Source organism: Paenibacillus pabuli NBRC 13638, assembly GCF_001514495.1.
GTDB lineage: Bacteria > Bacillota > Bacilli > Paenibacillales > Paenibacillaceae > Paenibacillus > Paenibacillus pabuli.
The window spans coordinates 288,357-332,621 of record NZ_BCNM01000004.1 but is presented as its reverse complement, the minus strand read 5'-3'; the positions used below and the strand labels follow the sequence as shown (position 1 = coordinate 332,621).

The 44,265-nt window shown below is 46.1% G+C and carries 30 protein-coding genes and 1 pseudogene (1 of these 31 cut by a window edge); all 31 read right to left on the bottom strand.

The genetic code is table 11. The features are described from left to right. A pseudogene (locus tag PPA03S_RS08505) lies at positions 1-594 on the bottom strand (hypothetical protein); the annotation flags it as partial. A gap of 87 nt (positions 595-681) precedes the next feature. After that, entirely contained in the window at positions 682-999 is a 318-nt protein-coding gene (locus PPA03S_RS08500) for a hypothetical protein (protein ID WP_062321768.1), read from the bottom strand. A 456-nt stretch (positions 1,000-1,455) separates the two neighbouring features. Then, entirely contained in the window at positions 1,456-1,836 is a 381-nt protein-coding gene (locus tag PPA03S_RS08495; RefSeq protein WP_062321766.1) for a hypothetical protein, read from the bottom strand. Positions 1,837-2,162: 326 nt separating this feature from the next. Beyond that, entirely contained in the window at positions 2,163-2,885 is a 723-nt protein-coding gene (locus PPA03S_RS08490) for a response regulator transcription factor (RefSeq protein WP_062321765.1), read from the bottom strand. A gap of 4 nt (positions 2,886-2,889) precedes the next feature. Next, a complete protein-coding gene (locus tag PPA03S_RS08485) occupies positions 2,890-4,050 on the bottom strand; it encodes a sensor histidine kinase (protein ID WP_062321763.1) in 1,161 nt (386 codons plus the stop codon). Positions 4,051-4,097: 47 nt separating this feature from the next. After that, on the bottom strand, positions 4,098-6,821 hold the full coding sequence (locus tag PPA03S_RS08480) for a stalk domain-containing protein (protein WP_062321761.1): 2,724 nt from the start codon (positions 6,819-6,821) through the stop codon (positions 4,098-4,100). Between the two features lie 230 nt (positions 6,822-7,051). Continuing rightward, complete coding sequence (locus tag PPA03S_RS08475; RefSeq protein WP_062321759.1) at positions 7,052-8,278, bottom strand: stalk domain-containing protein; 1,227 nt, start codon at positions 8,276-8,278, stop codon at positions 7,052-7,054. A gap of 117 nt (positions 8,279-8,395) precedes the next feature. Further along, entirely contained in the window at positions 8,396-12,133 is a 3,738-nt protein-coding gene (locus PPA03S_RS08470; RefSeq protein WP_062321757.1) for a SwmB domain-containing protein, read from the bottom strand. Between the two features lie 214 nt (positions 12,134-12,347). After that, complete coding sequence (gene metK / locus PPA03S_RS08465) at positions 12,348-13,550, bottom strand: methionine adenosyltransferase (protein WP_062321756.1); 1,203 nt, start codon at positions 13,548-13,550, stop codon at positions 12,348-12,350. 253 nt (positions 13,551-13,803) lie between these two features. Beyond that, positions 13,804-14,076: an alpha/beta-type small acid-soluble spore protein gene (locus PPA03S_RS08460; protein WP_062321754.1), complete on the bottom strand. Its 273-nt coding sequence runs from the start codon at positions 14,074-14,076 to the stop codon at positions 13,804-13,806. A 148-nt stretch (positions 14,077-14,224) separates the two neighbouring features. Next, positions 14,225-14,818 carry a hypothetical protein gene (locus tag PPA03S_RS08455; protein WP_062321753.1) on the bottom strand — a complete coding sequence of 198 codons (594 nt, stop codon included), beginning with the start codon at positions 14,816-14,818 and terminating at the stop codon, positions 14,225-14,227. A gap of 170 nt (positions 14,819-14,988) precedes the next feature. Beyond that, on the bottom strand, positions 14,989-17,634 hold the full coding sequence (locus PPA03S_RS08450; protein WP_062321751.1) for a hypothetical protein: 2,646 nt from the start codon (positions 17,632-17,634) through the stop codon (positions 14,989-14,991). A 133-nt stretch (positions 17,635-17,767) separates the two neighbouring features. Next, positions 17,768-20,866, bottom strand: coding sequence for an S-layer homology domain-containing protein (locus PPA03S_RS08445; RefSeq protein ID WP_062321749.1), 3,099 nt, complete (start codon positions 20,864-20,866; stop codon positions 17,768-17,770). A 518-nt stretch (positions 20,867-21,384) separates the two neighbouring features. Then, positions 21,385-21,726, bottom strand: coding sequence for a hypothetical protein (locus tag PPA03S_RS08440; RefSeq protein ID WP_062321747.1), 342 nt, complete (start codon positions 21,724-21,726; stop codon positions 21,385-21,387). 206 nt (positions 21,727-21,932) lie between these two features. Further along, positions 21,933-25,817: an S-layer homology domain-containing protein gene (locus PPA03S_RS08435; protein WP_062321745.1), complete on the bottom strand. Its 3,885-nt coding sequence runs from the start codon at positions 25,815-25,817 to the stop codon at positions 21,933-21,935. Positions 25,818-25,979: 162 nt separating this feature from the next. Next, entirely contained in the window at positions 25,980-27,107 is a 1,128-nt protein-coding gene (locus tag PPA03S_RS08430) for a glycosyltransferase family 4 protein (protein WP_062321743.1), read from the bottom strand. Positions 27,108-27,484: 377 nt separating this feature from the next. Next, positions 27,485-28,243: a WecB/TagA/CpsF family glycosyltransferase gene (locus PPA03S_RS08425; RefSeq protein ID WP_062321741.1), complete on the bottom strand. Its 759-nt coding sequence runs from the start codon at positions 28,241-28,243 to the stop codon at positions 27,485-27,487. Between the two features lie 6 nt (positions 28,244-28,249). Beyond that, a complete protein-coding gene (gene csaB, locus PPA03S_RS08420) occupies positions 28,250-29,452 on the bottom strand; it encodes a polysaccharide pyruvyl transferase CsaB (RefSeq protein WP_062321739.1) in 1,203 nt (400 codons plus the stop codon). Next, positions 29,428-31,449: a DUF5693 family protein gene (locus PPA03S_RS08415; RefSeq protein WP_062321736.1), complete on the bottom strand. Its 2,022-nt coding sequence runs from the start codon at positions 31,447-31,449 to the stop codon at positions 29,428-29,430. The genes csaB and PPA03S_RS08415 overlap by 25 nt, the downstream gene beginning before the upstream one ends. A gap of 239 nt (positions 31,450-31,688) precedes the next feature. Beyond that, positions 31,689-33,410 (bottom strand): phospho-sugar mutase, encoded by a 1,722-nt coding sequence (locus PPA03S_RS08410; protein ID WP_062321734.1) that lies wholly within the window; start codon positions 33,408-33,410, stop codon positions 31,689-31,691. Between the two features lie 57 nt (positions 33,411-33,467). After that, the gene (gene fabZ, locus PPA03S_RS08405; RefSeq protein WP_062321732.1) at positions 33,468-33,899 is read right to left on the bottom strand and encodes a 3-hydroxyacyl-ACP dehydratase FabZ; all 432 of its coding nucleotides are present in this window, start codon (positions 33,897-33,899) and stop codon (positions 33,468-33,470) included. Between the two features lie 484 nt (positions 33,900-34,383). Continuing rightward, entirely contained in the window at positions 34,384-34,608 is a 225-nt protein-coding gene (locus PPA03S_RS08400; RefSeq protein WP_062321730.1) for a DNA-directed RNA polymerase subunit beta, read from the bottom strand. A 12-nt stretch (positions 34,609-34,620) separates the two neighbouring features. After that, entirely contained in the window at positions 34,621-35,460 is an 840-nt protein-coding gene (locus PPA03S_RS08395; RefSeq protein WP_062321728.1) for a flagellar hook-basal body protein, read from the bottom strand. A 417-nt stretch (positions 35,461-35,877) separates the two neighbouring features. Then, positions 35,878-36,762 (bottom strand): flagellar hook-basal body protein, encoded by an 885-nt coding sequence (locus PPA03S_RS08390; protein ID WP_062321725.1) that lies wholly within the window; start codon positions 36,760-36,762, stop codon positions 35,878-35,880. A 102-nt stretch (positions 36,763-36,864) separates the two neighbouring features. Beyond that, positions 36,865-37,863, bottom strand: a complete 999-nt coding sequence (locus PPA03S_RS08385) for a rod shape-determining protein (protein WP_062321723.1) — start codon at positions 37,861-37,863, stop codon at positions 36,865-36,867. 219 nt (positions 37,864-38,082) lie between these two features. Then, the gene (spoIIID, locus tag PPA03S_RS08380; RefSeq protein ID WP_024632710.1) at positions 38,083-38,370 is read right to left on the bottom strand and encodes a sporulation transcriptional regulator SpoIIID; all 288 of its coding nucleotides are present in this window, start codon (positions 38,368-38,370) and stop codon (positions 38,083-38,085) included. Between the two features lie 172 nt (positions 38,371-38,542). Next, on the bottom strand, positions 38,543-39,283 hold the full coding sequence (locus PPA03S_RS08375; protein ID WP_062321722.1) for a M23 family metallopeptidase: 741 nt from the start codon (positions 39,281-39,283) through the stop codon (positions 38,543-38,545). A gap of 371 nt (positions 39,284-39,654) precedes the next feature. Beyond that, positions 39,655-41,013: a stage II sporulation protein D gene (spoIID, locus tag PPA03S_RS08370; RefSeq protein ID WP_062321720.1), complete on the bottom strand. Its 1,359-nt coding sequence runs from the start codon at positions 41,011-41,013 to the stop codon at positions 39,655-39,657. 458 nt (positions 41,014-41,471) lie between these two features. Next, entirely contained in the window at positions 41,472-42,818 is a 1,347-nt protein-coding gene (gene murA / locus PPA03S_RS08365) for a UDP-N-acetylglucosamine 1-carboxyvinyltransferase (RefSeq protein ID WP_082704050.1), read from the bottom strand. 517 nt (positions 42,819-43,335) lie between these two features. Further along, positions 43,336-43,593: a DUF1146 family protein gene (locus PPA03S_RS08360; RefSeq protein ID WP_062321714.1), complete on the bottom strand. Its 258-nt coding sequence runs from the start codon at positions 43,591-43,593 to the stop codon at positions 43,336-43,338. A gap of 602 nt (positions 43,594-44,195) precedes the next feature. Continuing rightward, positions 44,196-44,265: the final stretch of a F0F1 ATP synthase subunit epsilon gene (locus PPA03S_RS08355; protein WP_062321712.1), read on the bottom strand. The gene runs 335 nt beyond the window's last position; 70 of the gene's 405 nt are visible here — the last part of the coding sequence; its start codon lies beyond the right edge, outside the window — the gene reads right to left on this strand; its stop codon occupies positions 44,196-44,198.

Below are 44,265 nucleotides of genomic sequence, written 5' to 3'. Positions count from 1 at the left end.
CTGCGCGCGGCCAAGCCACGCGAGGCGTTCCCGCCGCGTGGCAGGCCCTTCCAGGGCGGCTGTGATGCTCAGCCGCCCTCGCAGGTGCGCGAGCTGCGCAGCCGCGCGCCAAACCGAGGCATGCTGCGGCGCCATGTCCGCCAGCAGCGCCTCGGCCTCGGCCGCCAGCAGTTGGCGGCCGCGAAGCCGCTCAGCCAGCAGGGCTGCGCCCCGCTCCAGCTGAGCCCACTCCCCGGCGGGATACGGCTCCGGCATCCCGCCCACCTCATACCTCCCCGCAGCACGCTCTGCGTTACCTCCCATCATTCTCCTCGCTTCTTGTTCTCCTGATGCCTTTTCAACCCCATCCAGTTTGCGCCGTATATACGCCTGCCAATGCTCCCCTCCCCATTGATCCATACCTCGCTCCATCTCAAAATTCTCCACGACCCACGTGGCCTGACTTAACGGCAGCTCCCTGCCTAGCAGCAGCCACTGCAACACCTGCTGTCCGCTCACCCCCTCAAGCCACCACGCTGCATCCACCCGGAGATCCAGGGACAATATCATCTTCCACCCTTCTCTCACCCGGCACACATATAATCCAACCTTCATCTGCTCTCCTCCCTCATCTTTCCTGTTCCCAAACGCAAAAAAAGCACACGCCAACCGACTGTTCGTCGGAGCATGTGCTTCATGTCCCTATTTACCAACTCTTATTCTTGGTTGTTGACCAGGGGCTGACTCAATATAGATAGATTCACCCGGCTGCAGGACCTGTCCATTCACTTCAAAAGTAAACGTCGTCTCGGGTGAAGTGCCATATATATCAGGAACTTCGTCATCTTCCCTATACTCATTTATCGTATCTCTATCAATGATAAGATCAAGATCCTTTGAACTTGAAATCTCTGTCTGGTTGTCCATATTTTCTTCGGCTGTTACGGTGCTTGAGCAAACAGTGGATATAAAGATCAATAATATCAAAAACATCAATTTCCTGAAGCGAATCTGCTCCATAAAATCTTTCCCTTCATTAACTTCTTTACCTTGTTCTGCGATGTACGTTTCATTAAAATTATGATGCTCTGCTTATTTATTGCTAAACTACCGAGTACAAAATTTTCCGGATTTTCAATATCCATTTTAAGCAATTATATGGTTTAATATTCCACCGGTCAATATATGAATAACTCCCACTTTAACAACTTGCTTGAAATCAATAATCTTTCTTTTATCATGCGAAACTTTTTCCAGTTCGTGCAGTCTATACTTTTAACTTAAGAGTTCTGATTTCGAAAAAGTTCTTTCTGTCATGTCAACATGCCTTCATTGGCTCAATAACCATAGATTGCATAAAAACCCATATTTAATTTAACAGCAAGCTTGGCTACAATGACAAAAAAAGACTACAGCATACGCTGTAATCTTTAACGTCGAACTTATGGATTCCCAGCTTAACTCGGGGAACAGCATCTACTGCTTTGGATCACGCAAATCGATAAGTCGAACCGCACGGTTCCCGGTCGAAGTCCCTTGTACCAGATCAGAAGGGACAGCAGACAGGTAGGATAGCTCTATCCCTTGCCTATGCATAAGCTTTTCAATAATACGAATCGTTTCCGCTTCCGTACGATCAGCGACAACTGTCAATGTGAAGCTCTTTCCACGGTAAAATAATTCCCGGCAAAGCGCTCTTACAATGCCTTCAATCCGCTGCTCCTGGTTGGAAGGGATGAGCATAATCTGCTCGTAGCCTTCAGGGGCCGGACGGGAAAGATGGCGCTGGTGCATGGCATGAACGGCCATTGCCGCCAGGAAGTATATGAGCAGAATCATAGTCAGATGAGCAACCATGGCAACTGCACCTCCTCGGAAGGTCATGCTCACCCATGGCGAACATCCCTGTATACAGCAGTATATGCCGCTCTTTCCGAAGGGTTACACTTGCAATTCCAAATGCTCATATTCATTCTGATCGACACCGGACGAAGAAGACAGGCCAGGTCGTTCACTCATTCATGCCGAAGCTTGAACTTAAGTTTCGTATAACTTCGCGCTTTGCTCATTTGCAGTAATAAAGTCCATTAACCCGCTAACCAGTCCAGCATTCTGGAATGGGCGCGAGTAAACAGAGAATCCTATGATCTCGTAAGGTTAGACTGTGTCGTACTACAATGATATTAGAGCGTTACCCAGCCATATTTAATTGAATTGATAACGGCTTGGGTACGGTCGTCCACTTCCATTTTCTGCAGAATACTGCTGACATGGTTTTTTACTGTTTTCTCACTAATGAAGAGGAACTCACCAATCATTTTATTGCTCTTGCCTTCTGCCATCAGACGCAGAACTTCAGCTTCACGACGAGTCAGCGGATTGTTGTCGCCAGCGACAAATTTAACGCCTGCTTCTTTTGAAGCTCCTTCGCTCATAGCCCCTGTTTCGTTCAGGTACGTCATCCGACGCAATTGCATAATCAGTTTGCCCGTTACTTTAGGGTGAATGAATGCATGCCCTTCATGAACGGAACGAATCGCATTAATCAGTGACTCTGCCTCCATATCTTTCAGCAGATATCCATTCGCGCCTTTACGCAGCGTCTCGAACACATAACTCTCATCATCATGAATAGACAAGATAATGACTTTGACATCCGGGAACAGCTCACGCAGTTTCTCCGTCGCTTCAACCCCATTTTCCACGGGCATGTTGATGTCCATCAAAACGATATCCGGTTTTTCCTGGTTACAGAATTCGAGCACCTGAATCCCATCGCCGCATTCGCCGATGACCTCAATGTCGTCCTCCATATTTAAAATGCGCTTCAGACCTTCACGGAACAGCTGATGATCATCAGCCAAAAGAACTTTAATTGATGTCTTGCCAGTATCACGGTTTTCCATCCTGCTACTCCTTTCCCTTATCCACGTTTGTCGGGATATGAATCACTATTTTGGTTCCTTGATTTTCCGCGGATTCGATCTCTATTCTTCCTTCTAACAGTTCAACCCGCTCTCTCATCCCAATCAGACCGAAGTGGGAATGATCCTTGCTCTTCTTCGCAAGAAGCTCCGGTTTGAACCCAAGCCCATTGTCCTGCACGACAATTTTGACGAGCTGAGCCTGGTATGTAATTTCCACCACAACATAAGTGGGATAAGCATGCTTTGCAGCATTGGACAGACCTTCCTGCACGAGGCGGTAGATCGCAGCCTCCATTGCGGAAGACAACCGGTGTTCCTTGCCTCTCGTTTCAAAAAGCGAGCGGATTTTTGTTTTTTCTTCAAAATCCTGCACGTACTTCCGAAGCGTTGGAATCAATCCCAGGTCATCCAGTGCCATAGGACGCAAATTGAAAATAACTTTTCTCATTTCTCCAAGACTCGAACGAACCTGGCCTTTCAAATCTACTATTTCGGCCTGGACCATCTTAAAATCCTGCTTTATGAGCATTCTTTCTACAATTTCCGTCCTAAGTACTAGATTGGCGAGCATCTGCGCAGGCCCGTCATGGATCTCACGTGCAATGCGCTTCCGCTCTTCTTCCTGGGCCAAAATTATTTTCAAACCTATCATTTGTCGATTTTTGGCGGATTCAATGATGCGGGTCACTTGACCCAGCTCACCCGACAGATACTCCAGCACAACCCCCATCTGGGAGCCGATCGTCTCGGCGCGCTCTACCGAAGCTTCCACATTTTTGGCACGCTTCTGCAGATCATCCCGACGGGCCTTCAGATACATTTCCTTCTCACGATAAATCATCAGATCCAGCTGTAACTGCGTCGCTTTCTCATACGCCTGTTTGATATCATGCTCGGAATAACGAACAAAGTCACGGCTAACCTCGGTCAGCCGGATCCGGGAGCGGCGGTAGTTCAGCTCCAATTGATCTACTTTCTCGATCGTTTCCGCCGTCTCCTTCAGAACCGACTTCAACTCCTCGTTCAGCGTCTTCAGCTCATTCCGAGTCGAGTCCATAATCTCAAACATTTGATATTTACTGTTTTCCATGACTTGTATGGCGTTTTTTATGACGCGGTCTATGGCATCGGCTTGTAAATCCACGTTTGTTCGACTCCATTTCTATCGTTTCCGGTATATATCATACCATATCACGATGAGATGGTAACGGTCTTCGTGTTCTGTTCCCATTTTACAGTCAGTCCAAGCTGCTCCGAAACGAGTCTGAGAGGGACTAAAGTCCTACCACCAGATACATATGGTGCTACTGCTGCGCTTTGTCTTTTGCCATTAAGAATGAATTCTTTCTGGCCTACAACCAGATCAATCAGCTTGCCGCCACGTACAACGGTAATCCGTTGATTTTTGCTATCCCAGTTCGCCTGTCCGCCAAAAGCATCCAGTACATGCTTGATGGGAACGTACGTTGTTCCATTTTTCAGTACAGGTGCTGCATCGATTGCCTTTTTCGTTCCGTTCACGGTCATGGATTTCTGTCCAAGCACCAGTGAAGCTGTTCCTGTAGGCAATCCCACTTCACTGGACTTTGATGGCATGGTGAAAGCAATGTTGTCAAAAGCAACCGTTCCTGTCATCGCACGCTCATCCTGGCCTTCTTCCACGTTCACCACATACACCCGTTTCAGCTTCGCCGGATAGGCCATGTTCAGCCCATTCAGGTCCACATTCAGCTTCTTCCAGCCTTCCCAATCCATCGCCTTGGCGAGATCGGCATAGACGGTTTTGCCATTGGCATCGGTAAATTCGGCACGCAGCCAGTTTAGGCTCTTATCTCCCATTACATCCAAAGACATGGATGTCGCTGTGGCAGATACCTCTTTGCCAGTGGAGCCGTTCAATTGGGCATATGCATACATTTTACCTGTTCCTGCAGTCATGTCATAGCTCAGCTGCAGCACGTTGGAGCCCGCTTTTTCACCTGTTCCTGCTGTCACAGATGCCGATCCGGTTACACCTGCTGCATTGGTGGTGAAGTTGATCGGATAGCTCACATTTTCGAAGTTCTCCCATATCGTTTCACTTGCCGCAGCCGAGAGCACAACCACTGTGCTGTAACCGTCATAACGACCGATTGCATAACCGACTTGAGCACCCGAGTCCACAGAAGATACGGTTAATTGGTCGGTAACCACTTTACCCTTGAAACCGATAAACTCCCATGTCAGCGAATCCGCCGGAACGGTTACACTTTGACCGTCTTTGGTCTTCGCCGTCACCGGAATGGATATCGTTGTGCCTGCCTGGAGCGATCCCAAGCCGGACCCTGCTGTCAGCGAAGCCAGTTCACTGCCGCCCAACACGGTAACTTTAATGGAAGATGAAGCGCCGTTACTTGTTGCAGTCAGCGTTGCTGTACCTGGTTTCACACCTTTGATCGTTCCATTGCTTACACTCACGATGCCGTTATTGCTCGATTTCCACGTCATCTTGATATCGCCTGTCGCAATCGGGTTGTAGTAGGTGTCATATCCTTTGGCTGTATACTTGCCCTCTTGTCCTGCCAGGAGCGTTTGACTGCCACTTACGGCAAAGCCCTTCAGCTTACCTTCCGGAGCCGTAGAGAACACGCCCAGCGTGTTTACGACCTGACGCTGCTCCGTCCCGTACTCCGTGTTGAACGTAAGCCCTGCTGTCTCTTCGCCAAGCGGACGAGTTACCATGGTCGTGGAGCCGCCTCCGTCCAGATTCATGCCTTTCCATACACCAATGCTGGTCATGAAAGATTGCAGTTCGTTCAGCGACAAGCCGCTGCTGTTACTGTTTTTCTCCGCTGCAATGATGTAGACATACCGACCATCCTGAGAGTAACCGACTGCTGTTCTCGCACGAATGCCACCGATGCCGGAAGCAGCAATATCGCGGGAAAAAGTTGCCGCCTTGCCACCATTCACCAGAATGGTATGGCCACCGATCATCATCTGCAGGTTGCTTGGATCAACGGTTTCCCCCGTCGTTTTGGCTTTCAGCTTGTAATCTGCATTCAGTGTCTGTCCCACTGCGAGGTGCGTCATGATCCAGGTCGCTGCCGTTCCATGCGCACGCAAAATATACCCATCCTTCGGAACCGTCATGTTTAACGCCTTTTTATCCGAAATCTGCATGATCACCCCGTTCTGCACAAGGACCTCCGTTGGTGTTGTGGAAGGATCATTCGGCCGCTTCGTGGACGTCCATTCCGGTGTATAAATATACATTGAATTGGCGTGACTGTACTTGACCGAGCTCGATTCGACCGTATAGTCCTCTTTATTTATCCCACGCAAAGCAAACGTTGAACCATCATCTGCCTTCACGGTACCATCAAATGAATACTCGTCAATCATCGGCTTGCCGTCCTTGGTTACGGTGAGGGCATACATGCCCGACAGTTCCGATGGAGTGGATACGAGAACCCCGTCCGAGACCTGCCCACCAATGGGAGCGAGTTCCCCGGATACATTAAAATAATCACCGTTCACGGCGGCTACTGCGCCATTTTCCTTAGCCATGGCACCCGTGCTTTGTTTGCTGTTCAGATTGCCGCCCTTGCCTGTCATGACGTCCAACTTCACATAGGGATTCTGCAAATCCACTTGAACGACGTCTGCCAGTACGTTCACCTTCGAACCGGAACGTGTCGTTGTGTACTTATATTTCATCAACTTCGCACCCGAAGTCAAAATTTCTTCACTCAGTTTGCTTGTTGTTGTAGATGCCGCAGCGGCCACCGACTGCCATGAAGTACCTGACCACACCTGTTGTCCCGCTCCCAGAACCGGTGCAATCCAGATTACGCCTGCCAGTGTCACCATCGCCCATTTCTTCGCCTTGCTGCCCTTAACGTCTTCCTGCCGTTTCCCGTGTTTCCCCAGCATGTTTGAAACGTCTCTCCCATCTTGTATATCAATCTTAGAGATCACGATCTCTGCCACGTGGCAGCAGATAGCGAGATTTCTAGTATACTCTTCTATTAATAGACTACTTTTTGTAGAAAAAGTTACGCCAATAGCTAACTTTGAGGGTATTCTTGGCAAAAAAAGAACCCACATATGGAGTTAACTATCCGTACATGGGAATATACCGGTATATTCGTATTAATCAGATTCTAATCTAACTCTGGGAAATGAATCTCGGTTAACGTTCGATTGGTATCCTCATCGTTCGCACTAATGTCATTATCATAACTATAATTCCAGTGCCCATTGGCGTAATCGAGGTAGATCAGCGCCTCATATATAGAACGGTTCTGCTCTATCTTCTCTGAAAAGTAGCTCCATTCCAAAGTGGCATGAACAACAGCTTGCTTCTCCCCTAGAAACACAACTCGTTCATTGGATATACGATACGTAGTGTCTCCATACTCAAAAGAAGCTCTTGTAATGTGCTCCCAGGTTCTCCATTCATCAACTGTATCTGCGTTCATTCGTTCAATATCAAATGGCGAAGTATATTTATACGTTAAATCAAAATCTTCCTGATTATATGCTCTATAATATGTCTTTAAGTCAGATAGGACACTTTGTTGCTCATCATTAAAATTCTCTTTTATTATATTTACAGATTTATCGATATCTTCTGGAAGCGTAGTATTACTGGAAAGATATCGATCCTGAAGTATTTTCCACTGATTGTTCTCCTTTATAATTCGAAACACGACCTCATGTTGGTCATTTATTACCTGATTATTATGAATATAAGTAACGTACAATAATGCCTGGTTCGCAGATTCGTATGTAATGCTTGTTATATCAACATTATAGATTCGATCCGGAATTTCACTCTCTGGGAGTGTAATCTTACTATCCGTCAAATAGGATCTCTGTATATGATCTGAAGCAAGTAGTTTTACAGTAAAAGCTCTGTCATATGTTGTTATCAAATCAAGTATCTCTTTCTCTTGACCATACCCATACTGCAGCATCCACGCCGTATTCGACTTTTGATCATACTTAACCGAATGCTTGGTTAACCAGGCGGCATAACGGATAGGTAAATAGAATTTTCCATCAATCTGAATACCTGGCCTTTGTAATTCGTAGTAATCTCCCGATCCACTAATGTAACCATCATCCGGTAGGAAGATAAATGTTGAATTCCCGATCTTGGCTGAAATCTCTCGATCTACCACTGAGTAATCCGCTTGGTACCCCATTAGTTGAATAAACTCTCGAAATGGAACATACACCGTTCCTGATTTTGTCATCAGTTTAATGTCTGTAGGCTTTTCATTAACGTACAGTTGTATGGATTCTTTATTATTTTGAGCATTAGCCAGTGATGGTATGGATATTAACCCCACAACGAGGAAAAATACTAGCATTTTTTTCTGCAAATTCACACCCTCTATCCATGAAATTTATGACTTTATAATATAAAAAAAGCGAAACCAATCAGTTGAACTTATTCCCTGATCGATTTCGCTTCACTAAGATAAAAGAGCTAATTACTATTACAAATATCCCAGCGTATCCAGGACACGTTTCAACATTACTGCAGCCTGTGCCCGGGTTGCATTACCCTGGGGTTCGAATGTCTTCGACGTCATTCCCTGGATAATCCCTTCCTGCACCGCTTTAGCGACAGCATCCTTGGATTGGATTTTTTTATTGTCCTTAAACTTGGATAAGGTTGAAGCTGCGGATGACTTCAGAACTGTAGGCTGACCCCCGTAATCCAATGCACGGACCATCATAATGGCCATCTGTTCCCGGGTAATGAGATGATCCGGTCTAAAGGTACCATCTGTATTCCCCGTAATAATGCCTGCTTTGGCCGCTGCCCCGATGTAAGCGCCTGAAATATCACCGTAGCGTACATCCCTGAACTGCTGCGCACTTGAATAATCGCCCGGCAGCCCCAGGCCTTTGGCGACCAAAGTCGCGAATTCTGCGCGTGTAATCTGCTGATCTGGTACATAAAGAGTCCCATTTTGTCCATTAATAATCCATTTGGCGGACAACTCACCAATGACATCCTTTGCCCAGTGAGAAGCCGTATCGCGATAAGAAACCGGATGTGAGGCTGCTACGACAGTCTGATTTCCACTCAGCTGACCTGTCACCATAACCGCTCCTGCCGCATTGGAAAATGTATGTGGAATGTTAGCCAGGGATGAGGTGCCCTGATCGATGTAAACCAGTCCGGTTACTGCTCCTGATGTCGTTGAAGGCAATCTAAGCGCCAACTGACTCTTCGTCTGTTGTTCAACCCGCTGACCACTATAGCCATTGTAGGCAGACAGATATACATCCGTAATCTCGGATACTCTCTGGGCTCCAGCCGAGGCCAGCATACCGTCCATCGTACCGGATATTGTTATAGGAACCGATTCAAGTTGGACATACAAGTACGATGAACCGCCTGAACCAACCGATGTCCCCAGACTTTGACTGATCGTGGAAATATTCAAATCAGATAAAGGTACGGACCATAAACGGTCTCCGAATCTTACTCCAATGGAAGAAAAGCGCTCACGGGCAGCAATTTCAGCCAAGGTGTCGATTGGGAATCCAACGTAAGCCGCTGATTCGGATGACGGAACTTCGAACACGACCAGACGACTTGCGTTATTGCTTAATCCAGCGTACTGGAATGCCTGATTCAATTTGGAAGCATCCACATTGAACTGATGAGTAGAGCGACTGTTTCGCGACGAAGCAGATGAAGAAACTGCTGCATCCTTACTCATAACGTACATGGACTTATTAAAAGTGGATGTATCCGACACGGTCAGCCATGATGGAAGAGTCGTATTCGTACTTCCTGTGCCAGCAGCTGCATCCCCGTTCTGTTGTAATGCTAGTGGCCCAAATGCTTCAATCCCTACATTAAGCTGGTCACGTATTGGTATTGCACCTGGAACATAGTTTATTGTTCCTGTCTGTCCTGCGGTAACGGTATTTGACAATTTAATTGTGACGGTTGTACCGGACGAAGCCGCAGAGATGATCCCTGCTGTGCTACCACCAATCTGTACGTTGAATTGGGAAGTAGTCAGCGCCGTCTGGGATTGCAATGCATTACGAAACGTAATGGTAACGGTATCTCCCTGGACAGAAGCTGATTTGATCAAACCCGTACCTGAGGTATAGGTGACTGGCGCCAGATTAATATAACCTGCCGGGTTCCCGTTCAGATCGGTCAATCTTAATGCTCCCGGCACATAAGATAATGTCACATTTTGAGTATTCGTAACCGATGAAGCGAGCGTTAAAGCTACCAGATCATCTTCAATTGTAATATCGTTTACGAATACGGCCTTGCCATCGACAAGTACGGAATATTGGCTCTTGAGTGGCTTATTTAATGTGTTGAGGGGTTCATTATAACGGACCCACATCTTGGAACCACTGACCTCGGCACTTTGGAATACAGGTGCTTTGGTATCAATCGTATTGCGAATATAAAAACCGCTAAACCCTGCAAGTGCTTGACCGCGGCTATCTTTTACCGGCCATGAGCCAGGTGTATAAGCAACGCGAACCACTTCTCCGTCCGTAATGGAACGACTAAGATTCAATGTCACCAATGAGCTGCTGTTGACGGAGATACTGTTGATGCCCACAGATGCACCATCAGCGGTTACGGTGAACTGTCTCACTGCATCGCTGGAATTTACATATACTGTCTCTGGGTAGTATAAACTAATTGTACTGTAATAAACGTTACCCTCACGGGGTTTGGACATCACCGAATCCAGCGTGTTCTCTACATCCCGAGCGGAAAAAGACGCTGCTGCATTCTGTGATTGATCTGTAACTGCGCGATTGCCGGTTCCCGGCGTATATGCAATTCGTACCACTTGTCCTACAGCTACACCTGTATCCAGTACAACATACACGCTATCTCCGGAGATATACGCCGTGCTCACGTTACGCTTCTCTCCGTTTACAGTGACGGCATAAGTGCTGGTGATTGGATCGATATTAGACAGCCACTCGTCGTATGTAAGACGAATCGTATTGTTGCTGTACATCTTGGTAGACTTTAGTACAGGTGGTGTTGTATCTTTGCTTAATGTTTTAAAGCTCCAAGATCTAGAACCATTTAACCCCGCAAATATATTACCCGCCTTATCACGAAATACATTCCCTGGAATGTCGATCGAGTAAGTGGTGTTACTGTCCAATGCAGTTGAAGGAACAATGCGAAGTTGTTTATTGTCGGAAGCATTAATCGTCGTTGTTGAAGCCACGATTGCTCCGTTCTCTTTTTTTAAGGTTGCATTTCCTCTGTAATTGGGGTCAAGTTCTTTGTTAAAGGTAACGGTCAATTCCCCTGTCAGCGAAGCACTGGTAGCCCCATTCTCAGGTGATAACGTTGAAACCGTAAGTGCGGTCGGATCAGATATAACACCCACGTTAAATCCCCAATCGGTTCCCTTTAATCCTTCGATATCGTTCCCCTGTTCATCCCGTAAAAAACCTTCAGGAAATACGATAAAATACGTACTGTTGTTGTTCCATGTCTTCTTAGGATCAACTGTAATCGTTGTTGTTCCCATCCCCTTAATACGGTCAGAAGTTACAGGGATTTCCTCATGTAGAAGACTTCCCTGATATACAAGCAGTGAGCCTGAACCAGCACTGACGTTCTTTTCAAAATGCATAATCAAATTGGAATCAGGTGGCACTTGAGTTGCTGCATTTCTCGGATATTTATTGATGATTGATGAAGATCCCACACCCTGTGTACGGAAAGTCCATTGTTTATCTAATCCCGGAAATGCTGTATTACTTCCATCTGCGTATACAAAAGAATTTGCATCAATCTGCACATAATAAGTACCTCCTGGAAGAGGAGCATGGTTGATGATCACTTTTTTCCCCACACCTGGAACGGCAGCATCATCGGATGTAATAACAATATTAGTTGAATCCGTGCCGTTCACTTTAATAGGATCAATGACATCCTTGTCGTCCGCCAAACGTTTAATTGATATGTATCCATTCGTACTTCCATCACTTTTCTGGACCGGTCGATCAAACTCAATCTCTAACGGTGCTGTTCCATTCACATAATTTGCCCCTAATGTTGGAACCGTTGAAGTGACTCCGAGTGTAGTTAGGTCATCTAAAGCGTATGCTGTATTCTCCATTCCTACGAGACTCACTAACAAACCCTGTACGGTCAGCAATACGATTAAAAGCCTCATCATTCCACTTCTGGCTATTCGTTTCAAACTCACCCAATCTTCCCCCTCATCTGGATTTCCTCTCTTGTCTGTGTACAGACCTCATTATGTATGTCGGCTAAATCTAAGATATTATTTAGATAAAAGGGAATATAAGGAATATTATTTGATTTCTTTAACCTTCCAGACTAGCCATTCTACGGATGAAAAAAAGCCCTTGCTTCCTTATCGGAATCAAAGGCTTCTATTTAATGACTGTATCGCTAACTTACAGACCTGCTTGTTCTTTCAGAATATCTGCTTTGTCCACTTGTTCCCAAGGCACATCCAGGTCTGTACGGCCAAAGTGACCGTAAGCAGCCGTTTGTTTGTAAATCGGGCGACGCAGATCCAGCATACGGATAATGCCAGCCGGACGAAGATCGAAGTTGTTACGTACTAGCTCAACCAATTTCTCTTCGCTGACTTTGCCTGTTCCGTATGTATCCACGTTGATCGATACCGGATTAGCTACACCAATCGCGTAAGCGAGCTGGATTTCTACTTTGTCTGCAAGACCCGCAGCAACGAGGTTTTTCGCTACATAACGAGCCGCATAAGCTGCAGAACGGTCTACTTTTGTCGGATCTTTACCGGAGAATGCGCCACCGCCGTGACGTGCATAACCGCCGTAGGTATCTACGATGATTTTACGTCCAGTCAGCCCTGCATCGCCTTGAGGTCCGCCAATAACAAAACGTCCTGTGGGGTTGATGAAATATTTAGTCTGCTCGTCCAACAATTCAGCTGGAACAACAGGCAGGATTACATGTTCTTTGATGTCTTTTTGAATTTGCTCCAGTGTGGTCTCTTCAGCATGCTGAGTAGACACAACGATCGTATCCACACGTACCGGTTTGTCACCGTCGTATTCGATCGTTACTTGGGTTTTACCATCCGGACGGAGGTATTCCAATGTACCGTTCTTACGCACTTCAGCCAAACGGCGAGCGATACGGTGGGATAATGCGATTGGCAAAGGCATGAGTTCAGGTGTTTCATTTGTTGCAAAACCAAACATCAGACCCTGGTCACCAGCACCGATGTTCTCGGTTTCACGAGCCATTTGTTCCGGGTCACGGTTCTCCAGAGCTGCATTAACGCCTTGGGCAATATCAGCAGACTGCTCGTTCAGAGAAGTCAGGACTGCACAAGTGTTGTAGTCGAAACCGTATTTGGCACGAGTGTACCCGATTTCCTTAACCGTATTACGAACGATGGACGGAATATCAACATATTCAGACGCGGAGCTAATCTCACCGATGACAAGCACAAGGCCTGTAGCTACGGAAACTTCGCACGCTACGCGAGCGTTTGGATCATTCGCCAGGAACGCGTCCAACACGGCGTCCGAGATCTGGTCGCAAATTTTATCCGGATGTCCTTCAGTTACAGACTCCGATGTGAATAGATGTCGGCCTTTAATAGACATTGAAGTTTCAACCTCCCATAACCATTAGTATGGCGATTGCCCGAACAAAACATTTACGGTGATTCGTTCACTGTACCCTCGAAGCTTTCTGGGTGAAATAAGGACACGAGTCCGCAGACGAAGATAAGGATTTTTCAGGTAATGGCCTCAACAAAAAATCAACCTTTCCCTAGTGGAAAAGGTTGCGTACCTCAAATGCCATCTTAACGTATTTGTCAAGAGGTGTCAAACGATTATGGATAAGGAAAACGCTCTATAAGTGCTGCTCTGCTTGGCGAATCAGCCTTTTCGTGATCTCTCCGCCGACCGATCCATTCTCACGTGAAGTGAGATGACCCCAGCCTTTATACTGTCCATAGAAATGATCACTCACAGCTCCCAATTCAGAACCAAATTCGGTATCTGCACCTGCAAGACCTTTACCGCCATATCCCACATTTAGACCAAACTCGGCAGCAATTTCATACTTCATCTGATCCAGCATTTGACGACTTTCCGGTACTATTTTACGGTTACTTCTAGCCATGATTCCTGCACCTCCGTTTAATGGTTGTGTACAGTTATAGAGTGAGCAGGAACAAGGTTGGCTAGCCGTATTAATGTTTGTTAGAACTGGGTAATCTCAGCAAATCAAATGATTGACGCACGAATAATTTTCCGCATAAATGCAAAATCTATTTCAGAGAATATCCACCACGTACCATAACCGTCAAGCTGTACTTGTTGCCATCCAACACCGTAATCCCCCGTCCATCTCTTGGAAAAGAGAGCAGGTGATTGTTCGGCGCTGCCTGTCCATTCGTCAAGTCAATCCCGTCCGTCAGATCAGCTACACCATTCGTACCTTCACTGACGATCACAGCTTTGCCGCTGCGTACGATGAACTCCGCGCCGGATTTACCGATCAGCTGTTGGCCCGGCTTCACGGTTACGATCTCAACCGCATCTGTCGTACCGGATACCAGTGGTGGAAGGGTTGTGTCTCCACCTGTGGCACCTGTTCCTGTAGAGCCGTTGTTCGCACCCGATGTATTTCCAGTTCCTGCATTGTTGCCTCCACTATTCGTGTTACCACTGCCTGTGGGAATTTTACCACCCAACGCTTGCTGGATTTGCTGGTCGACATAACTCTTCGTTACCACCGGATCATCGGCTGTTCCCGGCTGACTAGTGCCTGCACCAATGGCGGTATTGCTGTATACTGACCCAACCCACACACCAACACCAATCGCCAGCGCAGCGAGGGATACTTTCATATAAGGTTTCATGTGATTTATTTTCCTCCTCTGGAAATCTATTAACTTTTACTATAGAGAAAAAATATGAATGCGACAAGCAAAACCTCGCTCCCGATTTCCCGGAAACGAGGTTAAGTCTTTGTTTTGAGTATAGTCGTTAGTTAACCTACGTGTTATTTTGTAATGTTATTCCGGGAACCCTATTCCGGAAATACTGGGAATACTGGGAATTCTGGAAACTCAGGTTCTTCTTTTGGCAGTTTGGACACATCGTAACTGTACCCTTGTTCTGCAAGGCGAATCCGATGGCCCTCAAACACATCATACAATGCAACACGATATGAACCCCCGCGTATTTTATCGAAGACAGTGTCATCTATGCTCCAGTTAAGCGTCTGATTAATACCCGTTTTCAGATCAGTGCCCGGCGTGAGTTCTTTATCAAAGACTTTGCCTGATCCGTCTGTGAGCGAAAGAATCAATTTATGTCCGTATTCACCGCTATCCACCGCTTCTTCCTGGGTTAGCGAGTAGATCATCTCAATCTGTACCGCTGTACCACCTGTGAGATAAGCTCTGATGGTGCTGCCAGAGAATTTGTATGGATATAAGTCGATATCATTCAGAGATGACAGGACAGGTAAGGATTTCGGCTGTACCTCAAAGGACATGGCATTAACATACGCCGTTGCTTCACCATCGCCCGATACAAATTTGTTGTCAGCCACACCTTCACCCACGATCAGACGCATATCGGATAGCGACGTTACACTCTTCGGTACTTTGGCCCAGAACGTAACGACACTCTTCTGCCCTGGCCCTGGAACACGGTCTGCTTGCTTCGCTGTAGCTTTGTAATATTGACCATCTGCTGTTTTATAATATCCTACGAGTTTTCCGAGACCATTCTGTCTGAGGGACTTATTCGTCATTTCAAACTCGGTATAGACGATATCCGAAGAAGATCCAGGGTACACATAGGTTCTGCGTACACCAAGCTCTGTTTCTTTCTCTGAAGTACCTTGAGTAAAGCTCTTCCCTGCTCCTACATAAGACAGTGGCTGGATTATACCGGACGTACTAAGAGTAATCCAATCATTCGTTTCATCTTCGCCTACCTTCTCCAGCAAAGTCACTTCCAGACGACTCATATTCAACTCTGACGGAATTTTGGTCAAAAGATAAGCCTCTGTTGTCATACCTGGGCCGAGCAGCTTGCCCCCTTGCGCACGAATCAGCTTCGTATCCCCGTCAATCCGTGCGGAATCGATAGTGAACATCGCTTCCAGTTCAGGCAATTGAACCGTTTTGGTCGATGCATTACGGATCGTTACTTTGGCAGCAATAATATCGCTGTCTGTCCAAGGCAGCCGCTGTAAAGAACCAACAGATACACCAAATGTTCCTTTGCTATTCTTAATTACCGTCTCTGTCGTAAGTCCATCCCCGCTTGTGACGGACTCAGGAATGGCGTAGATACCTACCGGATAGGAGAACTCGAAACCGCTGGCACTTGCACCTGTGCCTGTTTCTCCTTCTTTGCTCTCATCCTTGGTCGTTGGTGTCATCACATATAGCTTAATTATACTGGTATCCCCATCACCCTGAATGGTAGAGATCAGCTTAATCGTCTTCGTCGCACCTGGCTTCAGCTTCAGATCGTCCAATGCCTTCGTCTCAATCGGGTATGCTGTACCATCTGCTGTTCGAATCTCCAATGCATATTTAGGAACCTTAACTACTTTCTTTCCTTGGTTTTTAATAACCATTTGCATCGTCAGATCGTATTCTTCATCTTCTGTACGAACACGCGCGGATTCCAAAAGGGTGGATACTGGTTGTCCATCAATTGAAATGATATTCGGTTGATTGGCTGCCGTATCTACATTCGTCTGCGTGGCTTCTGGCAGTTGTAGTGCAGCCACCGGCAGGGCCGTCTTCTCTTCGCCCTGTTCCTCCACAAGCAGCAATTCAGACTTTTGCAATTTCAATGCTATGGGCAGCGAAGCCGTCAAACTTAACGTTTTGTTGGCTTGTGCCTGGATGCTGATCGTTGTGCTATCTTTGTCCGGGCTTAATGGATAGTTCGTGCCATTTGGTGTACGCAAAATCCATTTGATATTCGGATTATCCAGCAGTTTATAGCTAATGTTATTGAGGTTCACACCCACTTTGACATATTGCTTCTTATCTTCACCCGGATATACTTTGATCCCGGACACCTTAACCTTGACGGCTGAATCACTTAAACGAACCGTTTTGGTCTTGCCTACAGGTGTTGTAATGCTATATGAAGCTGGAACGTTGAATTTTCCCAATGTGCTTTCATAGTTAGGTTTACTGAAATCCCATTTTACAATGAGGAAGTTCAGATCACTCAGCTTAATCTCACGTCCAACCTTCATGACGTATGTGAGATCAACCGTAGAGCCCGGAGAAACCGTCTTCTTCTCCTGATCCTTGGCGATCAGTTTTGGAGAGAAGCTCGTCCCGCCTTTGGTTTTCACTTTGCTCCAATAATCGAGCATCATCATGGGGGTACTGTCATTATTTTTATACGTCAGTGTATACGTCACTGTATTCCCATCGTCTTGGGACAACATATTGACATCCGTCAATTTCACGGTACTTCTTGCATTTACTTTCACTGCGGGCACGTTGGCCAATGTATGTACGACCTTTTTAGCTGTGGATGTTTGTTCCTTCTTCGTTGTATTGTTCGCTGCACTATTCTTCGATGTTTTATTTGAATTCGTCGACGTATTCGCAGCTGCTGCGATACCTCCACTTGTACTAATGAATAACATGCTTGCCAACAAAGTCATCATGACCTTTTTATGATCCACTTCCAAACCTCCCATAAGTTGCTTGTTGCTTTATAGTATAAACGTTTGAGAAGGGAAGAAAGTTACGATGTTGTTGTCTTAATCTAAAAAACCTCTCTCACCTAAGTGAGAGAGGTTTTTTAGATTAAATTAATTATTTTGCTACTTCAAATTTTTCAAGTTCATTATTACCCACAGTGTCAGTGACCCATTTACCAGAGTTACCGCTAAATACAACATTGTATACATTTGTAGACACGGCAGCAGGAGTAGTTGCTGTTACTGTTAATGTTATAACATTGCCGGAAATTTCAACTTTTTCAACTGTTGTAGCAGAGTTTCCTAGTACCACTTTGAACAAGTTAGTAGATGGGTAGCTAAGAGCAGAGTTATCTTTCACATCTTTAGTTGTTCTCAATACAACTGTATATGAATTGGATGAGTCGCTTACACGAGTGATCGTAGGAAGAACTCCATCCCATTCTGGTTTAATTGAGTTTTTAACATTTACAGGTGTAGCAATCTTCACCAAGTTACCGTAAGTATCTTGAGTGTAAGTTGTTCCGTTAACTGTAGAAAGTTTCAAGTCAGTGAAAGCCAAAGGTAACTTGCTAGTACCCTCGAATTTCAAAGTCAAAGTTTTTCCGTTTGCAGATAAAACTGCATCGGAAGGATTATAAGTGCCGTAAGTTACACTTGTAGCAGTGAAATCTCTCGCATATGCGTTAGATAATGGAGTATTGAACTCCAACTTCAATTCAGTACCACTTGTAGCTTCTACAGAGGCTGGAGCAACAGCAATTGCATCATTACGACCTACAATTTCTTTGTCAAGAACATATCTGTTTACACCAGTTGAGCCACTATAGTTGTAGTTTCCATTATCAAGATACTTACCAGTAGTATCAGCAACATAGCTTACAACAATTTTGTCATTAACTTGAAGGCTGAAATTGGAATTCCGCTTAGTTACACGGATCGTGTCTGCAGAAATCAATTCAACATCAGAGTCATTAGGCGTCAGTTGATAGTAAGTTGCAGCCGCACCAGTACCTCTTTGAATTACATACTTCTCAGCTTTCAAAGCATTACCTTCGCCTGATGTAGCAAGTGCTTTATTAAACTGAATGTAAACTTCACGTCCATCTGTAACGGAATTAGAATCAGTGTATGCACGAACTACTTCGCCATATGCTGCATCTTTAACTGACAGATTAATCGTTACAGGCAACAATACGTTTGCTGCATAAGCAGTGTCACGCAAACCAGATACAGTCAGACTGTAGTTATCATCTTTCAGGTTAGAGCCAAAATTGATTTTCACAATTTTGTTTCCACTACCCGTTACAAACTCAGGTGTGCGGATTGGATTACCGTCAGCGTTCAAACCATTAGCACTAGGTACTTTACCATCATCATTTTTCAAAACGTAGTTAGAACGATCTTGAATGCTACTTACAGCAAGAGCTTTACTGAACTGAACTTCAGCAATATAGTTTCCACTCACGCCTTCTTGATAGAACTTGGAGGTTACAACTGTTGGACGAGTAGAATCCAAAGTGGAAGTAACATCATGCTCTACATTACCAGTGTTACCGCTGTAATCTCTAACACCAGTCAAGAAGATTTTGTTATCAGTGTAGCTCAATGCTTTCTCACCGAATGTGAGGGTTACTTTGTTTCCGCTAATTTCAGTTTTCACTGGTTTTACAGAAGAAACGTTAGCGTAAGCACCAGATACTGCTTTAACAGGTTCATCGAATTCAACTACAACCTTTTGCAAGTCGTTTGTTTTTGCAGAAACTACTTTAGGTGCTGCAGTATCAGCAGTAGCTTTGAAAGTTTTTTCAACTGGAACAACAGTCAGACCAGAGAAGTCCTTGACATTGCTCACACGCAAAGTGTGCTCTCCTTCAGTCAAGTTTGTTTCTGCAATGATTGTGTTAGGATACACATAAGTCAGGGATGCAGCGATGTTTTTATCGTCAATACGGAAGTTACTAGATGTAAGATTCGTATTTACGATTGGCTCACTGAACTCAATTTTGAATGCTTTTGTTCCCAGAGCTGTAACTTCTTTAACTTCTGGAACTGTCACATCAAGTGGTGTGAAAGCAACGCGTTGAGTGATTGTTTTAGTGCTGTCAGCGTTTTTAACGTTGTTTACTTGTACAAACGTTTCACGTTGACTAGGCAATACATTTTCCACTTGACCAGGCAAGAAGCTGGAAGTACGATCCGCCAACAACAATGTTACAGTTGTTTTATCATCAGATAATGTAGCAGATTCGATTGTTTTACCGTCAGAATTAGCGCTATTTTCAATGATATAATTGTTCTCATTTTCTGCAGAAGCTTCATCTACAGTACCATCAAATTTAACAACAACTTCTTTCAAGTTAGACGCAGAAGCAGATGATACTGCTTGAGCACCTGTAGTTTTATAAACAACTTTTTCAGTGAATTCTCTATCTTTGTAAGTAAACTTCACTTCAGTTTCTTTGTTAGCTTCAAGAGCTTTATCCAAAGTCACTTTAACGGATTCGCCGTCACTCATTTTGAAAGTAACAACTTTACCAGCTTCAGTTACATCGTAAGAAGCAACTTTCAAGCTTTGCGCTTGGTCAATTGCGTAAGCAGCGCCTACAAGCAATTCACGGGAAGCGTTAGATTGGAAGTTCAATTTGGAATCAAGCAATCCAGCGTTGATTGCCGCTTGAACATAACCTTTAGCCCAAGTTGTTGCTGAGTTGTTAGTTTCAGCTGGAACTTCAAGTTTCAAAGCGATTGTCAGAACTTTCGCCATTTCTTCAACTGTTACTTTACCGTTGAAGTCGAAGATTTTCTTCTCAACGTTTTTACCTTCCATGATGCCCGCAGCTGTTACTGCTTCGATGTAAGGAGCAGCCCAGTTTTTAGCATTGTAGTTTTTATCGTTGTAAGAAAATACACCAGTGATTTCTTTCAAGCCAAGCAATTTAGTGATAACTTTTGCGAACTCAGCGCGAGTCATCTCTTTGTTCAAACCAGCAGTTCCATCTGGATAACCAGAGAAAATACCTTTTGCTTTCAATGCATCAAACTGTTGTTGTGCCGATACTGCTGTATCACCGAATGCTACAGATGCAAACATTGAGAATGCCATTGCTGTAGACAGAGCTACTGATAAAATTTTCTTCATAACCTTTTTTTCTCCTCCTTGGGCGTTCATAACATTTGAATTTTCTTTAATAGGGTCGCTCGTATTCCTCATATATTGTTGCACCCCCTTTCCAGAGTTTTGAGCAAGTTAATATAAATGATGTCTGTGAGCATATCACAGAAACTTGTAAACTAGGTTGTAATGCAGAATCATACGAAAATAGAGTAGTTTCCTAATCCTACCTACGTATTATACAATGGGTCTTCCGTGTCGTAAAGCAATTTTTTCTAAAAAATAGACAAGATTCTTCACGAGGTCATTCTTGGTAACAGGCCCAATGTTTTTGACTCTACATCTTAAACGCAGCAGATTTCAAAAAGTTGCGGATTCCACAAAAAAAGTTTTGAATTTATTTATGTATAGGTGCAGTGCGGGTTAAGATGCCATTCAAAACGATCGGAAACCCTTGTTAGAACTGGAATTGTAGAAAAAACTTAGTGCGTCGTCTGAGTTGCTATCGTTTATTTATACCCATACTTTCCAATCATGAAGCGACAAATTCTTCAGAATAAAAAAAACAAAAAGCACCCCATTATGGGATGCTTTAGGTGCAGTTCTGGTTCTATACGTTAGCGAATCTTCATGGCAAGGTCAATAATTTGAGCTCGCATATTCGGATCGCTGTTCAATCTTAGATACATATCATCAATGGGTTGTCTGTTCTCACGGTATGTTTTCTCATGCTTCATCGTCGTGTGAGACCATTCAATCAATTCATTCTCAGCCAGAACCAAATTATTATACGCATCATGGAAGCCTGTAGATTGTACCAGTCCTTCCATTACTTCTTGGGAAACCTCTTGTACTTTGCGTGTATCTTCTATTTTCTTCTCCAGAATGACTGCCTGCTTCTCGAACTGTGTCTTTGCCTTCATGTAGCCCAGCTGGGCTTTCGAATAAATCGGTTTCATTAGCTAACTTCACCCTCTAGATCATTGTGTATTTACCGTTATTGTATCTTAAACTCTAGCAAATTACAAAAATAGTTATTGGTAAAAATCATGTTTCTTCTATTATAAAAGTATTCTTTATCAGTTCCACAACAGTCATAAAAAGGACCTGACCCTTCAGAACAAGGGACAGGTCCTTCCTCAATTGCATTCATGTCTTTATATCATTAGCTCAGGTTTTTAGGGAATATCTTGGTGCTTTTCTTGAGCAGCTCCACCGCGATCTTGCCTGCTTCGGCACGAGTCAGGTTTCCTTTGGGGTTGAAGTTATATTGTGCTTTTTTCTGACCAGGAACCGTAACCGCTGCACCTTCCATGATCTTAGCCTTGGAAACGGCCATAACTGCCGGTCCTGCGTACGTCTCAATACGACCAGAATCCAGGAATGATTTTGCCAATGTAGCTTGAAGCTTACTATCATTGTTTGCCAGTTTCAGCTTCAGTGCACGTGCAATCATTACCGCAGCTTGTTCACGCGTAAGCGGTTGGTCTGGACCAAATACGCCATCCGTAAGTCCTGTGACAATACCTGCTCTAGCTGCTGTCTCAATATGGTCATAATCCCATGTTGCGGAACGAGCACCCGGAACCAGATCGGCAAACGTACGGTTACTGTCCGAATTAATAGGAAGACTCAATCCTTTGACCAGCAGCGTAGCAAACTCGCCGCGTGTTGTCTGATCATCTGTACCAAACTGTTCAAATCTCAGATTGTTCATGAAACCTTTGGAATAAAGTCCATTCAGAATATTACGTGCCCAGTTGTGATTCGTAATATCATTATATCCACGATTTAATTTCATTACTTTGTAATACCCGAATTCATCAAATGGCACTTTTACTGTATGACTCTTGGTATCCACTTCTCCACCGATGTTCTCCCATTGGCGTTTGTCTGTGTAACGATATACCGTAATCGTTGAACCCGCTTCATCTACGACATTAGGGTCGAACGAAAGGGTCAGTTCACCACGTTTTGAAGGAGTAATTTTACGTTCAACTGGTGTTTGCGGGTTACCAAACAATCCTTCCAGTGAATATGGCGCCAGTCCATTCGTAGGTGCTTTATACGTAGCTGAACCTACATCACCAGACTCACCCAGACCACCATTTACCCAGTAAATCTGCGAGATCAGTCCAAAGTTTCTGGACGCCGTAGTCGATCCAAAGTTGAGTGTGTATTCATCCGGAATACTCCATGAAGGAGCACCACTGTTCTCCCCTGTTCCAGGGAATCCAATAATATTACCGTAGTCATTGCGTCGTTCTACAATACCAGTCACAGGATCAGCAATACCAAACAATAATTTGGTATCCGGATAATACTTTGCAATTCCTCTAGGTGTTGTACTCTGCATGACAGTCCCTTTAGGGAATGACAGCTGGAGCCCTTTGTTAAATACGGTGTATTTGGTTGCAACTTTAGGTGCCATGAACTGTGCATCTACACCTACTGTTCCTGTGTAGAACACTTCCACTGTATCCGTGTTACTTGCGCCAGTACGATTAATTGTGATTTTGATTTTGTTGGACTTGTCCTGTTTTAAGCCTACGTAATCATATACAAAACGGTTGGCCCCTAGATCTGTACGCTTCACAGCTGGATCTTTGCCGATTAGCACTGACGTAGCACCTTCAGCTTCGATATCGAAGTGAACAAAGTTTTTGTTCACAACAATTTGCTTGCCTACTGTCGGCTGTGGAGAAAGAATACGATACGCACTGACTTCTCTTACGATTTCCAATCTTTGCGTCGTTTTCGCTCCAAGTTCATTGACGAGTTCAAGGGTATATACATACGTTCCTGGCGCATCAGAGACGAGATCCTGAATACGCATCATGAAATCCTTCTGGTTTCCTGCAAATTCATACGTGTATCTGGTATCCGGGAAGGTGACTACCGGCGTACCCACTGCATTTACTGGAATGTCTACAGAAAGAATATTTTTGGTTCCCATGTTCAGGTTGAGCTTCGTAGCTCCACTACCACGCAGAACGAGGTCATATTCCTTTAATGAAGTTGTATATTTGTTATCATTAAACGTAAATTCAGGCGTAAGGTTGAAGATATTTTTAACCACTTCACTATTCCCACTATATTCTTTTGGTGGGAATGTTGGACGATCCTTACCAACAGCCGGTTGGAAGTTCATGATCGTAGACACGTTATTGTCAACAACATAAATTCGCAATTCTTTGCGAACTTCACGAGCTTGTCCTTTATCATCCTTGCCTGTACCTGTAAAGATGATTCGGTTCTCACCATATACAAGCGGACCATCATCAAGTGAAATGGGCAGATCCAATTTAAAATCACCTGTGTCAGTATCTAACCAGGTAGGCGTCAATTTTTCTGCCGGATCTGTAGAATACTCTTTCGCACCATTCACAAATACTTCAGCGACAAAATAGTCACTTTTCAACGTATCAAAATCAATATATTGTCCTTTAACAAGCATGCTTTTCTTCTCTGAGGAATCTACATTGTAAGTCTGACCGTCTGTAAGATTTTCAACATAGATATAGTTCTTGGATGCAAAAGAGATGGTGACATCTTTGTAAGCCGTTGAATTTTCATAATTGAAGCGGACGGTTTGATTCCCGTTTTTCAACCCTTCAACTTTATACACATATTGCAGTTTCTGTGATGTAGGAGTCGTAGGAACAGTATATATATGCTTAACTGTAATTGAGCTTGTACCCAGTGGCAGATAATTGGCCAACAGTTTATTCAAATCAGCAGGTGTACTATTGGTTTCGACCAGGATATAGAAGTCACCCGAGTCTACTTTTGCATTATTCAATGGCTCACCTGAAGGGATATTTGATTCGTTGTCCTCCGAGTAACCTTTGAGATACTTAAGGTTTGTAATTACCGTTTGACCCTCCATGTACTGGAAGTCCATCGGTTTGCTAATTGTCTTAGTGCCGTATGTCACAGACAGCGTATGGTTTTGATCAGTATCCACCACAGTTCCTGTCTTGGTAAAGGGCACTGCTGGAATATCAAAAGATGCTAACCAATAGGAAGGCGTATTGTTCTTCAAACTTGGGATGAACAACTCTGTCACATTGGTTGGTGTTACCGTTTGACCATCCACACCAATAATGGCGCCATCTTTGAAACTCTTTTTGGATACTTCATCATTTGGAACCAACATCTGAACATGCACTTTAGCCGAATCGGCTTTCTCCGTGAACACGGGTTCTACACCAAGCAAGCTTTGGGCATTCTCCAGAGAATCCACAATATCCAGTTTTACAACCGGATTCTTCTCATCATAGAAGTAGAGTGAGTAGCTGAATGTCAGCTTGTCTGATCCATTCTCTACAACCAATTTAAGATCATTGACACCCGGATTCATTTTAAGCTGCGGTGAGAAAAAGCTGCCGTTTTGCAGCAATGAAGTTCCGAGCACTTCTCCACCATTTACTTGAACAGTTACTTTGGTTGCATTAATGGCTGTACCCTCAAGGGTAATTTCATCTTTATTGATGACAATCTGAGCGCCTTCATTCAATTCAAGGTTATCTGTTCCACCAAGAACCTGAAGTTTCTCTACATAAGGTACCTTATCAAACAAAACGTAAAATGTTTCGGAGCGTTCATTCTGTCCTTGCGCTCCGGTAAATGTAATCTGATTCATACCCGGATACAAGGTTACATTCGCCTTGAAGCGGTTATCCGGTCGATCCGGATCAAGCGTAACTACAGCCGGAGCCACCCGAGTCGGGTCTTTGACCCACTTTTGCTGGCTCTGATCATAGCTGAGCAGCTGAATATTAGCTCCCAATGTTGATCCTGTCACTTTGGTAAACGTTCCTGTAATCAATTGCTCTGCGCTTGTGACTTTATATACTTTTTCTCTCGTGATCTGATTCGTGCCTTCCAGTGTGAGATCTACCGTATTCCTAAGTTCAGATACGTCCGGAGTAAAATAACTCGTCGGTTTATCCGCCGCCGATGCGACTGGTGCAAGGCCTGCTGGTATTAGTGATACAACCAGTGCCACCATCATCAGCCAGATCATCGGCTTCTTTGTACGCTGCATGCAATCATCTCTCCTCTTTTTAAGTCAGTTACCGTTATATATCGGCCATTAGGTTCCAATTATTTAGTAAAAACAACAAAATAAACAAAAAACCTTGTCCACGAGGGACAAGGCTTGGGCCTGAAAGAATATTCAATAATATCAGTAAACGTGCATTTCTATTTAGGATTTCGAACGAGTCTCCGGGTTCAGCTTCACACGCATGCGCATCAGGAAATTAATAACCGGTCTTCTGGTTTTGCTTACAAGTCCGATGACTTCAGCTCCCACTTGGAGGAAGAACATCATGATACAGATCACGACGAACGTTACCCAGTTGGCTTCGAACATCGCAGCGGATGATTGGATAATCGCCAGTACCCCGAAGAATGCGGCAATACCGTAGATGATCAGTACCGTCTGACGGTGACTGAACCCAAGCTCACGCAAGCAGTGATGCAGGTGACCTTTATCCGGTGAGAAAATCGGTTTCCGTTGTACCGCACGACGAATGATCGCGAAGAAGGTATCCGAGAGCGGCACACCGATAATGATCAGCGGCGTAATGAAGGACACGACAGCAATTTGTTTAAATCCAAGCATGGATAGCATCGCCAGAGAGAAACCAAGGAATAGCGACCCGGTATCCCCCATGAAGATCTTGGCCGGGTGGAAGTTAAAGAACAGGAATCCGATAATACTGCCCAGCAGCACAAGACACATCAAGGCAATCATCATATTGCCCATCAGGAAGGACATCACGGCGATGGTACCAATGGCAATACCAGATACACCAGCAGCAAGACCATCCAGACCATCAATCAGGTTAATCGCATTCGTTACACCAACAATCCAGAGGATTGTGAGCGGAATGGATACCCAAGCTTCCAGTGAGGAATAGGAATCCTGAAAAGGAATATTGACGAAGTCTACGCGGATATTGAATCCGAATACGACTACAGCAGCAGCAACAATTTGTCCAAGCAGTTTTACTTTGGCTGACAGTTCGAAACGGTCATCCAATGCACCAATCAGTACAATGATCGTTCCACCGATCAGAAAAGCACTGACAAAGCTCATATCTCTTGTCGTAAACCATGCCGACACAAAAGGAAGCAGTGCAGCAACCGTAATGATAAAGGCTAGGAAAATTCCAAGACCACCTAGACGCGGCATAATCCGGGTATGCACTTTACGTGCATTCGGTGTATCCATTGCTCCAATTTTGACTGCGAACTTTTTGACAAGCGGTGTCAGGGCAAGAGCCAGTCCCATAGACACGATAAATCCAATGATAAAGATCGCTACCATATGAATATTCGACCCCCAATTATAATGCCTTACGAAATTATAAATCCCCTGATCTCTTTCTATATATATAAAAATTATTTGTTAGTCACTTTTGATGAAAAATGCCATTTGCACCAGAACGGAGAGGGCAGAAATAACCTGTAGAAGTGTAACGTTCGCCTTTATAACCGGATTTCATCCTTAGATAAGGATATCAAAGAAATCTGGGGATAACAGCGATCAAAAGGTTATTCTGACATCGGAGTGGCCATGTGCAACTAAATGTTTTTATTTCAGTGGCACACATGTAATCCAGAACGAATTATACGCCGATCACAGGTGAAATGCCAACCTCAATTTTTAGCAAAAACGTTCATATTACTCGTAATAGCCTAATTTTAACGGACTTTAGTCACGTTTTCTTTGTCCCGCATCACTTTGACAGCGAATTTCGGAAGCGCAAGCATTCGGCCAGCCCGACTAGGTTCGCGAAGCAGACGGTAAAACCATTCCAGTCTTAACTTTTGGAACAGTTTGGGGGCACGTTTGGTTTTGCCCGAAATCACATCAAAGCTGCCTCCAACCCCCATAGTTACGGGAACCTGAAGTGCGTCTTTGTACTTGTGAATCCACGGCTCCTGTGTGTCTGCCCCACGTGCTACAAACAGCAGATCAGGTGCAGTTTCGCGAATGGAAGCAACCACCTGTTCGTCTTCAGCCGGACCAAAATAACCGTCACGATAACCCACAATCCGAATCGCCGGATATTGCTGTTGTAACCGAACTGCTGTTTCTTGAATCACTTCAGGTGTAGAACCGAGCAGGTACACGCCCCACCGATAGTTTTCTCCAACACGCAGCAATTCATGTAAAAGCTCAAATCCGGGCACCCGCTCGGCCACAGGCTCCCCGCAATAATTGGCAGCCCATACCACACCTGTTCCATCGGGAACAATCAGTTCCGCAGATTGCATCACCTGCATCATCGCCGGATTCTCCAACGCTGCCATGACCATGATGGGATTGGCTGTAATGACCTGGGTCGGCTGCTTCGTGAGTACTGCTTCGCGTAGAACCTCCACCGTTTCTTTCATCGTAAGCTTGGAAAAAGGAATACCATAGATCGAAACGGTAGGTATTGGTCCGGTCTGATTCATCTTATTTCACCCTTTGCGGCCTAAATAGTTAATGATTTGCTTTGCAGGCACTCTGGCTTCCTGCTTCAATTCGGTAATGCTTTCTTCATGTTCCTTCAACCATTGTGAACGCTGATCCAGCAGGTTGGCCACCGTCTTGGCCAGTTTGTCCGCATCCAGCGCAGACGTAGTCCCCACGGATTCACTATCCAGACGCAGCATGAACTGATCAATCTTCGGATCATAAGAGATACCAACGGGTGGAATATACTGTGATGCTGCATAGATCAGACTGTGCAGACGCATGCCAATAACCACATCACAATGGCTGACTTCCTGCAGCATCTGCTGTGGATCCGTGAGATCCTTAATTATGCTGACTTCGCTGCCCTTGTTACCCAAATCACCGAGCATTTCCATGACAAAGCGTGAAGCCTGCTCATCGCCCGGTAAGTGAAATGGCATAAAGCGCAGGTGAACGGCTTTATGGGAACAAAGCTTCTTCAATCCAGCTGCAATGGCTGTAAGCTCTTTACGATCCGACTCCCAGAAACGTACGGATACGCCAACAACCGGGAGCTTTGTATGAACGCTTGTGATATCTGCAACAACATTCCCTGCATTCACATCGACAGATGGATCACTCGCTGTGATCTCCTGAGCATTAGATGATCGTTCTGGAGATTCCAGATCTGGCAAAGGCAAGCCCATCACCGGGTCGGGAACGACGTGAATCTGATTCCACTGCAATCCCAGCCCTCGCAAATAATCCGCAGATTGTTCATCACGCACAGATACATATTTACAGGCCTTGAAGACCGATCGAATCATCGGATTGAAGATTTTGCGATTTACAGGTCCAATGCCCTGCGCATAGATAAATGTTGGCTTCTTCAACCATTGGGCCAGTTTAATGACACCCAGGTAGTAGGGGATGGATTTCAGTCCGGTTGCATCCTGCAGCAGACTTCCACCCCCGCTGATTAATCCGTCACTTTCCTTGATCGCTTCACGGACGTCCTTCAACTTCATCCGGTGCACTGAGCGTACACCGTACATGGAAGTGGTCTGTTGCGGGTCTCCGGAGAGCACAATCGGTTCGATCGTAATGTTAGACCGTTGGCTCTCCTCTTCCAATGCCGTTAATATTGACTTCAGCACTGCTTCGTCTCCGCTGTTGCTGAATCCGTAATATCCCGAGATGACTAACTTTTGAGAAGTGGTGACCATTTTTTCCAACATCCTTCCGCTACTTGCCACACACCCACAGCAATGATACCGAAGATTAAGCCAAGTCCCAATCCCATCACTCCACGAATGAGTGACAACACAGCAGGCGTATGGATATGCGCGAACGTATCCACCATGGACAATTGTCCAATCGCTGCAATAATGAGCACAAAGATGACTTTACGATATTTTAAAGCGGCGAACACGCCAACAATAAACAGCGGGTGTCCCAGCATAAATTCTTTGAATCTTGGCCGTACGCCGAATGTGTCTTCGAGCGTTGTACGCAGGAACATCTCGAACGGGGTAACCGAGCCTGCATTACCTGTACGGGTCAAATAATAATAACCAACCGCGGCAGCAAAAACGCCTAACACAACCATCAATACATTAATCGGTGTACGCAGCAGATCCTTGACTTGTTTAATGGAGAACGAACCCGAACCCCGGTAAAACACAATATATATCGCCACCAGCGCCATCGGTGCAAAGTGCAACAGACTCACGCCCCGGAACTGGTTGATGACCAGACTGTACGTAATGCTGTTAAGCAAAGCGATGACAAAAGGCACGGCCAGGAACGACAGAATCGATGTTCTTACATATAAAAATAAGGTTTGCCCTAAACGACGACCGGCAGGTGCGTCTGGCTGACGCTGCTGCTGATAGTTTACTGTACGAACGGCCAGCACCATCGCAATGGTCGGAGCACTAATCGCTACCAGCAAGGCAATCCCTTGCTCCAGCAGCGTTGGCTTGAGCAGGAATAATCCGGCACTGCCTACAAGAGCCAGTACAAATACCAGCAATGTCAGCAGTGGAACAAAATATGAAACCATAATCGCAATCATGGCGATTGCTCCAATCAGAGCAACCAGCTTGGCATAACGCTGAATGGAAGAATCTTTAACCGTGAATGCTTCAGCTTGTCCCAGTTCAAAGCCATGTTTGCCCATTCTTTCAATCGCATGACCCGGCTCATTCAGACTGTTGATCAAATTATCAATCGGATTGGTGATCATGGCTTTGGCCGTATTCCGGCTTGGCGAAGCATTCATATAAAGCATACGAATGTTACGGTCTTTGGTAGCCAGAACAAAACGGTCAGCAATGGTGTCTACATCCAGATTGGCATCCCCGTCACTTAAGGAGTACAGACGAGTTACATTGTAGTCAATTTTATAGGAGAGCGTCTCAAAACCGGATTGCGGTTTCTTCAAATTTTCAATAGCTGCCAGTCCAATATGATGCTTGTTCAGGAGCTGGGCAAACATATCGATACTCTTCATCTCCGCATTATCATTGTACCCTTTCACAGCATCGCCATCAAACAGGATACGCTTTACCCCATTCTCTTCGAAGAAGGTGAGCAGGCGTTCCATGGATTCCTGATTGTAAGGAACACTGTCCGAGATCCGTGGCAAAATGTAAAAGCCTTTATCACGCAGCATCTTCACGGCAACCGGATCGGGCTGCAAAGGCTGCATATTGGCATTCTCCGGTGGAGTCTGCAATATTAAGCCGCTACGACCTTCATATTCCCATGAGACAACCGGAATCTGCCGATCCGCGAACGTTTGTTCAATAATAGGGGTATAGGTTTGTGCATTTTCTTCGTTTGTAAACAGCACATACGTATAATTATCATTAGCAGGAATGACATTTTTGGTCATGTTCGCGAGATCCTGCCCGCTATAGACCATCAGTCGGCGTGACTTCTTCAGTTCGTCCAGTGTACTTTCGAACACTGCCATGGTGGTCACTCCCGCATCTTTCAAACGAGTCAGTTGTTCATTCATGAAGTCCTGCGGATGGGCCTGATAAGCCGAGATATCCAATAGTCCACGATAATTGAAAACAAGCTCCACCTTTTTGGCGGACGATTCCGTCTGCACCCGATCACTAATAACGGGGATGGAAGCAATCAAACCGATAATGACAACAATCCACAGCCACTTCCGGGAAGCGGTATTCCAATAAAGCCATTTTTGACGCACTACATGTACCTCCTCAAGTGTTGGAACCAAATGCATGTTCAGTTCATGATTTTCATTGCAAGATTGTGAATAAATACCGGATACAAACAGCTTGTGTCAACAAACGTGCATCTATCCGCAATTCATCCCAAAATCGACGAGACTTTCACCTTTTTTTACCTAAAAGAAAAGCCCCTCCGCCAACCAACCTTACGGTGCGGAGAGGCTTTCTCATGTTATTGCTCCGTGCTGCTTCGTATTTATTGTGCGTCTACCCGCGTCATCACTGTAGTAACCAGACGTTCGATCCGGCTTTCCGCATCTTCCAGGCTCTCTCCGCGCACGGCGAAGTAGACTTTGATCTTCGGCTCTGTTCCCGAAGGACGCAGGCAGAACCATGATCCGTCTGCCAAAATATACTTCAGCACGTTCTCTTTAGGCAAGCCGTCCAGGCCAAGGGAGTAATCCAGCACATCTTGTACAGCGATGCCGGCTACCTCTTGTGGCGGATTGGAACGCCAGTCGCTCATTTTCGCCTGAATTTGAGCTACACCGTCTTTGCCCTTCAGTGTACGAGACTCCAGCTTCTCCAGGAAATATCCGAATTGGCTGTACAGTTCTTGCAGGACATCATAGAGGGTTTTACCTTGATTTTTATAATAAGCAGCTGCTTCAGCAATCAGCATTGCAGCCAGGACCGCATCCTTGTCACGTGCGTAGCTGCCTGCCAGGTAACCATAGCTCTCCTCATAACCGAACAAGAACGTATGGCTGCCGGTTGCTTCGAACTGGTTCATTTTTTCACCAATATATTTGAAGCCTGTCAGGGTGTTCATCACTTCTGCACCGTAATGCTCGGCAATGACTGCTCCCATCTCGCTCGTTACAATCGTTTTGACAACCGCACTGTTTTTCGGCAGTTTACCTGTCTCTTGCAAGCGGCTCAGTACATAATGCACCATGATGGCTCCCGATTGGTTACCGGACAGTACAAAATATTTGCCGTCGTTGTCTTTCACTACTGCACCCATGCGGTCTGCGTCCGGGTCTGTACCGATCAGAATGTCCGCACCTACAGATTCACCCAGCTTCATTGCCAGTGTGAACGCTTCGCGCTCTTCCGGGTTAGGAGATTTCACTGTGGAGAATTCAGCATCCGGCTGCTCTTGTTCTGCCACAATGTGAACCTGCTCAAAACCGATCTGTTCCAACACACGGCGTACAGGTACATTACCTGTTCCGTGCAGTGGCGTGAAGACGATTTTGAAATCACGGCCGACGCCGGATTGAATCAGGTCACGACTGAGACTCAGGCTGGCTACTGTATCCACAAATGCCTGATCTTCCTCTTCCCCAAGCCATACGAGCAATCCTTGGGCTTCGGCTTCTTCCTGTGTCAGCTTTTTCACATCCGCGAGGGAAGGAACTTCCTGAATGTATTGGATGACTTTCTCCGCTTCATGCGGCACCAGTTGACCGCCTTCATGGTTGTACACTTTGTAGCCATTGTATTCAGGAGGGTTGTGACTGGCTGTCACCACAATACCACCGGTTGCTTGCAAATGGCGCACGCTGTACGACAGTTGAGGCGTAGGACGCAGGGATGTAAACAGCTTCGCCACTATACCGTTTCCGGCCAGAACCAACGCTGCATCCAGCGTAAATTCAGGCGAGAAGTGACGGGAGTCATGAGCGATAACAACGGAAGGTTTGCCTTCTTTATCCCCATGCTGCTCCAGCAAATAGCGCGCAAATCCCTGCGTTGCACGACCTACCGTGTAACGGTTCATCCGGTTGCTCCCGGCACCGATTACACCACGCAATCCACCTGTACCAAACTCCAGATTTCTGTAGAAACGATCCTCCAGCTCTTTGGGCTGATCCTGCAAATCACGAAGCTCCTGTTTCGTCGCTTCATCAATCGAAGCATCCTCCAACCATTGCTGCAATGTTTGTGCTGCTGCTGTGCTTAACTGTTCCATTCCTGCAAGCCCCTTCCTTCTATATCAAATTCAATTGCCCGATGAACTATACAATCATTAGCTTGGGTCAGACAAAGCGAACATGATCTCGCCTTCAGCTACCACTTTGTCGGCGACTTTGGCTGTAGCTTTGCCTTTACCAATTGAACCTTTGAGACGGGTAATCTCCACTTCAAGCATTAACGTATCTCCAGGCACAACTTGTCCACGGAATCGGAAATTGTCCAGTCCCGCCAAAAAGCCGATTTTGCCTTTGTTGCCTTCCAAGTTAAGAATGGCGACTGCACCGACCTGTGCCAGTGCTTCTGTAATCAATACCCCCGGCATCACCGGATACTCTGGAAAATGACCAATAAAGAACGGCTCGTTAATGGTTACATTTTTTAATCCAACTGCACGTTTGCCGTCCTCTAGCTCTACAATCTTGTCCACCAGCAGAAACGGGGGACGGTGCGGAATAATTTCTTGAATCTGTTTGATATCGAGCACAGTGTAATCTCCTCTCGGGGTGTTTATATGAGAATTCTTCATCATGGATTGACGTTAAGCGCAAACGCGTCGTTCCGGTCACGGATCGTTCCTCCGATCGCTGTTGTCCCCGAATTTTCTGATACATTTTAGAGTGGTCTAAAATTCGGTGACAAAGGCGAGCGCTTCGCTTCTTCTGAACGATTCCGTTCCCTCCACTTACTTAAGTGCGGATGCCGTCAACCCCAACATGATCAAGTCGAACCTCATATAAAAGGTTTTTTAATTTTAATGTTGTATGAAAAGCATATTTTCGGTTAACACTAGTTATATCCTTCATGACTGCAGTAGTGAAGGTTGAGATAAGGGGTCTCTCTTCGCGATGACGAAAAGTCTTTCGCAGGGGAGGCCTCTTTTGACGTCAAACGTCATCCATCATTATACTGTTTTCAACGCCAAAAAGAAAACTCCTGCCTGCGCAGGAGTTTTCACATATATCACCAATCTACGGAGCGAACACCAGATCATATACATGTTCCCATGTACTCCACTGCAATACGGAACCGATATCCTGTTTGCCCAGTACCACATATCCAGCGACCATTCCGCCAGCGAGGGCAAGAATAAGCAGGACCGGAACCAGAAACCATCTTGCGATGCGCCATCCACTCTTCTTCTTCTTGACTTTCGTCTTATCCGGCTTGCTGTTCTGCTGTTGTGTATCTGTCATCACATTCACCTTTTATGCTCTCATATTGTTGGCAAGACCCGACATGGAATCACTGGATGTCAGCGCCCGTGCCGCCAGCTGGTAAGTCCGCTGTCCTTGCATCAGCAAAGCCATCTCCTGGGTCAAATCCACATTGGATTGCTCCAGGAAACCTGTACGAATCATCGCTGCTGCTTCTCGTGTAGCTGCATTGGCTCCAAATACATCATCCTCGGTCAGACCCGAACCCAGACCAAACAGGTTATCTGCATACTGCACAAGCCCTTCCGGGCGTTCAATGTCTACGAGTTGAAGTTGGGCTCCAATCGTTGCAGCAACTGCATTTCCGCGACGGATCAACAGATTGCCTTTTTCATCAAAAGCGACTTTGCTATTATTCGGTGCGGTAATGCGATTACCCTGACGATCCAAGGCAAAGTGGCCTTCGCCATTGACCAATACCATCATGTCCGGTGCATCGGGATTCGTCTTCGGTCTCATGTCAGGGATAAAATGGAATGCACCCTGACGCGTCCACATTTTCTCACCATTTGCTTCAACGGCAAACATCGCATTCCCTTCAATGGCCAGATCTGTAGGGATGCCTGTCTCATTGAACGAACCCTGAGACATATCCTTCGTCACATCAGCCAAACGCACGCCAAATCCAAGGTTGTACCCCATCGGCGTGGAGCGTCCATCCAGCTTATACTTATCCGGCTGCTGCTGCACTCGGGTCAGCACATCCTCGAAGGCTGCTTGCTTGCTTTTATAGCCTGCCGTATTCACGTTGGCAATATTATCGGAAATGACATCCAGACGCTGCTGTATTCCGGTCATGGAGACCATTGCACTAATCATGGAATTATTCATACGGTGGTTATCCTCCCCTGGTGGTTCTACCCTCCCAAACCCTCCCTGGTAGGGAGGGCCCCAGATGGCGCTGCCCTCTGGACTCCCGAAACAAGCGGAGAGGGTGCGTGGGGTACGATCTTGCTAAGTGACGGTGTAGTGTGTGCGCCGCGACTGCCCAGCTAATATTTACTCCATGGTTTCACATGGCTAAATATTAGCTGGGCACGCTCTTTGTGCGGCGGGCAGCTCCGCGTGGTCTCTCCCTGCTTTGCTTCGCAAAGGGCTGTCGAGACCGTCGCTGCGCTCAGCTTACTAGCTACGCTATCCTCGCATACGCTCGGCTGCGTTTAGGCTTGCGCCTCGCGTGAGCCTCTCTGCTTTGCTACGCAAAGGACGTTTGGCTCTCCGCTACGCGATTATATGGGTAGTCGGCTGTTATACACGGCCGACTTCATTGACGGCTTTATCCAGACTGCGGTCATAGAATTGCACGACCTTCTGGTTCGCTTCATACGCACGGAATGCGGCGTTCATATCCACAGTCGCTTGTGAAGCATCTACGTTGGACCCTTCCAGGTATCCTTGACGGATCTGCACATTATCTCCGGCAGCCATCATTCGGGCAGTTGCTCCATCCTGGTCGTTCAGGCTGAAATTCCCGTCACCTTGGCGCACCAACTGGTTCGGCTGATCGATAACACTAATTCCCAGTGTGACGCCTGTGGGTACACCTGTATCTGCATTAACAAGACGACCTTGCTCATCCACTTTAAATTGGTCTACCGAACCTGTCAACACAACGGGTTGTCCATTATTATCCAGCACTTGCGAACCCGTTGAACTCAAGAGTTGCCCAGTACCTGTAACCCCGAAATGACCATCACGTGTATATCTTGTATTGCCTTCTGCATCCTGCACCGTAAAATACGCCTGAGGCTGGTAGGTTACCGTGCCATCAGCCCGTACAAATTTGCCTGAAGCATCAAACGGGACTGGTTGTCCAGTCTGCGGGTCAATCACGGCCAGATTGGATGAAATGGCAAAGTCACTCTTTTGCCCGCTCTCCATAATAGCTCCCTGCAAATTCATGGACAAACTTTCTTCCGCGAACACACCCGTGTTCAGCTTGCCCAACCGCTTTGTCGGAAGATTGGCATCTCCACCCACCAAAGAAATGAGCATTTCCGGAAAAGAACGGCTTACGCTGTTCACTTGTTTATATCCCGTTGTGTTCATATTCACAATATTCTGCGTTGCAGTGTCGTGGCGGCGTTGTTGCGTTATCATTCCCGCGGTAGCGGTGTACAGACCTCTTAACATGTATGAACCCCTCTCCTCAAGCGCTTGTCCTGCATGACAGGATGGCTGCTTGTCCGTTCTGTTCCCGATCATGGGCGAACCTTTGCTTTTTATATCGGCAGATTAGAACTTTTTCTTAACCACCTGATCCAAATTATTCAACATAATGCCTGTTCCCTTCACGACACAATGCATCGGATCCTCTGCAACCCATACCGGTACATGCAGTTCATTGGACAATAATTCGTCCAGTCCTTTCAGCAAAGCGCCTCCACCTGTCAGCACGACACCTCGGTCAATAATATCTGCCGACAATTCCGGTGGCGTCCGCTCCAATACCGACTTGGCTGCAACGATGATGGATTGCACGGAATCCCATAGTGCTTCCTGCACTTCATTTCCCGACACCGTTACGGTAACAGGCAAACCGGATACCATATCCCGTCCGCGAATGTCCATCTCCGTTTGTTGACCGTCCGGGTGTACAGAACCAATCGCAATCTTGAGATCTTCGGCTGTACGTTCACCGATCATGAGTTTGTATTTGGCTTTGATATACTTGGTAATCGCTTCGTCGAACTTGTCCCCTGCAACTTTAATAGAAGAGGCGGTGACTACGTCGCCCATAGACAGGACTGCAACGTCAGTCGTTCCGCCGCCGATATCCACGACCATATTGCCGCTCGGCTGAAAAATATCCATGCCCGCACCGATCGCTGCCGCTTTCGGCTCTTCTTCCAGAAATACTTCTTTGGCACCGCTGCGCTCCGCAGCTTCACGGATGGCCTTCTGCTCCACGGAAGTAATGTTCGTTGGTGCACAGATCAGAATACGCGGGTGGCTGTACCAGCTTCTTGCCCCCACACGATTAATGAAATGTCTAAGCATGGCTTCCGTAATCTCGAAGTCCGCAATAACGCCGTCACGCAGCGGTCTAATGGCAACAATGTTACCTGGAGTACGCCCCACCATACGACGCGCTTCTTCCCCAACAGCAAGGACCCGCTTCGTATCGCTTTCAATGGTCACGACGGAAGGTTCATCGAGGACGACCCCGCTTCCTTTCACGTGAATAAGCACGTTCGCCGTGCCAAGATCAATACCGATATCCTTGCTAAACATAAAAGAGCCCCCAAAGTGATATTATTTGGTCAGCGTATCCTGTGAAAAAGAGTCCCTTATCACGTCACCGCTCGTTCGACAAAGTGCAACATATATATGTAAAAATCGGGCTGATAAGATGTCATAATTCGATCCTGTACCAGCTTTTAACATATCATACTTCAGGGGAGGGATTCAATGCATGTGTGAGCTTTTTGACCTACGTCTTGCCGCAGGTCCCTACGATTTAGCGGAAGCCAGCACCTCGCGTTTTTTACCGCTTGTTTTTTTGTATTTGATTTTGGTCGCTTCACCGCCCCGCAAATGGCGGATGGACTTGTGATACTCCAGAATGTGTTTCACCTGGTCAGCAAGATCAGGGTTGATTTCCGGCAGACGCTCCGTCAGATCCTTATGCACAGTACTCTTTGACACGCCGAATTCCTTGGCAATGGTACGGACCGTATTCCTCGTCTCAACAATGCAGCGACCAATTTTGATGGTCCGTTCCTTGATGTAATCGTGCACGCTCCCGCCTCCCTACTGTGTGGATAGTTTGGTACATTATATGAGGAGCATGCCTATATATTCGCGGTTTAGAGGTGTGACAAGCTTCGAAGGTCCCATTATTTTCTGAAAAGCACAAAAAGAGCAGAGGAGAAATCCCCTCTGCCCGTCATGCTGCTGCGGTAAAAATCATTTATTTTTCCGGAAGATATCCTTGCGGGTTGACCGGTTGACCGTCTTCGTATACTTCAAAGTGAAGGTGATTGCCCAGCGTTTTTTCCAACTCGTTAACGCCAGCCGATGCAATCGCATCTCCTTGCTTCACTTCATCATCCTGTTTCACTTTGACGTCAGCCAGGCTTTGGTATACGGTCTTGAGGTTATCACTGTGTGTGATTTCCACAACTTGACCTGTCAGCGGGTTTTGTTCCACCCGTGTCACTTTACCGCCGAGTGCTGCTTTGACTTCGAACGTTTTGTTATCGCCCCGTGCCAGGTCTACACCCGTGTTCGGGATAAATGTGTCATTGTACTGCACCATCGCTGCTTCATGTTCCTCGGTTGAACCTTCGTTCTCATAGAACGGTTTTACGACCGAAATTTCGGATGGGACCGCTACAGGCCAAACAAAATTCTCCGACTTTGCAACAACTTCCACACTTTCCTGTTCTCCGCCTACTGCTGTTTCTTCTGTACCCGCCGATGCACCTGTTTCTACTACCCCGTTTGTAGGGTCCGAGTTCAGCGTTTTTTCGCCTGTGCCCTGATAGACCCACACTAAGGTTAGTATAATGCCTGCTGCTGCGATGTAGGCTGCCGGGAAGACCCAGCGTTTGGACATTGCTCTTCTCCATGAAGAGGGCTGGCTAGCCGGTACTCCTTGAGTTGTTTTAGGAGTTTCTTCTTGGACTGTTTTTTTGTTTTGTTCATTCATCTTGATCACCTCAGTAACAAGTGTTACCGGGTGCAACTCTTTTATACACGCGCGACTCTAATTATTTTCACGGAACTTTCAAAGAGTGCTATATAGGTGGAGATGTGCAGCGGGTACGTGCACCGCTCCGGGGCCAGAAAACCTTTCGACCGGCTGTTATCCCCGGATTTCCTGATTATGTTCTCCCAAGGGAGAAATCCGGGGATAAAGGCGGACGCTTCGCTTCTACAGGTCTTTTCTGTCCCCTGCGCTACCCATACGCTAGCACTCTCCGCATATATAGCCGAATCTCGAAAGCTCCGGAAAGGGTGGTAGTACTAAGGATGATTGACTATGATTCGCCAATCTCATACAACCTTATAACGTAGAACCTATTGTGAGGCTAGCATCTTGGATGCCTGTCCGAAAGAGATACCCGTGTAATAGTGTTTGAGAATCTGGGTCGCGGTGTGACCCTCCTGTGCCATGCCATTGGCCCCCCACTGGCTCATGCCGACACCATGACCGTATCCATACGTTGTAATTTCAACCTCATCTCCATCCGTCTTCCAGCTGAACTGGCTCGATCTCAGCCCCAGCAGCTTTCGGACCTCCGGTCCACTAAAGGTTGTACCTGCAATCCGCATCTCCTTGATCCGATGGCCTTGCGTTGTAGACATGACTTCCATCCAGCCACCATTCTGCTGCGCGGTCGCCGGGATAGAGCCCGCACTTAGATTCAACTTCCGGAGAATCTCGCTGCGCTTCAAAGTGATGGTTTCCTCAAAGCCTGGAGCCAGCTTTTTATCCCACGGACTGTCTACACTCTGCAAGTAGGGTACAGGGTTGCCCCACACATCCTCTGCATTCTCTGTATATCCGTTACTCGTGGAGAAAAAAGAAGCGGTGATCGCCTTGCCCTGATAGGTCATGACGGCATCTCGGCTCTCGCGTACAGCCTGTTGCAGTTTTTTCCATTCCTCGGCCTTCCCCAATCGTGTCCAGTCCGCTTTCACTCGGTCTGGTGGTATAAACACCTGATGGCTCACAGTATCGGTCACATCGGCTTCTCCGGATGGGACACCGCTTGTATCATTCGCGGCCAGCCTTCTGACGATAAATGTTCTTGCCGCAATGGCCTGAGCCTTTAAGGCTTCCAGTCTGAATTCAGCTGGCATCTCGGCAGCCACCACACCCGTAACATATTCCTCCAGCGGAAGATTCATCGTTGTACCGGTTGCAGACAGATATACCCTTACTTGAGGTTCAGGGTAGGTAACAGGTACAGCTGGCGCAGGCGCTGGAGTCGTTATACTGCCTACACCTGATGGAACAGGGATCGGTTTGACCGGATCAGGATCATTCGCCCGGGGCCAGACCAGAATGGCGGGTATGAGCAAGGCAAGCGCAAGTAATGTGGAAACAGCTGCTGCTGGCTGCCAGCGAGCTGTGTTTTTCCCCCATCTGCGGCCTCTGCCAAATGTACGCATTCTCCGTCGTTTGACACGGCGGAACTGATCCAGCTCAACAACAGGTACGTGCATACGCCCCGCAGCTGCCCCGGTTGGCTCTTTTAAGGGGCTTGGACCGGATGAAGTGGATGAAGCTGTTATGGGCTCACCCGAAACGGTCCTGAGGTTCGTTGAAGCAAGCTTGTCTTGTTCCACACCAAAAACAGAAATCTCCTCTGACTCCTTCCCAAGTGGACGGGGGACAAGAGGTACTTTAACCTGTACACGGGCTTCTTTCATTGTGATATAACCCTCCGTTGTCCATGGCCGGTCAAGCGCCGGTCCTTTTGTTCAAATCCATAGTTTAGGGTATGAGCTGCATGGATCTGATAGAACCTGATTTAAGAGAAACGGAGGGATTTCATATGCGCCTACCTACACTGAACTTTGCTCTATAAAATAAGAGAAACGTTGATCCGGTGCGATTTTCGGGTCTGTAACGTACAAGATATTTCTTTAAAACTCGCCCTTTCATTTGGTTCAGAATTCGCACAGATTATACGTATATGCTATACACGTTAGGACCAGCTATTAATAGAATCAGGTACTGATTGAATGGATCATTGAACACAAAAAAAGCCAAGCCAGATGGCTTAGCTTTAATCTTTACTTACATGTCAGCTCGTATGCTCCTGTATCCACCACTCACAATTATTTGTGATCATGATTCAGGATAGCAGCCATTGTCCCATCCAACGTTAAGCCCAAGTCGGTTGTACCTTAAACATCGGTACCTCTTCCTCAACCTTTTCGTTCGATGCTTTGACTGCATCCAGCTTAGGCTCCTCTACCGAAATACGGTAAATATCGGCTCCAAGTCCATTAAGCTTCTCAGCGAGGTGTACATAGCCACGGTCGATGTGATGAACACCGCCCACTTCCGTTGTACCTTCGGCAACCAGACCCGCAATAATGAGTGCGGCACCCGCACGCAAATCAGTCGCTGTTACTTTGGCACCCTTCAGTTTGGCATTGCCTGTAATGATGGACGAACGTCCTTCCACTTTGATCTCCGCATTCATCAACTGGAATTCATCCACATGCATGAAGCGATTTTCAAAAACAGTCTCTGTCACCACACTGGTTCCCTCAGAGGCAAGCAAGAGCGCCATCATCTGGGATTGCATATCGGTAGGGAAACCAGGGTATGGTAATGTTTTCACATCCACAGCCTTAAGAGGACGGTCTGCGATCACTCGTACCCCATTCTCGTCAGGATGGATCGTTACACCCATCTCTTCCATCTTCGCAATAACAGAACCCAAATGGTCTGAAATTGCACCTTCAATATACACGTCACCACCGGAAATAGCAGCGGCAGCCATATAGGTACCTGCTTCAACGCGATCCGGAATGACGGTATGTTTAACGCCAGTCAGTTTCTCCACACCTTCGATGCGGATGACTCCAGTTCCAGCGCCACGAACTTTGGCTCCCATGCCGTTCAGGAAATTGGCTAGATCCACGATCTCTGGCTCTTTGGCCGCGTTCTCCAGAACAGTCACGCCTTCAGCCAATGTTGCAGCCATCATAATATTTTGAGTGGCACCTACAGAAGCCACATCCAGATAAATTTTAGCACCACGCAACCTTCCCTGGCTGCGAGCTTCTATATAGCCCTGGCCCAAGCTGATCTCGGCGCCCATGGCTTCAAAACCTTTCAAATGCTGATCAATAGGCCGTGTACCGATGGCACATCCACCAGGAAGCGAAATTCTTGTATGACCCATACGCGTCAACAATGGCCCCATGACCAGAAAGGACGCCCGCATTTTACTTACCCATTCATACGGTGCCTCACAGGAAGTAAGTTTCTCCGCATTTACGGTAATCACTTCGTCCCGGTATGTAACACCCGCTCCCAGCGATTCCAACACTTTGTTAATCGTCATCACATCGTCTAGAGGAGGAGCGTCAATAATTACGCTTTGTCCTTCTTCCCCTAAGAGAGAGGCAGCGATGATCGGAAGAACAGAATTTTTAGCGCCGCTAACTTTGACACTTCCGGTCAACCTTTTGCCACCGCGGACGATAAATTTGCTCATCATGGTTCCCTCCGCGCTTTTATTCCCTTTTCTTCATTCCGGAATACGTGAGCCCCTCAGTGATCGAAAGGACTGTTGCTGTGTGTGGAATTTCGACATAACTCGGCAAATAACGCCCTTCATGTCTGTTCAGAAAAGAATTGGTTTATGATCCATATCGATGATACCACGTGCCGTGCATAATACCTTCGGACCTTGCAAATGTAATGCTTACAGGTCAGCCAGCATCAGAACAACAGATTGGGATGATTATTAGCCGGATTCAACCGGATATCCCGTTTATAACCACAAAATAAGTGAACAATGGTGAATTCCCTAACTTCCATCATAACATTTTTGAATTGTACGATACAAGCATTTTTACATAAACATCTCAAATTCATCCAATTCGGTGTCACACTTTTTTCTCAATTCCTCCGACGACAACTCATACTCTAATTGTTAACACAATCAATCGATGTTATTCGACAATGATTGCTTGAAGAACCTAACAGATGATTAACCAACCATCTCAACATTAAAACAAATGACGCAACATTTGTGTCCATGACAAATAGTCAATGACAAAGCCTGAAACAGCATGCCCGAGTATGATGGCCAGCAGCAAATGTAACAGTCTTCCCTGTGCTCCTCGTGGCTGCCTGATGATTAAATCCAGCTTGAGATTCTGCAGAGCCCACCAAGACAACGCTATACATAAAAGAGAGACGATAATCGAGACCAAGCCATTCGTACTTAATGTCTGGTTCAACTGATTTGTCAGATCAGTATCCATATATTCATTACCTCCACATTTGTTGCAGCGATCAGCATAATTATGCCTGGCATCCATAACTTGTTAGAATACTGGAATGTCTTGAACACAATACACTGAACCTGCGTTCAAACTTACTCCTGGCATGCAGGAACTCTTGATGCCCAATCACGGAGCAGCAACCATCTGGCTGTGAATGATTATGGAATTCATCAACGCAGCTTCTTCCATCTGCTGACTCTATGGAATATAGGCTCTTTCATCATACATTGTCAATTACATTGATTTCCACTTCGATAATATTTTAAATTCAAAATGCCGGGATTTTGTGACTAAAACGACATAAAAGAGCGTTATTTCGATATCGATCCTGTCATTTCCTCGGAAATAATTTAAAATTCCGTCGTAAAAAATGGTTCTACCAGGGATCGGTTTTGTCACGACTTTAGTCCTACATTCTATTCATATCCCCATAAACGGTGAATATATTTAACTTTATTTACCGTTAAATCAAGTGTTTCAACCGAAGATATTGCCCATATATTTTACTGTAACTGGAAAAATAACGCTCCAAAAACTCAAAAAAGCCCGGCAGACTAAGCCGCCAGGCTCCAATTGAATAGTTATTTGCCGTATACGTTGATCCGGTTAACCGCTTTTTGCAGAGCAATCTCTGCCCGGCGGTGATCAAAG

Coding starts and splice junctions, on each gene's coding strand:
- PPA03S_RS08500 (WP_062321768.1), bottom strand. CDS start 999: ATGGAGCAGATTCGCTTCAGGAAATTGATGTTTTTGATATTATTGATC.
- PPA03S_RS08495 (WP_062321766.1), bottom strand. CDS start 1,836: ATGGTTGCTCATCTGACTATGATTCTGCTCATATACTTCCTGGCGGCA.
- PPA03S_RS08490 (WP_062321765.1), bottom strand. CDS start 2,885: ATGGAAAACCGTGATACTGGCAAGACATCAATTAAAGTTCTTTTGGCT.
- PPA03S_RS08480 (WP_062321761.1), bottom strand. CDS start 6,821: ATGCTGGGGAAACACGGGAAACGGCAGGAAGACGTTAAGGGCAGCAAG.
- metK (WP_062321756.1), bottom strand. CDS start 13,550: ATGTCTATTAAAGGCCGACATCTATTCACATCGGAGTCTGTAACTGAA.
- PPA03S_RS08460 (WP_062321754.1), bottom strand. CDS start 14,076: ATGGCTAGAAGTAACCGTAAAATAGTACCGGAAAGTCGTCAAATGCTG.
- PPA03S_RS08455 (WP_062321753.1), bottom strand. CDS start 14,818: ATGAAACCTTATATGAAAGTATCCCTCGCTGCGCTGGCGATTGGTGTT.
- PPA03S_RS08445 (WP_062321749.1), bottom strand. CDS start 20,866: ATGAGGAATACGAGCGACCCTATTAAAGAAAATTCAAATGTTATGAAC.
- PPA03S_RS08440 (WP_062321747.1), bottom strand. CDS start 21,726: ATGAAACCGATTTATTCGAAAGCCCAGCTGGGCTACATGAAGGCAAAG.
- PPA03S_RS08435 (WP_062321745.1), bottom strand. CDS start 25,817: ATGCAGCGTACAAAGAAGCCGATGATCTGGCTGATGATGGTGGCACTG.
- PPA03S_RS08430 (WP_062321743.1), bottom strand. CDS start 27,107: ATGGTAGCGATCTTTATCATTGGATTTATCGTGTCTATGGGACTGGCT.
- PPA03S_RS08425 (WP_062321741.1), bottom strand. CDS start 28,243: ATGAATCAGACCGGACCAATACCTACCGTTTCGATCTATGGTATTCCT.
- csaB (WP_062321739.1), bottom strand. CDS start 29,452: ATGGTCACCACTTCTCAAAAGTTAGTCATCTCGGGATATTACGGATTC.
- PPA03S_RS08410 (WP_062321734.1), bottom strand. CDS start 33,410: ATGGAACAGTTAAGCACAGCAGCAGCACAAACATTGCAGCAATGGTTG.
- PPA03S_RS08400 (WP_062321730.1), bottom strand. CDS start 34,608: ATGACAGATACACAACAGCAGAACAGCAAGCCGGATAAGACGAAAGTC.
- PPA03S_RS08395 (WP_062321728.1), bottom strand. CDS start 35,460: ATGAATAATTCCATGATTAGTGCAATGGTCTCCATGACCGGAATACAG.
- PPA03S_RS08390 (WP_062321725.1), bottom strand. CDS start 36,762: ATGTTAAGAGGTCTGTACACCGCTACCGCGGGAATGATAACGCAACAA.
- PPA03S_RS08385 (WP_062321723.1), bottom strand. CDS start 37,863: ATGTTTAGCAAGGATATCGGTATTGATCTTGGCACGGCGAACGTGCTT.
- PPA03S_RS08375 (WP_062321722.1), bottom strand. CDS start 39,283: ATGAATGAACAAAACAAAAAAACAGTCCAAGAAGAAACTCCTAAAACA.
- spoIID (WP_062321720.1), bottom strand. CDS start 41,013: ATGAAAGAAGCCCGTGTACAGGTTAAAGTACCTCTTGTCCCCCGTCCA.
- murA (WP_082704050.1), bottom strand. CDS start 42,818: ATGAGCAAATTTATCGTCCGCGGTGGCAAAAGGTTGACCGGAAGTGTC.
- PPA03S_RS08360 (WP_062321714.1), bottom strand. CDS start 43,593: ATGGATACTGATCTGACAAATCAGTTGAACCAGACATTAAGTACGAAT.